General features: G+C 65.5%; 48 protein-coding genes and 1 tRNA gene (1 of these 49 running past the window's edge). 23 read left to right on the top strand and 26 right to left on the bottom strand.

The annotated features are described in order from the left end of the window. The 3 genes from CKW39_RS08060 to CKW39_RS08050 form a co-directional block, all read left to right on the top strand. A protein-coding gene (locus CKW39_RS08060; protein ID WP_202976172.1) for a M24 family metallopeptidase crosses the window boundary here: on the top strand, window positions 1-510 show its 3' portion. It extends 756 nt beyond the left edge of the window; 510 of the gene's 1,266 nt are visible here — the last part of the coding sequence; the start codon falls outside the window, past its left edge; the stop codon is at window positions 508-510. Between the two features lie 4 nt (window positions 511-514). Next, on the top strand, window positions 515-1,801 hold the full coding sequence (locus CKW39_RS08055) for a PLP-dependent aminotransferase family protein (protein ID WP_095797630.1): 1,287 nt from the start codon (window positions 515-517) through the stop codon (window positions 1,799-1,801). A 125-nt stretch (window positions 1,802-1,926) separates the two neighbouring features. After that, entirely contained in the window at window positions 1,927-3,141 is a 1,215-nt protein-coding gene (locus CKW39_RS08050; RefSeq protein WP_095797629.1) for a M20 family metallopeptidase, read from the top strand. A 17-nt stretch (window positions 3,142-3,158) separates the two neighbouring features. Here the strand turns inward: CKW39_RS08050 and CKW39_RS08045 are convergent, their stop codons facing one another. Further along, window positions 3,159-4,550: an MFS transporter gene (locus tag CKW39_RS08045; protein WP_031272991.1), complete on the bottom strand. Its 1,392-nt coding sequence runs from the start codon at window positions 4,548-4,550 to the stop codon at window positions 3,159-3,161. Window positions 4,551-4,721: 171 nt separating this feature from the next. Here CKW39_RS08045 and CKW39_RS08040 point away from each other — a divergent pair, with 171 nt between their 5' ends. Continuing rightward, entirely contained in the window at window positions 4,722-5,384 is a 663-nt protein-coding gene (locus tag CKW39_RS08040) for a GntR family transcriptional regulator (RefSeq protein ID WP_095797628.1), read from the top strand. Between the two features lie 115 nt (window positions 5,385-5,499). Here the strand turns inward: CKW39_RS08040 and CKW39_RS08035 are convergent, their stop codons facing one another. From CKW39_RS08035 to CKW39_RS08025, 3 genes are read right to left on the bottom strand one after another with little or no spacing between them, the layout of a single operon-like run. Beyond that, window positions 5,500-6,990: an NAD-dependent succinate-semialdehyde dehydrogenase gene (locus CKW39_RS08035; RefSeq protein ID WP_095797627.1), complete on the bottom strand. Its 1,491-nt coding sequence runs from the start codon at window positions 6,988-6,990 to the stop codon at window positions 5,500-5,502. A 58-nt stretch (window positions 6,991-7,048) separates the two neighbouring features. Beyond that, window positions 7,049-10,159, bottom strand: a complete 3,111-nt coding sequence (locus CKW39_RS08030) for an FAD-binding and (Fe-S)-binding domain-containing protein (protein ID WP_095797626.1) — start codon at window positions 10,157-10,159, stop codon at window positions 7,049-7,051. Between the two features lie 8 nt (window positions 10,160-10,167). After that, window positions 10,168-11,445: an aspartate aminotransferase family protein gene (locus tag CKW39_RS08025; RefSeq protein ID WP_095797625.1), complete on the bottom strand. Its 1,278-nt coding sequence runs from the start codon at window positions 11,443-11,445 to the stop codon at window positions 10,168-10,170. A gap of 225 nt (window positions 11,446-11,670) precedes the next feature. Between CKW39_RS08025 and CKW39_RS08020 the strand changes: the two genes are divergently transcribed. The 3 genes from CKW39_RS08020 (at window position 11,671) to CKW39_RS08010 (ending at window position 13,804) form a co-directional block, all read left to right on the top strand. Further along, window positions 11,671-12,621, top strand: a complete 951-nt coding sequence (locus CKW39_RS08020; RefSeq protein ID WP_095797843.1) for a D-2-hydroxyacid dehydrogenase — start codon at window positions 11,671-11,673, stop codon at window positions 12,619-12,621. A 489-nt stretch (window positions 12,622-13,110) separates the two neighbouring features. After that, complete coding sequence (locus CKW39_RS08015) at window positions 13,111-13,290, top strand: hypothetical protein (protein ID WP_095797624.1); 180 nt, start codon at window positions 13,111-13,113, stop codon at window positions 13,288-13,290. Window positions 13,291-13,330: 40 nt separating this feature from the next. Next, on the top strand, window positions 13,331-13,804 hold the full coding sequence (locus CKW39_RS08010) for a peroxiredoxin (RefSeq protein ID WP_095797623.1): 474 nt from the start codon (window positions 13,331-13,333) through the stop codon (window positions 13,802-13,804). A 170-nt stretch (window positions 13,805-13,974) separates the two neighbouring features. Here CKW39_RS08010 and CKW39_RS08005 read toward each other — a convergent pair whose 3' ends face one another. From CKW39_RS08005 to CKW39_RS07990, 4 genes are all read right to left on the bottom strand, one after another. Next, entirely contained in the window at window positions 13,975-14,919 is a 945-nt protein-coding gene (locus tag CKW39_RS08005) for a glycine betaine ABC transporter substrate-binding protein (RefSeq protein WP_095797622.1), read from the bottom strand. A gap of 110 nt (window positions 14,920-15,029) precedes the next feature. Then, window positions 15,030-15,758 (bottom strand): ABC transporter permease, encoded by a 729-nt coding sequence (locus tag CKW39_RS08000; RefSeq protein ID WP_371514696.1) that lies wholly within the window; start codon window positions 15,756-15,758, stop codon window positions 15,030-15,032. A 50-nt stretch (window positions 15,759-15,808) separates the two neighbouring features. After that, a complete protein-coding gene (locus tag CKW39_RS07995) occupies window positions 15,809-17,314 on the bottom strand; it encodes an ABC transporter ATP-binding protein (RefSeq protein ID WP_095797621.1) in 1,506 nt (501 codons plus the stop codon). Beyond that, window positions 17,307-17,990 (bottom strand): ABC transporter permease, encoded by a 684-nt coding sequence (locus CKW39_RS07990; RefSeq protein ID WP_371514670.1) that lies wholly within the window; start codon window positions 17,988-17,990, stop codon window positions 17,307-17,309. The genes CKW39_RS07995 and CKW39_RS07990 overlap by 8 nt, the downstream gene beginning before the upstream one ends. Window positions 17,991-18,231: 241 nt before the next feature. Between CKW39_RS07990 and CKW39_RS07985 the strand changes: the two genes are divergently transcribed. Beyond that, a complete protein-coding gene (locus CKW39_RS07985) occupies window positions 18,232-18,786 on the top strand; it encodes a type 1 glutamine amidotransferase domain-containing protein (protein WP_095797620.1) in 555 nt (184 codons plus the stop codon). A 170-nt stretch (window positions 18,787-18,956) separates the two neighbouring features. On the opposite strand, the gene CKW39_RS07980 is transcribed toward CKW39_RS07985, so the two are convergent. Continuing rightward, the gene (locus tag CKW39_RS07980) at window positions 18,957-20,054 is read right to left on the bottom strand and encodes an alanine--glyoxylate aminotransferase family protein (RefSeq protein ID WP_095797619.1); all 1,098 of its coding nucleotides are present in this window, start codon (window positions 20,052-20,054) and stop codon (window positions 18,957-18,959) included. A gap of 48 nt (window positions 20,055-20,102) precedes the next feature. Next, complete coding sequence (locus tag CKW39_RS07975; protein ID WP_095797618.1) at window positions 20,103-21,341, bottom strand: MFS transporter; 1,239 nt, start codon at window positions 21,339-21,341, stop codon at window positions 20,103-20,105. 221 nt (window positions 21,342-21,562) lie between these two features. Between CKW39_RS07975 and CKW39_RS07970 the strand changes: the two genes are divergently transcribed. Both CKW39_RS07970 and CKW39_RS07965 read left to right on the top strand, forming a co-directional pair. Beyond that, window positions 21,563-21,952 (top strand): hypothetical protein, encoded by a 390-nt coding sequence (locus tag CKW39_RS07970; RefSeq protein ID WP_143469957.1) that lies wholly within the window; start codon window positions 21,563-21,565, stop codon window positions 21,950-21,952. Then, window positions 21,949-22,428, top strand: coding sequence for a hypothetical protein (locus tag CKW39_RS07965; protein WP_095797616.1), 480 nt, complete (start codon window positions 21,949-21,951; stop codon window positions 22,426-22,428). Before CKW39_RS07970 ends, CKW39_RS07965 begins: the two co-directional genes overlap by 4 nt. A 171-nt stretch (window positions 22,429-22,599) precedes the next feature. Here CKW39_RS07965 and CKW39_RS07960 read toward each other — a convergent pair whose 3' ends face one another. The 4 genes from CKW39_RS07960 to CKW39_RS07945 form a co-directional block, all read right to left on the bottom strand. Continuing rightward, window positions 22,600-23,064 (bottom strand): SRPBCC family protein, encoded by a 465-nt coding sequence (locus CKW39_RS07960; protein ID WP_095797615.1) that lies wholly within the window; start codon window positions 23,062-23,064, stop codon window positions 22,600-22,602. 81 nt (window positions 23,065-23,145) lie between these two features. Continuing rightward, entirely contained in the window at window positions 23,146-23,910 is a 765-nt protein-coding gene (locus CKW39_RS07955) for a glycosyltransferase family 2 protein (RefSeq protein WP_095797614.1), read from the bottom strand. Further along, window positions 23,907-25,244: a PIG-L family deacetylase gene (locus CKW39_RS07950; protein ID WP_095797613.1), complete on the bottom strand. Its 1,338-nt coding sequence runs from the start codon at window positions 25,242-25,244 to the stop codon at window positions 23,907-23,909. The genes CKW39_RS07955 and CKW39_RS07950 overlap by 4 nt, the downstream gene beginning before the upstream one ends. After that, window positions 25,238-26,296, bottom strand: coding sequence for an acyl-CoA dehydrogenase family protein (locus CKW39_RS07945; protein WP_216823167.1), 1,059 nt, complete (start codon window positions 26,294-26,296; stop codon window positions 25,238-25,240). The genes CKW39_RS07950 and CKW39_RS07945 overlap by 7 nt, the downstream gene beginning before the upstream one ends. Window positions 26,297-26,410: 114 nt before the next feature. Here CKW39_RS07945 and CKW39_RS07940 point away from each other — a divergent pair, with 114 nt between their 5' ends. After that, a complete protein-coding gene (locus CKW39_RS07940; RefSeq protein WP_095797612.1) occupies window positions 26,411-26,797 on the top strand; it encodes a GntR family transcriptional regulator in 387 nt (128 codons plus the stop codon). A gap of 215 nt (window positions 26,798-27,012) precedes the next feature. Here CKW39_RS07940 and CKW39_RS07935 read toward each other — a convergent pair whose 3' ends face one another. Next, window positions 27,013-27,624: a TetR/AcrR family transcriptional regulator gene (locus CKW39_RS07935; RefSeq protein WP_095797611.1), complete on the bottom strand. Its 612-nt coding sequence runs from the start codon at window positions 27,622-27,624 to the stop codon at window positions 27,013-27,015. Between the two features lie 96 nt (window positions 27,625-27,720). Between CKW39_RS07935 and CKW39_RS07930 the strand changes: the two genes are divergently transcribed. After that, window positions 27,721-29,043 carry an NtaA/DmoA family FMN-dependent monooxygenase gene (locus tag CKW39_RS07930; RefSeq protein ID WP_095797610.1) on the top strand — a complete coding sequence of 441 codons (1,323 nt, stop codon included), beginning with the start codon at window positions 27,721-27,723 and terminating at the stop codon, window positions 29,041-29,043. A gap of 333 nt (window positions 29,044-29,376) precedes the next feature. On the opposite strand, the gene CKW39_RS07925 is transcribed toward CKW39_RS07930, so the two are convergent. The 5 genes from CKW39_RS07925 to CKW39_RS07905 all read right to left on the bottom strand — a co-directional run bounded on the left by CKW39_RS07925 (window position 29,377) and on the right by CKW39_RS07905 (window position 37,692). Continuing rightward, a complete protein-coding gene (locus CKW39_RS07925; RefSeq protein WP_095797609.1) occupies window positions 29,377-30,630 on the bottom strand; it encodes a nitrate/nitrite transporter in 1,254 nt (417 codons plus the stop codon). 87 nt (window positions 30,631-30,717) lie between these two features. Next, complete coding sequence (gene narI, locus CKW39_RS07920; RefSeq protein WP_095797608.1) at window positions 30,718-31,524, bottom strand: respiratory nitrate reductase subunit gamma; 807 nt, start codon at window positions 31,522-31,524, stop codon at window positions 30,718-30,720. Then, on the bottom strand, window positions 31,521-32,216 hold the full coding sequence (gene narJ, locus CKW39_RS07915) for a nitrate reductase molybdenum cofactor assembly chaperone (RefSeq protein WP_173674303.1): 696 nt from the start codon (window positions 32,214-32,216) through the stop codon (window positions 31,521-31,523). The genes narI and narJ overlap by 4 nt, the downstream gene beginning before the upstream one ends. After that, window positions 32,216-33,958 (bottom strand): nitrate reductase subunit beta, encoded by a 1,743-nt coding sequence (gene narH / locus CKW39_RS07910; protein ID WP_095797606.1) that lies wholly within the window; start codon window positions 33,956-33,958, stop codon window positions 32,216-32,218. Before narH ends, narJ begins: the two co-directional genes overlap by 1 nt. After that, entirely contained in the window at window positions 33,958-37,692 is a 3,735-nt protein-coding gene (locus CKW39_RS07905) for a nitrate reductase subunit alpha (RefSeq protein ID WP_095797605.1), read from the bottom strand. Before CKW39_RS07905 ends, narH begins: the two co-directional genes overlap by 1 nt. A gap of 282 nt (window positions 37,693-37,974) precedes the next feature. On the opposite strand from CKW39_RS07905, the gene CKW39_RS07900 reads away from it, so the two are divergent. Genes CKW39_RS07900 through CKW39_RS07890 form a run of 3 tightly spaced genes read left to right on the top strand, consistent with a single transcriptional unit; the run spans window position 37,975 to window position 40,348 of the window. Beyond that, on the top strand, window positions 37,975-38,367 hold the full coding sequence (locus CKW39_RS07900; RefSeq protein ID WP_095797604.1) for a hypothetical protein: 393 nt from the start codon (window positions 37,975-37,977) through the stop codon (window positions 38,365-38,367). Continuing rightward, the gene (locus CKW39_RS07895) at window positions 38,368-38,949 is read left to right on the top strand and encodes a molybdenum cofactor guanylyltransferase (protein WP_238663026.1); all 582 of its coding nucleotides are present in this window, start codon (window positions 38,368-38,370) and stop codon (window positions 38,947-38,949) included. It abuts the gene before it with no gap. Window positions 38,950-38,971: 22 nt separating this feature from the next. Then, window positions 38,972-40,348 (top strand): molybdopterin molybdotransferase MoeA, encoded by a 1,377-nt coding sequence (locus CKW39_RS07890; RefSeq protein ID WP_095797603.1) that lies wholly within the window; start codon window positions 38,972-38,974, stop codon window positions 40,346-40,348. Between the two features lie 154 nt (window positions 40,349-40,502). Here CKW39_RS07890 and CKW39_RS07885 read toward each other — a convergent pair whose 3' ends face one another. Beyond that, the gene (locus CKW39_RS07885; protein WP_095797602.1) at window positions 40,503-41,006 is read right to left on the bottom strand and encodes a DUF456 domain-containing protein; all 504 of its coding nucleotides are present in this window, start codon (window positions 41,004-41,006) and stop codon (window positions 40,503-40,505) included. 74 nt (window positions 41,007-41,080) lie between these two features. Between CKW39_RS07885 and CKW39_RS07880 the strand changes: the two genes are divergently transcribed. Next, a complete protein-coding gene (locus CKW39_RS07880; RefSeq protein ID WP_254049334.1) occupies window positions 41,081-43,948 on the top strand; it encodes a multicopper oxidase domain-containing protein in 2,868 nt (955 codons plus the stop codon). Window positions 43,949-44,227: 279 nt separating this feature from the next. On the opposite strand, the gene CKW39_RS07875 is transcribed toward CKW39_RS07880, so the two are convergent. From CKW39_RS07875 to CKW39_RS07860, 4 genes are all read right to left on the bottom strand, one after another. Beyond that, the gene (locus CKW39_RS07875; RefSeq protein ID WP_095797601.1) at window positions 44,228-45,040 is read right to left on the bottom strand and encodes a LysM domain-containing protein; all 813 of its coding nucleotides are present in this window, start codon (window positions 45,038-45,040) and stop codon (window positions 44,228-44,230) included. Between the two features lie 125 nt (window positions 45,041-45,165). Beyond that, a complete protein-coding gene (locus tag CKW39_RS07870) occupies window positions 45,166-50,211 on the bottom strand; it encodes an NAD-glutamate dehydrogenase (protein ID WP_095797600.1) in 5,046 nt (1,681 codons plus the stop codon). A gap of 291 nt (window positions 50,212-50,502) precedes the next feature. After that, the gene (locus tag CKW39_RS07865; RefSeq protein ID WP_095797599.1) at window positions 50,503-51,075 is read right to left on the bottom strand and encodes a histidine phosphatase family protein; all 573 of its coding nucleotides are present in this window, start codon (window positions 51,073-51,075) and stop codon (window positions 50,503-50,505) included. A gap of 147 nt (window positions 51,076-51,222) precedes the next feature. After that, on the bottom strand, window positions 51,223-51,666 hold the full coding sequence (locus CKW39_RS07860; RefSeq protein WP_095797598.1) for a YsnF/AvaK domain-containing protein: 444 nt from the start codon (window positions 51,664-51,666) through the stop codon (window positions 51,223-51,225). Between the two features lie 106 nt (window positions 51,667-51,772). Between CKW39_RS07860 and CKW39_RS07855 the strand changes: the two genes are divergently transcribed. The 3 genes from CKW39_RS07855 (at window position 51,773) to CKW39_RS07845 (ending at window position 54,115) form a co-directional block, all read left to right on the top strand. After that, window positions 51,773-52,429, top strand: a complete 657-nt coding sequence (locus CKW39_RS07855; RefSeq protein WP_095797597.1) for a tetratricopeptide repeat protein — start codon at window positions 51,773-51,775, stop codon at window positions 52,427-52,429. Then, window positions 52,426-53,382 carry an aldo/keto reductase family oxidoreductase gene (locus CKW39_RS07850; RefSeq protein ID WP_095797596.1) on the top strand — a complete coding sequence of 319 codons (957 nt, stop codon included), beginning with the start codon at window positions 52,426-52,428 and terminating at the stop codon, window positions 53,380-53,382. The genes CKW39_RS07855 and CKW39_RS07850 overlap by 4 nt, the downstream gene beginning before the upstream one ends. A gap of 178 nt (window positions 53,383-53,560) precedes the next feature. After that, window positions 53,561-54,115 (top strand): DUF2617 family protein, encoded by a 555-nt coding sequence (locus tag CKW39_RS07845; protein WP_095797595.1) that lies wholly within the window; start codon window positions 53,561-53,563, stop codon window positions 54,113-54,115. A gap of 13 nt (window positions 54,116-54,128) precedes the next feature. Here CKW39_RS07845 and CKW39_RS07840 read toward each other — a convergent pair whose 3' ends face one another. Then, window positions 54,129-54,605, bottom strand: a complete 477-nt coding sequence (locus tag CKW39_RS07840) for a thioesterase family protein (protein WP_095797594.1) — start codon at window positions 54,603-54,605, stop codon at window positions 54,129-54,131. A 106-nt stretch (window positions 54,606-54,711) separates the two neighbouring features. Between CKW39_RS07840 and CKW39_RS07835 the strand changes: the two genes are divergently transcribed. The 4 genes from CKW39_RS07835 (at window position 54,712) to CKW39_RS07820 (ending at window position 56,801) form a co-directional block, all read left to right on the top strand. Further along, on the top strand, window positions 54,712-55,341 hold the full coding sequence (locus CKW39_RS07835) for a YdcF family protein (protein ID WP_254049333.1): 630 nt from the start codon (window positions 54,712-54,714) through the stop codon (window positions 55,339-55,341). Window positions 55,342-55,348: 7 nt separating this feature from the next. After that, complete coding sequence (locus CKW39_RS07830; RefSeq protein ID WP_095797593.1) at window positions 55,349-55,672, top strand: hypothetical protein; 324 nt, start codon at window positions 55,349-55,351, stop codon at window positions 55,670-55,672. A gap of 96 nt (window positions 55,673-55,768) precedes the next feature. Next, entirely contained in the window at window positions 55,769-56,611 is an 843-nt protein-coding gene (locus tag CKW39_RS07825) for a metal-dependent hydrolase (RefSeq protein ID WP_095797592.1), read from the top strand. A gap of 103 nt (window positions 56,612-56,714) precedes the next feature. Continuing rightward, window positions 56,715-56,801: transfer RNA gene (locus CKW39_RS07820), tRNA-Leu, on the top strand. Window positions 56,802-57,671: the final 870 nt, after the last annotated feature.

Below are 57,671 nucleotides of genomic sequence, written 5' to 3'. Positions count from 1 at the left end.
ACCGGCGCCTCCGCAGACACACCTCACTTGACGTGGTCGGACAGGATCTTGAAATCCGGCGACGCCGTGGTGGTCGAGTTGAGCGGCGTCCATCGGCGCTACCACGTACCCCTGGCCCGCACCGTGACCCTGGGCGAACCCAGTGCGGAGATGCTCCGGCTGGAAGAAGCAGTGGCCGCAGGTTTGCAGGCCGTCTTGGACGCGATCGCCCCGGGGGTGCCCGTCCGCGAACTGGCCAGTGCCTGGAACTGGAAACTGGCCGCCTACGGGCTCGAGAAACACAGTCGTCTGGGCTACTCCGTGGGCATCGGTTACCCGCCCGACTGGGGCGAACGGACCATCAGCATTCGCTCCGAGGACGAGACCATCCTCGAAGAAAACATGACCTTCCACCTCATCTGCGGCATGTGGATGACGGGGTACGGCTACGAAGTTTCGGAGACCATCCGAGTGACCAGCACGGGGGTGGAAACGTTCACATCCTTCCCCCGCCAGATCATCAGGAAGTGAGCTCATGACCAACACCACGCCACACGTCACCACCGTCCGTTCCTTGGACCCCAATCCCACCGCGGGCATCTCGGGTCCGGCGTCCGAGGGCCTGTTCCCCCTGTCCTCCCGCGCCGACGGACTCGTGGGGTCGGTCATCGACTCCTCCACCTCCCTGCTGGCGGCCCAGACCCACGACATCGTGCGCTTTGCGATGGGCGCGCCCGCCGCGGAAGTGATTCCCACGGAAGAGTTCCGGCAGATCGCTGGCGAGGTACTCACGGACGCGAGCTTCACCTACGGTGCCACCGAGGGAGAACCGGATCTGATCACCACGGTCACCGAGCAGTTCTCGAGTGGGTCCACCGACCCCGAACGCATTGTGATCACCTCCGGTGGCATGCAGGGACTGGACCTGGCGTTCAAACTGTTCACGGATCCCGGTGACCTGGTGGTCGTGGAGAGCCCCACCTACACCAACGGCTCCGGCACCGCTCTGAGCTACGGCGCGGACGTCCTGGAAGTCCCCGTGGACGACAACGGCATGGACATCGACGCTCTCGAGACTCTGGTCGCGGAGACCGGCCGCACGCCCCGCATGATCTACACGATCCCCAACTTCCAGAACCCGTCCGGCACCACCCTGAGCGAGGATCGCCGACGCCGCTTGCTGAACCTCGCGCACCAATGGGGCGCCATGATCCTCGACGACGATCCGTACGGCGCCCTGCGCTTCTCCGGCGATCCCGTTCCCGGCTTCCGAGAGATCAGCCCGGATGACCCCCTGGTCTTCTCGGTGCGGACCTTCTCCAAGATCCTGGCCCCGGGCCTGCGCGTGGGCTGGATCAACGCGGATCCCCGCCTGCGCAATTTGCTGATCGCCGGCAAGCAGGCCATGGACACGTGCGCCAATGTCCCGGCCCAGCACATCATCAACGCCTATATCGCGCGCGGCGGCTACGGCGAGCACCTGGCCGGGCTGCGCACCGAGTACAAGCGGCGCAAGGAAGCCATGGACGCATCCATCGCCAGGCACCTGGGCGATCGTGTGCGCACCACCGATCCCGACGGCGGCTTCTTCCTGTGGGTCACCCTCCAGGGCGACGACGCTCGGGTGTCTTCCTCGCGCTTGTTCGAGATTGCGCTGGCCGAGGGCGTTGCGTTCATTCCCGGTCCCGCACTGTCGCCTTCGGGTCAGTTCGAGGACGCGTTCCGCTTGTGCTTCGCCTCGAGCACCCCAGAACGCACGGAGGAAGGCTTGCAACGACTCGCTCGAGCCCTCGACATCGCCCGCAAAGAGGTCGACGGGTAAACCTGCCCGAACCGCTCACAGGCAAACCGCCGCCGTGACCGGGGCCGAGCGCGCACGGAACCAAGGATCCACGGGACCGAGAATCAGCGGCCATGAACAGGCACCACATATGAACGGAGATCCTCATGACCAGTGACGATGTTCAGTGCACCCCGGAGGAACGGGCCGTGCTCGATCTCATCGACCCCGATGAACTGGTCGCGCTCACGTGCACCCTGGTGAACACCGCCGGTGAGAATCCCGGGGGCAGCGAGGAACCGACCGCCCAAGCCTTGGAACGCGCAGCCGAGGAGCGAGGGTTACTGGCCAGCAGCGACGTCGTCGCCCCTGGGCGACCCAATGTGGACGTGGACCTGCCCGGGGGCGGACCCGTGGCGAACGGGCCGGGGTTGTTGTTCCTGGGCCACTCCGACGTGGTGCCCGCCGGGCCCGGGTGGACGCGGCAGCCCTACAACGCGGAGGTCGAGGGCGATCGGCTGTACGGCCGCGGCGCCACGGACATGAAGGGCGGGCTGGCTGCAGTACTCGTCGCGATGGACGCGCTGCGCCGTTCGGGTACGGAACTCTCCGGGCCTGTGCGGTTGTCCTCCACCGTGGATGAGGAGGATCTGGGCCTCGGAATTCGCCACCTCACCGCACGCGGGCTGGGCCGTGAATTCCGCGGCTGCATCGTGGCCGAACCGACCGATCTGCAGACCGTGATTGCGTGCCGCGGGGATTCCTACCTCGAGGTCGAGATCACCGGCGTCCCCGCACATTCCGGGCGGCCGGCGGACGGGCGCAACGCGATCGACGCCGCCGCGGCCCTCCTCACGCTCGTCAAACAGGACCACGAAAAGCACACGCGTGAAACTGATCCATTGCTGGGATCACCCACCTGGAATGTGGGCAAGATCGAGGGTGGCCGGGCTACCTCCATGGTGGCGCCGTCGTGCCACGTGTGGCTGGACCGGCGGCTCATGCCGGGTGAGGACCCGGAACAGATCCTCGCTGAGCTCCACAAGGCCGTGGACGAGGCCGGAATTACCGGCGACGGGATTTCAATGGACATCGAGATCACCATGTCCATGCCGGGCTTCCGCACAGACCGCGATCATGGGCTGGTCAGCACCGTGCACGGAGCGGTCGCGGACGTGGGCGGGGCGGCGTCGATCGGCGGCTGGACGGCCGCGTGCGACGGCGGATTCATCGCTCGCGACCACGGGGTACCCACGGTGGTCATGGGCCCGGGCGGACTCAACGATCAGGCCCACCAGGTGGATGAGTCCGTGAGCGTTCGCGAGTTAACGCAAGCGGCCAGGGCATACACCCTGGCCGCGTTGCGATTGCTGTCGCGCTGATGTCTCCGCGAGAGCGCTTACCTGTTGACCACGGGCATCTTGCCCGTCTCCGGGATCTCCGTACCGCGCAGTGACGCGCCCACGGTCTCCTTCATGAACTTGGCGGCGATCAAACCGATGACACACGCACCCATCATGTAGAACGCGGGGATCAGCGGGTTACCGGTGGACTCGATCAGTGCCTCGTTGACCAGCGGTGCGGTGCCGCCGAAGATCGCGGTGGACACGTTGTAGGTGATCGCGAAGCCGGCGTAGCGGACCTGCGTGGGGAACATCGCCGGGAAGGTGGCCGAGATGCAGGCCAGCTGCGGGATGTAAAGCAGACCCAGCACCGCGAAGCCCAGCAGCGCCCACCAGAAGCCATTGGCCATGAGCATGTACATGGGGATCGACATCACGATCAGGCCGATGAGCGAGAAGTACCACATGGGTTTACGGCCGAATTTGTCGGACAGCGTTCCGGCGAACGGAATCACGAGCATCATGGCGAACTGCGCGATGAACATGATGGTCAGCACCGTCTGTGCGGACATCTCCGTCTGGCCCTCCAAGTAGGTGGGCATGTAGCTGAGCAGGGTGTAGTTGACCACGTTCACCGACACGACCAGTCCGGCCATGATCAGCATGGGCTGCCAGTACGTGGTGATGAGTTCCTTGAGGGCCATGCCCGCGGATTCCTCCGAGTGGCCAGCCTCTTCCAGCTCAAGGAACACGGGCGAGTCGGCCAGCTTGGACCGCAGGTACAGACCGATCAGACCCATGGGTCCAGCCAGCAGGAACGGAATGCGCCAGCCCCACTCCATCATGGCCTCGTTGCCGAGGATGACCTCGCCCATCAGCACGATCAGCGAACCAAGGGCGAAGCCACCCAGGGTGCCGAACTCCAGGAAGCTGCCCAGAAAGCCTCGCTTCTTGTCCGGGGCGTACTCGGCCATGAACGTGGCCGCACCGCCGTACTCACCGCCGGTCGAGAAGCCCTGGATCACACGCAGCAGCACCAACAGGATGGGGGCCGCCAGGCCGATGGTCGCGTGAGTGGGCAGGATGCCGATACAGAACGTGGCACCGGCCATCAGGATGATGGTCAGCGCCAGGATCTTCTTGCGGCCCAACCGGTCACCGAGCGGGCCCCAGAACAAACCACCCAGGGGGCGGACCAGGAAGGACAGGGCGAACGTACTCAGCGCCAGCAGGGTGCCGGCTTCACCCGGGAAGAAGTTCTGGGTGATGTAGACGACCGACACTGCATACACGCCGTAGTCGAACCACTCGGTGGCGTTACCGATCGCAGAGGCAGCCACCGCACGGCGAACCGTCTGGGCGTCCGGTTCCGGGTGGTGGGCGGCTCCGTCTGGAGTATTGGCGCCGCGTGGATCGTGCGGCGGATCAGCCTGGTGTTGCGAATTCATGGAACCCTCCATGGTGAATTCAGCGGGCACCTGATGGCGCACCGGCGCTCTACGGCCGTGACGCAAAAGACGCCCAAACCGTTTGATTGTCGACAATCCTACCCCTAGGCTTATCGGTACGTAAGACGTTGACCTGCAAACCCTTGTGTTTGCCCCGGACCGGAGGCCGCCATGCCCGGCAATCTGCTACGACCCGTGGTGCAAGAAACCACACCGTCACTGATCGCCCGGCAACTGCGACGAGCCATCGGTGACGGCGAACTGGCACCCGGCCAGCAGCTCAATGAAATGGAATTGAGCCGCTCCCTGGGCGTGAGCCGCGGCCCACTGCGCGAAGCCATGCAGCGCCTCACACAAGAAGGTCTCCTGCTCAGCGTGCGTAACCGCGGCGTGTTCGTCATCGAGGTCACCGACGACGACGTTCGCGACCTCTATCTCGCTCGGAACGCCGTGGAGCGCGCGGCCGCCGCGCGGGTCATCGCGGGCGACCCCGAGGCCGGTGCGGATCGACTGCTGGAAAAGGTCGACGAGATGTCCGCGGCCATCGAACGCGGAGACACTGCCGCGTTGACCGAGGCGGACGTCGCGTTCCACGAACTGCTCGTGGAGCTGTCCGAAAGCCCCCGTCTGATTCGAATGCACGACACCCTCATGGTGGAAACGCGCATGTGCATGACCGCGCTCGAAACCCGGTACGCGTCCCACAGTTTTCGCCTGGACGAGCACCGGGAGATCACCGAAACCATCCGCGCCGCGGATGAGGCCCGCGTGGATCTGCTGCTCCTCGATCACATGCGTGACGCCGTGATGCGCCTGACCACCGAGGACGCGTAACTCGCAACCCTAGAGGCGCTCACCAGGCACAGGAGCTGCACCGCCAATCCACGCATGGCCCGACGCCGCGCCACGGTTCCGGGGGCCAGTGCCCCGGAACCGCATCGCACCAGCCTCAGGTGCGCGGCACGGCCACGTACTTGTACTCCAGGAACTCCTCGATCCCCACGCGGCCACCTTCGCGACCGAGTCCGGAGGCCTTCACTCCGCCGAACGGCGCGGCGGGGTTGGAGACGATGCCCGTGTTGAGTCCGACCATGCCGACTTCCAGAGCGTCGCTCACCCGGAAGCTGCGGTCCACGTCCTGCGTGAACAGGTAGCCCACGAGTCCCCACGGGGTGTCGTTGGCCATCTCGACCACTTCATCCTCCGAGTCAAAAGGGATCACGGGCGCCACGGGGCCGAAGATCTCCTCGGTCATCAACTGCGATCCCGGATCCACACCGGAGAGCACGGTAGGGCTATAGAAGAACCCGGGGCGATCAGGGCGGGAACCGCCACATTCCACGGTGGCACCCTTGGCCACGGCGTCGTCCACGAGCTCCTGGACCTTGTCGAGTGCCTTGGCTTCGACCAGGGGCCCGACGTCGGTCCCGTCCTGGGCGCCGTCGCCCACCGATAGCCCGCCCAGCCGCTCGGCGAGCTTGCGGGAGAACTCGTCCATGACCGAGCGGTGGACGAACAATCGGTTGGCCGCGGTGCAGGCCTCGCCCATGTTGCGCATTTTGGCGGCCACAGCGCCGTCGACCGCGCGGTCCAGGTCCGCGTCCTCGAAGACGATGAACGGCGCGTTGCCGCCCAGTTCCATGGAGGAACGCATGACGTGCTGCGCGGCCTGTTCCAAGAGGCGGACGCCCACATCCGTGGATCCGGTGAAGCTGACCTTGCGAGCGATCCCGCTGGCCATCCACGGGCCGACCACCGAGGACGCCTTCTTGGTGCACACCACGTTGAGCACCCCGGCGGGCAACCCGGCCTCGATCAGGATGTCGACCAGGGCCAGGGAGGACAGTGGCGTGAGGTTCGCGGGTTTGAACACCATGGTGCAGCCGGCGGCGATGGCCGGTCCGATCTTGCGGGTGCCCATGGCCAGGGGGAAGTTCCACGGCGTGACCAGCACGCACGGGCCCACGGGTTGTTTGGAGACCATGATGCGGTTCTTGCCGTCACCGGTTATGGTCTGGTCGCCGCCGATCCGCACGGCTTCTTCGGAGAACCAGCGGAAGAACTCGGCCGCGTAGGCCACCTCGCCCTTGGCTTCTGCCAGCGGCTTGCCCATTTCAGTGGTCATGATGAGGGCCAGCTCGTCCTGGCGTTCCATGATCAGGTCGTACGCGCGGCGCAAGATTTCGCTGCGTTCGCGCGGTGGCGTGGCGGCCCATTCCTTCTGAACCCGCCCGGCGGTCTCGATGGCGCGCTGGGCGTCTTCGGGTCCGCCGTCGGCCACGGTCGCGATGACCTCTTCGGTCGCGGGGTTGAGCACGTCGAAGCGGGCTCCGGAGGCGGCTTCGCCCCACTGCCCGTCAATGAACGTGCCCGTGTTGACCGTGGCCACCGCATCCAGCGCGGCCTGCGAGGTGCGGAGTTCGGTGGTGTGTGTGCTCATCAGAGTTCCTTCGTTCGACGTTGGCGAGCCCGATGGCCTAGAGCCCGATGCCTGAGATTCATGTGGTTGGTGTTCCGGTGGTCCGGGTTCCAGCGGTCGGGGTTTCAGTAGTCGGAGGTCCGGGGTCCAAGATTTCGGCGATGTGAGTCCCGCGCGCACTGGGATCCAGCTGGTTCACCTGCATCGCGCACGAAAACCCGTCCGTCAGTACCGCGGTGTCCGGCGCGGCCTCACGCAGGGCCGGAGCCAGAGAGGTCTCCGCGACCTTCATGCTGACCTCGTAGTGTTCGGCTTCGAAGCCGAAGTTGCCGGCCACTCCGCAGCACCCGTTCGCCTCGCTGACCTCGGCCACACCCGCGGCGGCGAGCGCCTTGCGTTGGGTCGCGGGGCCGAACACCGAGTACTCGTGGCAGTGGGTCTGAACGACGGCGCGCTGCGGCACCGGCCGCGCGGGTTCCGCCAGCCGATCCTCGCCGGCCAGCGATGTCACGTACGCCGCGAAACTCGTGACCCTCCGCGATACCCGCCGAGCTTGCTCGGTGTGCACGAGTTCCGGTAGGTCCTTCCGAAGAGCCGCGGCACAGCTGGGTTCGATCACCACGATGGGGCGATCGGTGCCGTCATCCAATTCCGACGCCGCCCTGGTCAGCATTTTCTTGGCGGTCCCCAACTGTCCCGTGGAGATCCAGGTGAGGCCACAGCACACGTCCGCCGAGCACTCGACGTTTTCGCCCGCGCCGGCCAGAACTCGGGCGGCCGCTCCGGCGACCTCGGGTCGGAAACCGCGAGTGAAGGTGTCCACGAACAACACAGCGCCGTCGGAAGCGGCGGCGACAGACAAGGAACTACTCGACGTGGCGCGACTGGCACGGGTGAGGCCGGACGTCGCACCGTCGGACATGGAAGCCGACAGGCCTCCGGAACCGTCGCGTGGAAGGGTGCGAGCGGCATCGTTGGTCTCGCGGCGCGACCGCCCGGTGCGAGCGGCGTCGTCGACCTCGGTGCGCCACTGCCCCGCGCGAGCGAATTGTGGCAGCGCGCGGCGCGTGGTGAGGCCGCCGAGCCACGGGGCGACCTTGCCCAGGGGCGTGGCCAGTACCGCGTTCACGAGCGGCGCGATTCTGCCCGCGATCACGAGCCAGCGCGGCAGCCAGCCCAGCGAGTAGTGGGAGCGCGGGCGGATCCGACGCGCGTAGTAGTGGTCGAAGAATTCGGACTTGTAGGTGGCCATGTCCACGCCGGTGGGGCAGTCCGTGGCGCACGCCTTGCAGGAGAGGCACAGATCGAGGGCCTCGCGCACGTCGTTGGATTTCCACCCTTCGGACACGGTCTCGGCACCGCGCACCATGTCCTGGAGCACCCGAGCGCGGCCGCGTGTGGAGTCCTTCTCGTCGTGGGTCGCCCGAAAGCTGGGGCACATCACGCCGCCGCTGTCCGCGCGGCACCGCCCCACGCCAATGCAACCCTGAACGGCGTGCACCCAGGGATCAGGCTGCGCGGCCTGCCCGGACTCGCGGGCAGTTTCCGCCGCCCCCACGGGTTGCAGGTCGAAGCTCGTGCGCCATTCCCGATCGGGGACGCCCTCCAGCGCGAGGTGCGCGTCAATGGATTCAGGTTCCACGATCGACCCCGGGTTCAGCAGCCCCGTGGGATCCCACGCGCGCCGGAACGCGGCGAAGGCGTCGAGCACTTCGGGCGAGTACATGATGGGCAGCAGCGCGGAACGGGCGCGACCGTCGCCGTGTTCGCCGGACAGCGAGCCGCCGTGCCGGACCACCAGATGGGCGGCGTCGCGGGTGAAGTTCCGGTACACCTCCCGCCCGGCTTCGGTGCGCAGGTCGAAGGTGATGCGAATGTGCATGCACCCAGCCCCGAAGTGCCCGTACATCACGCCGTCCAGGTCGTAGTCGCTCAGCAGCTCGCGCAGATCGGCCAGGTAATCGGCGAGCTTTTCCGGGGCCACCGCTGAGTCTTCCCAGCCCGGCCAGGATTCCCCGCCCGTGGCCAGCCGGGATGAGAGCCCTGCGCCGTCCTCGCGGACCCGCCACAGGTTCGCGCGTTCCTCGGGATCGGGAACCGCGATGCCCTCCACGAGCCGGCGGTTCTTGGCAAGCCGCTCCAGTAGTTCATCCGCCTGTGCGCTCACGGCCTCTTTCGTGTCGCCGTCCAGATCCACGAACAGCCAGGCTTTGCCCTCCGGCAGACCGGTCACGGAATCAGGCCCGCGCCGCCAGCGCATGGTCTCCACGATGGCCTTGTCGGTCCCCTCGACCGCAGCGGGCGAGAACTCGAGGATCGTGGTCACGTCGCGAGCGGCGTCGACGACCGTGTCGTAGCCCAGGCAGATCAACAGGGCGCTGGCGGGTTTGGCCACCAATCGCATGCGAGCGCCCACGACCAGCGCGCACGTCCCTTCCGAGCCCACGAGCGCGCGGGCCACATTGAAACCCTTCTCGGGGAGCAGATTCTGCAGGTGGTATCCCGAGACCTGGCGCGGAATCTGGCCGAGCTCCAGCCGGAAGGCGGCCAAGTGCTTGTGGGCCAGCGCGCGCAGTTCGCGGCTCAGTTCCTCGGCTCGCCGCACCGACGCCCGGTCGGACGGATCCGTGGCACGCAGTTCGCTCGCGGTGGCGGTCAGCCGTGCCCCGTCCGATGTGACGACGTCGATCTCGACCGTGTGATCGCTCGTCCGCCCGTACCGCACGGAGTGATTGCCGCACGCGTCGTTGCCGGTAGCCCCGCCCACCGTGGCTCGGTTCTTCGAGGACGGATCGGGCGCGAACGTGAGCTTGCCGTCCGTCGCGGCCTCGACCTCGCGGGTCAGGGTCGCCAGCACCACGCCGGGTTCCACGTTGACGGTGCCGGCCTCCCGGTCCACCTCCAGGGTCCGGTCCATGTGGCGCGAAAAATCGACGACGACGCCGCGCCCCACCGCATTGCCCGCCATGGACGTTCCGCCGCCCCGGCTGACAACGGGGGTGCGAGTTGCCGCGCAGGCGCGCACGGTAGCGACCACGTCATCCACGGCGCGCGGAAAGACGACGGCGAGGGGTCGCACACGGTAGTTGGAGGCATCGTAGGCGTACTCGGAGGTGCGGCGCTCGGAGGGGTCGACCTCAATTCCCACTTCGCGAAGTCGGGTGACCACCGGAATTGCTGCGGGCGTCATGGGCGCCCTCAGTTCCCGGCAGCCGAGCCGGCCGACGCCGTGACGGCGGCCAGAGCGGCGTCGAACCGTTCGAGGCCCTGCTCGATCTCGCGTTCGGTGACCACGAGCGCGGGGATCAACCGAACCACGTTGCCCGCGGGACCGCACGTGAGCGTCAGGAGGTCCTGGTCGATTGTGGCCTGCTGCACGGCAGAGGCGGTGGCGGCGTCCGGTGAGCCGTCCGGGGCGGTGAACTCGATGCCCTGCATCAGGCCCAGCCCGCGCACGTTGCCGATCACCGGATAGCGGGACTGGATGTCCAGGAGTCCGGTTTGGAGCTGATCACCGCGGACCCGGGAGTTCTCGACCAGACCTTCGTCCTCAACGACCTGAAGGGTCGCCACGCCGGCCGCCGCGGAGACCGCGTTGCCGCCGTAGGTGCCGCCCTGCGAACCGGGCCAGCCCTTGGACATGAGCTCGTTCGACGCGGCGATGGCCGAGATCGGGAAGCCAGAGGCAATGCCCTTGGCCATGATCTGGATATCCGGCAGCGCGGTGGAGTGCTGGTGTCCCCAGTACTTGCCGGTGCGCCCCACGCCAGCCTGAACCTCGTCGAAAATCAGGAGGATGCCGTGGCGGTCGGCTCGTTCGCGCAGTCCCTCGAGGAATCGCGGGGGCGTGGGGATGTAGCCACCGTCCCCCAGTGCCGGTTCGATCAGGAACGCCGCGGTGTCATTGGGGGCCGTGCGCGTGGTCAGCAGGTAGTCGAGCTCCTGCAACGCAAAGTCCACGGCCGTGTCCTCGTCCCAGCCGTAGCGATAGGCGTACGGGAACGCGGACATGTGCACCCCGGACATCAACGGTGAGAATCCGGCCGAGAACTTGGTTCCGGCGGTCGTCAGGGACGCCGCCGCCACCGTGCGACCGTGGAACCCACCCTGGAACACCACGATGTTGGGGCGGCCCGTGGCCATACGAGCCAACCGGACCGCGGCTTCCACCGCCTCCGAGCCGGAGTTGGCGAAGAACAGAGAGTCCAATCCCGCGGGCAGCACCTCACCCAGTTTCTCCGTGAACGCCAACAGCGGCTTGTGCAGCACGGTGGTGTATTGCGCGTGGATCACCTTGCCGACCTGCTCCCGGGCCGCTTCCACCACCTTGGGGTGGCAGTGACCGGTGCTCGTCACCCCGATGCCCGTGGTGAAGTCCAGGTGCTCCCGGCCGTCCGTGCCGTAGATCCAACTGCCCAGGGCGTGATCGACCACAACCGGAGTTGCCTGCTTCAGGAGGGGACTCAGAGATGTCATGGGTCATATTGTCCCGGCGTAATCGAATGATTGTCAACAATCAGAGGATTGCCCTAGTGTGCAAGTGTGGAGCCGAAACAGAACCCCGAAAACCGCCCGGACAACACATCAAGCAGGGCCGGAGCGACAGATCTCGCGACCCAGGGCGCCGGCGATACGAGCCGGGCACCCCAGGCAAGCAACGACGCCGCCGGGACCGAGCGACGTCGTCGCCCCAAACTCGTGGTGCTCACCTCGCCCGGCGCACCCGACCTGCCCAATGCGCTGGAGATCGAGTCACTCACCGAGGTCATCTACGCGGACGCGGAGCAGCTCCCGGAAGCCCTGCCCGGCGCACAGGTATTACTGGTCTGGGATTTCTTCTCCACAGCCTTGCGGGACGCATGGCAGTCGGCAACGGACCTCGAATGGATCCATGTGGCGGCGGCGGGCGTGGATTCGCTGCTCTTCGACGAACTCCGCGACTCGGACATCACGGTGACCAACGCCCACGGCGCCTTTGACGTACCCATTGCGGAATTCGTGCTCGCCTCGATCCTGGCCCATGACAAGCAACTGCACCGAAGCAAGGAGCTGCAACGAAACACCGAGTGGCAGCATCGCGAACTCCAGCAGACAGCAGGGCAGCGCGCACTGGTGGTCGGCACCGGAGGTATTGGCCGCGCCACCGCCAGACTGTTGCGCGCGGCAGGACTGAAGGTCACAGGCGCGGGACGCACGGCCCGCGAGCGCGACGAGGATTTCGGAACGGTGATCGCCAGTTCGGAGCTCACGGAGCACGTGGGCGACGTCGATCATCTGGTGCTGATCGCGCCCCTGACCAACGCCACGCGTGGACTGTTGAACCAGGAAGTCCTCCAGCCCATGAAGCCGTCAGTGCACGTGATCAACGTGGGCCGCGGGGCGCTCGTGGATGAACCCGCGCTACTGGACGCACTCCGCGAAGGGCGCGTCGCGGCGGCGTCGTTGGATGTGTTCGAACACGAGCCGCTCCCCCGGGACCACCCGTTCTGGGCGATGCCCAACGTTCATATCTCCGCGCACATGAGCGGCGACGTGATCGGCTGGCGCACCACCCTGGCGGAGCAGTTCCAGGACAATCTGGGCCGCTGGTTACGCGGTGAGACCTTGGCGAACCAGGTCGACAAGCAACTGGGCTACGTGCGCGGCCACTAGTCAGAGCAATGCATCATCAGATCGGCGCGTCATCAGGTCTGTTCATAGTCACGGCAATGCAGATGTGGGCCCCGATCGCACCACCATGCGCCCTCCCGGCGGTCTGATGGGAGGGAGCTGCAGCCCCGCAGTCTCATGTGATGAACATGCAGAAAAGGTGCGCGCTATGTGCGTTTTCCTCCCCTAACACTTCGCGGCTGCTTTTCCCTCACATGAGGCTCCGCTCGTGCAGAAACCTCACACCGCCTGCACCCTCACGCATTGACCCCTCAGACACCGCTGCCGAATGCGGTCATCTCGCCGCCCGACCCGTACATAGCCACTAGTCACAGAGGCAATGCCGTCCTACGGGCAGCCAGCCCGCGGGGTAGTTTTCGCGTGCCCGCGCAATAGCACGAAATTTTTCGGCAAACCTCTTGACCTGTGACCCAGCTTACAGTATATTTCATATTACGGAAAACAGCTTCCGGATGATGAAAGGAATGAGAAATGTCGAACGCACCTGCCACTGCAGCCCACGTGTCCTACTTCAAGTACACCGGCGACACCCTGGACCCGGATTTCTCCGCCGGTAGCAGCAAGATCGAGAACCGTTCCGCTGAAATGTGGACTCTGGCCGTCTCAGCTGCTTGCATCGGAGCAGCACTGTCCCGGATCCTGACCCGCTGATCGCGGATCCCACCGGAACCACCAAACACTAGGAGCAGCCATGTCCCGCGAACTCGCTACGGGCGATACCGCCCCCGCACTCAACCTCACCGCCCATGACGGCAACACCGTGAACCTCGGTGATCAGAACGAGCGCAGCGCAGTGGTGTACTTCTACCCCAAGGCGTTCACGCCGGGGTGCACCACCGAGGCATGCGACTTCCGCGACAACCTGGCCGCCATCAAGGGCCTGGGTTATGACGTGTACGGAGTCTCCGGGGACCCCCCGGAAGAACTCAACCGTTTCGTGGAGGAATACCACCTCCCCTACACACTTCTTTCCGACCCCGATCACGCAGCCGCCAAGGAATGGGGCGCGTGGGGTGAACGCACCATCAACGGTGAAACCTCCGAGGGCCCTCTGCGTTCCACCTTCGTCGTGAACGCGGACGGCACCCTGGCCAACGCCGAATACCGCGTCGACGCGAAGGGCCACGTGGGTCGCCTCGTGTCCGAACTCTCCAACGGTTCCTGAGAACCGTCACTAGACTCCGTCCGAACAGTGGCCTCCTGGACGGACGGAAATAGCGGCAGCCGCCCTCGGGCGGCTGCCGCCCTTTAACCCCTTTTCACGCCACGGACGACGCCGCGCGCTCGGCTTCGCGACCGACCCCGTCACCGGCCTCATCCCCGGAGCAGCAGCGATCAGCCCTCGCCCGTGATGAGCCCCTCGGACACCATCCAGTCGTAGGCCACATCCACGGGTTCCTGACCTTCCACGTCCACCTTGAGGTTCAGCTGGCGCATGGTCTCATCGGTCAACAGCGGCGAGACCTGGTCGAAGACCTCCTGCAGCTGCGGGTATTCCGCCAACGTCTCCGAGTTGAACACCGGTGCCGCGTTGTAGGCGGGGAAGAACTTTCGATCGTCCTCGAGCACGGTCAGATCCAAGGCATCGATGCGACCGTCAGTGGTGAAGACTTCACCAAAGTTGCAGTCGCCGTCATCGGTTGCCGTATACACCGCGCCCGTGTCGTACACGCCGATATTGCCGTCCGGAATGCCGTTGGCCGAGCCCCGCGGGATGTCGTAGGTCTCCAGCATGGGATCCAGGCCGTCCTGACGGGAGTTGAACTCCGCCTCGACGCACAGCGTCCGCTCGGCCACGGGTAGGTTCCCGATCTGCGACAGCTTGGAAATATTGCCCAGTTCCGGCACGGCCTCGCTGCGCACCGCGAACGCGTACGTGTTGTTCAGCGGCGCGGGCCTACCCCAGGTCAGTCCGTTCTCCAGATCCGCGTCGTGCACGGCCTGCCACTGTTCATCCTTGTCCGGGATGCCCGTGGGGTTACCCATGTAGGTGATCCACGCGGTGCCCGTGTACTCGTACGTGAAGTCACCCTCGCCGGACACCATCAGTTCGCGCACCGGCTGGCTTCCGGGCACGTTGGTGAAGTCCTCCACCTCGAACCCTGCGGCCTCCGCGGTCATCACCGCGATCTTGCCCAGGATGAGCTGCTCGGTGAAGTTCTTGCTCACCACCGTGATCTGTGCGTCCTCGGGCAGTCCCTCCACAGGCTGGATCGCGCCCGGCTGCACCTCCGGCACGAACGACGTGGCCGGTTGCAGACCGCAGCCGGCCAACAGCATCACGGCGAGTCCCGCACCTAGTCCTGCGACGGCGCGCGTGCGCTTTCGGTTCGACGACGCCGCCCCGGCCACCGGCCGTTGCCTTCGTCCCGTTCGATTAGACGTTGCCATCACAGTCCCTTCGGGCGCGCGACGTATTCCACGAAGCGCCCCAACCAATCCACGAGCAGAGCCAACAGCGCGACCAGCAGGGAACCCGCGATCAGCACCTTGATCAGGTTCAGGTTCACGCCGGTGGTGATCAGAATGCCCAGGCCACCGCCGTTGATGAACGTGGCCAGTGTCGCGGTTCCCACCAGCAACACCAGGGCCGTGCGGATACCGGACAGCATCACCGGCACCGCGAGTGGGAGTTCCACCCTGAAGAGCACCGCCGCCGCGCTCATGCCCATGCCGCGGCCGGCTTCGACAAGTCGCTGATCAACCTGCTGCAAACCCACCATGGTGTTCCGCAGTACCGGCAGAATCGCGTAGGCCACCAGGGCAACGACAGCCGCCTTGAACCCGAAACCCAGCCAGAAGGACAACAACACCACCAGGCCGATGGCCGGTGCCGCCTGTCCGATATTGGCCACGACCAGGACCGGTCCGGTGAACTTGCGCAGCGGCCCGCGGGTCAGCAGGATCCCCAGCGGGATCGCGATGAGCAGCACCAACAAGGCCGCCACGGCGGTCAGTTTCAAGTGCTCCCACGTGTAGCCCCACAGCGCGTCAGGTGCCAGGGTCGCCCGTTCCGTGTCGGTCAGGTCGCCGAAAGCCAACCATGCGAACAGCGCCGCGATGGCCACGAGGATGACGGCCAGCTGAATCCACAGTCCCTTGGACGACCCGCCCGCGATCGCCGCGGTGGTCGAGACGGCGTCCGGGTTCTGCACTCCGGTCGTCGCGCTCACGGCCGATCCCTCGTTTCCGTCAAGTTCTCTTCGCCGACGTCGCCCCGGTCCGTTGCGCTCGAGTCCCGCCTGGTCTCGTCCCACGGGGCACGGTGGCCGTTCGTGGTGGTGTGCCCATTCACCGTGTCGTGATTTTCGGCATGGGGCTCGCGAGCATCATCGCGCGGTCGCGAAGCATTCTCGGAGGTGGCCGCGACTGTGGACCCAGCCGCGGCGGCGTCGCCCTCGGTGTTCGTTGCAGCGTGGCGGTCGGTGGCGGCGGCGTTGACCGGGGCGTCGTCGTCGGAAATCTGCGGGATGGAGCCGGTATTCAGGCCGACCGGTGCGTCGCCGTCGCCCTGGGCGGCAGCCTGACCGGCCGAGATCGCGTCCATGACCGTGTTCACGGTGATCAGGCCGGTGAACGCGTCTCGTCGTCCGGCGACCAGCGCCGCGCTGGTGCTCGCAACCAGCATGGCGTCCAGGGCCTCGTTGAGGGTGGACTGTTCGTTGACGAGCGGCAGGTTGGGATCCGCGGCATCCGAGATGACCTGCATGCGGGAGAGCTGGCGCTGCGACAACCACTGGATCGCGCGGCCGCGGGAATCCAAGATCACCACGTTCTGCTGACCAGCTTCTTGCAAGCGGGCGATGACTGCTTCCGGTGACTCACCGGGCGCCGCGGTCACGGCTTTCTGCTGCTCGACCTCGTGCACGCGGTTGAGCGTGAGCTGCTTGAGACCTGCACCTGAACCAATGAAGTTCTCGACGAACTCGTTGCTCGGGTTGGCCAGGATGCGCTCTGGGGAGTCGTACTGCTCGATCTGGGCACCCTCGTTGAAGATGGCGATCCAGTCGCCGAGCTTCACGGCCTCGTCGAAGTCGTGGGTGACGCAGACGATCGTTTTCTGCAGCTCAGCCTGGATATTGAGCAACTCGTTCTGCAGGCGTTGGCGGGTGATGGGGTCAACCGCCCCGAACGGTTCATCCATGAGCAGGATGGGCGGGTCCGCGGCGAGCGCACGGGCCACGCCGATGCGCTGCTGCTGACCACCCGAAAGTTCCTTGGGGTACCGATTCCGATAGACCGTGGGGTCCAGGGACACCAGTTCGAGGAGCTCGTCCACGCGAGCTGCGATCCGGTCCTTGTCCCAGCCGAGCATCTTGGGCACCAAACCGATGTTGGCCGCAACGCTCATGTGGGGGAACAGACCTCCGGCCTGGATCACGTAGCCGATCTGACGGCGCAGCTTGTCGCCGTTCATGTCCGCCACGTTGTCCCCGTTGATCACGATGGCCCCGTCCGTGGGCTCGATCAGGCGGTTGATCATCTTGAGCGTGGTGGTCTTACCGCAACCGGAGGGTCCCACGAACATCACGATGCTGCCCGCGGGGATCTCCATGGTGAGCCCACCCACCGCGGGCTTGGTCTGGCCGGGGTACTGCTTGGTCACCTGATCGAGCAGGATGGATGCGCCGCTGACGTTCTCGGCAGAGTTCTGGATGGTTTGTGTTTCAGACACGGATACCTCGCGAGGTTGTCAGACGGCTCAGGACCACCAACAGGAGGTCCAAGATGATGGCCAGCAGGATGACACCGACGACTCCCACGACCACGGATTCAAAGGCGTTGGCCCCACCCAGGCGGGAGAGACCGGAAAAGATGAAGCCACCCAGGCCGGGGCCCAGGGTGTAGGCGGCCACGGCAGCAATGCCTATGACCATTTGCGCGGAAACGCGGATGCCCGCCAGGATGATGGGCCACGCCATGGGCAGTTCCACGGTGGCCAGGGTGCGGAATCGGCTCATGCCGATACCGCGTGCGGATTCGACCACGGATGCCGGGATGCTGTTCAGCCCCACCACCGCGTTGCGCAGGATGGGCAGGGTCGCGAAAAACGTGACCACGATGACCGCCGGGAGCACGCCGAAACCGAACGGTGCGATCAGCAGACCGATCAGCGCGAAGGACGGGATGGTGAGTCCCATGGCCGAGACGCCGTTGGCGAGCGCGCTGGCCGTCTTGCTCCGGTAGACCAGAGCCGACAGCACGACGGCCAGGACTGTGGCGAGCACGAGGCACTGCACCACCAGGCTGAAGTGCTGCCACGAGGCGAACAAAATCTGTTGATAACTATCTCTGACAAAGTCCCACACGCGCGTACCGTCTCCACCCTCACCGTAGGCAGAGGGCTGCATCGTCCATAGTGGTCAGATTGCTGTTGATTCCTGTTCAGGTTAGGACCGAACTGCTGCATTCGTGTGCATTGAGCCACACAATCTTCGCATCGTGACCCGTTCGTGACATTCGTGAGCACACCCTCTGACGCCTCCTGGCTGGGGCGGTGTCGCTCATAGCGGACAGCCCCAGGGTTTTCTTGCCAACACCGGCGGACGGTGGAATCGTAGAACCACAAGCGAATCGAAAGGAGCCTTACCAATGGCTGATTTGACCGGTAAGAAGATTCTCTCGCTGCAGACCAACCGCGGCGTGGAGCAGGACGAGCTGAAGGTCCCCCTGGAGAAGCTGCGTGAAGCGGGCGCCACCGTGACCGTCGCGTCTCAGGAGAACGGCGAGATCCAGAGCCTCGTGGGCGACTGGGATTTGGGTGAGACGTTCCCCGTGGATCAGAAGATCTCAGACGTGAACGAGTCCGAGTACGACCTGCTGCTGCTCCCCGGTGGCACCCTCAACGCTGACACCCTCCGTCTCGACGAGGATGCCCAGAAGATCGCCCAGGCCTTCGCGTCCTCCGGCCGTCCCATCGCATCCATCTGCCACGGCCCGTGGTTGCTGGTGGAGACCGGACTGGTGAATGGCAAGACCCTGACCTCGTACGACTCCGTCAAGGTCGACATCACCAACGCCGGTGGCACCTGGGTGGATGAGCCCATGAAGCGCTGCCCCGCCAAGGACTGGGTGCTCATCACCTCGCGTAACCCCGGTGACCTGGAGCCGTTCGTCCAGGCCATCGAGGATGAACTGACCGCCTGAAATTACTGGGCGAGATCCGTGCTCAAGGGGATCTCAACGAAAGCCAGAACTGCCCCGGCCGCATGATGCGGCCGGGGCAGTCCTGTTGCCGAACTTGGTGCCGGTATCGGTTCTATGCCGTTCTGGCGCCGAACTCGATCCGGTCTCGGCCCAGCGTCTATTCGTCAGTGCTACTTACCCAACACGTCCTTCAACGCGCCGAGCACGAGCGCCACGGAATCCGGGGCGGCGTTGGGGCCCATCAGGCCGATGCGCCACACGGTGCTGGCGAACTCCTTGACGCCCGCGCCGATCTCCAGGTTGTACTTCTCGAGCAGTTCCTTGCGCACGGCGGCGGAGTCCACGCCCTCCGGAACCTTGACGGTGGTCAGCTCGGGCAGGCGGTGGCCCTCGGCAGCGAACAGTTCGAGGCCCATGGCCTCCAGGCCGTCCTGCAGCGCTTGGCCGGCTGCGTAATGACGGTTGCGAACGGCGTCGAGCCCTTCGTCCAGGATGCGCTGCAGACCGGCGTCGAGGGACGCGATCATGGCGACCGGTGCCGTGTGGTGGTAGGTGCGTGAGGCGCTACCGGAGGTCTCCCCCACGTAGCCGCCCAGCATGCCCAGGTCCAGGTACCACGAGCGCGGGTTCTCCACGCGGCGCTCCCAGGCACGGTCCGAGACGGTGAAGGGTGCCAGGCCGGGGGCCACGCCCAGGCACTTCTGGGTACCGGCGTAGCCGATGTCGATGCCCCATTCGTCGGCCTTGAGTTCTATACCGCCGATGGAGGTCACGGCGTCCACGAGCAGCAGAGCGTCACCCTTGATGGCACCGAGGGCGGCGATATCCGAGCGCACACCCGTGGAGGTTTCCGCGTGAACCGCGGCGATGATCGTGGGGTTGGGGTGAGCGTCGGCCACTTTCTGTGCGTCCACCGGCTGACCGAACGGGAAGTCCACGCGGACCACCTCGGCACCGCAGCGCGCGGCGACATCGCACATGCGCTCACCGAACAGGCCGTTGACGGCAATGACCACCACGTCACCGGGGTTCACGAAGTTCACGAACGCCGCTTCCATACCCGCCGAGCCCGTGGCCGAGATCGGCAGGGTGCGGCGGTTGGAGGTGCCCCACACCTGACGCAGACCATCACACGCGCGGTCCATGATCTCGAGGAACTGCGGGTCCAGGTGGCCCAGGAGCGGCCGGGCGAGTGCCTCCGTGGCCTCCGGGTACGGATTGGACGGGCCGGGGCCGAACAGGTGGCGGGCGGTCAACGTGTTGGTCATGCGGGGCCTCCTCAGGCTGTCCACGTGTGGGGTGCGTCTCGTTCAACCCTAGTCGCCGCTGGGCTGCACGGCCTCCGGTGTGACGGGCCGGCGCAGGAACACCACGGTCAGGGCGATCGCCACCGCGATCAGCGCACCGATGAACGCCACCGCGCCGTTCCAGCCGAAGCGCGTGAGGAACAGGCCGGCCACGTAGCCGAACACGGACGAGCCCCCGTAGTAGAACAGCGTGTACAACGACGACGCCTGGGCACGTCCCACGGTCGCTCGCGCCGGCACCCAGCCGTTGGCGATGGAGTGCGCCCCGAAGAATCCGGCGGTGAAGATCAGCAATCCCACGACCACGGCGGGCAGCCACGGGATGAGCATCATGAGGAGCCCGCCCAGCATGATCAGCGAGGACGTGATCAGTACCTTTCGACGGCCGAACCGCGCGGCGATCCGCCCCGCCTGGGCCGAGGACCACGTGCCGGTCAGGTAGGACAGGAACAGCACGGACACGATCGACGGCGGCACGTTGAACGGCTCGTCACCCAGGTGGAAGCCGATGAAGTTGTAAACGGCCACGAACCCGCCCATCAGCAGGAATCCCTGCATGTACAGGGACCCCAGTCCGGGATCCTTGAGGTTGACCAGGAGCCGCTCGTGCACACCACCCGGACCGGTCAGCCGGACTGCTTGCGGCCTGAAGCCCTTTTGTTTCGGAGCCAACAGGATGAACGCGACGGCCGCCATGGCCGCGTAAATCGCCACGACGAGGGTTCCCGCGCGCCACCCGAAGAAGTCCGCCACCGGGGCCGCCACGATGCGACCCGAGAGTCCTCCCAACGTGGTTCCGGAGATGTAGCTGCCCGCGGCGATCGCGGCGTGCACCGGGTTCACCTCTTCAGCGAGATACGCCATGGCCACGGACGGGATACCGCCCAGCGCCATGCCTTCCAGGAAGCGCATTCCCACGAGCAACTCGAAGGACGGCATGAGGCTCATGGCCACGCCCAGGATGGTGGCCGCAATGACCGCGGTGACCATGGTCCTGCGGCGACCGAATCTGTCCGACATCAAGGACCATGGGATCACCGCAACCGCCAAACCGAGGGTCGCGGCGGACACGGCCAAGGAGGCTTGGGCGGCGTCGATCTCCAGGTCCCGCGCCATGATCGGAAGGACGCCCTGCACGGAATAGAGCTGGGCGAAGGTCGCGATGCCCGCGCACAACAGCGCGATCAAAATCCTTTTGTACCCGGAGCTGCCCCGCTCGTAGCCTTCCCATGTCCCCGCGGACTGCATGCCGAGGCGCTCCCTCTCCCGTGGTTGGTGTCGCTGACGTCCTGGACCAGGGTACGCCGCACGCCGCGCAGTCCCACGCCGGTTGGGAGGAACACATGTGTTTCCCTCGGCTAGTCACACCCCCTACAGTATGAACACATCATCCAGTTCAACTTGGGGGAGTCGAACTCATGAGATTTTCACGGGGACCATTCTGGGCTGTGACAGTCATTCCGTTAGTCATGGGGACCTTGCTGTTCACCGCGGCGGGGGCTGCGGTAGCCGCGCCCACCACCTCACCGGATGCACCAGACGCGGAGGCCGATCTGGCTTCACCGGCCGCACCGGGCAAGGACCCGTTGCGCGAGAGGACAGGGATCTCCGCCGGCATCCCGATCTGGGGCGCGTGGTGCGGACCCGGTCACGGCGGTGGGGAGCCGGAGGACACGTTCGACACGTTGTGCATGCGCCACGACCGCTGCTACATCGAACGCGGTTATTTCGACTGCTGGTGCGATGCGCGGTTCCGCGATGAGATCCGTCGGTTCGGTCCCCGGATGGAAACCGACGAACGAGTGGTGGCAGCCGCCACCACCGTGTGGTTCACCGTGACCCCGTGTGTGCCGCGATGAGCCACTTCGCCGCGCAGGCTTCCGCCGAATCCCGGTCACATCGGTCCCGGCCGGGCGAGTCCCGATCGGATCAGCCCCGGCCCGTCGACTCCCGTCGCGCCGCGCGCCTGGCATCCCAAGCGGGCGAATCCCGACGAGGATCCCACCGGGCGGCACGCCGCGAATCCCAGCCGGGGCCACGCCACTCCGCTCGCAATCACCGCCCCGCCCACGGTGAACGCGGCCACTACACGTCACTGCTCACGGTCGTCATGTTCTTCGTGGCCGTGGGAATCACCCTGATCCTGCCGTTCGGTCAGTACATGGGCCCGTGGCTGCCGTTGCTCCTGCTGGGGATCCCGTTCCTGGCCGGCGGGTGCGGCACGGGGTGCGCGGTCCATTGCAACCGGCCTGGGTGGGGCATCGCCAATTTGGCCATAGCGATTCTGTACCTGCCGGCTCTATTCGTGTTGATCACCCTGGTCAGCGGGCCATAGCTGCCCTCTCATCACCACGGGGACGCGGCGGTAGCCCGCGCCGCTCAGTGCGTCGCGACACCAAGGCATCGCCCGCAACGTACCGAAACGCAACGACGACGCCGCCGGGGCCCGCGCTGTGCGGGCGACCGAGCGGAGTCGTCGTCGTAAAAATGCTGCGGGAGTAGCAACTTACTTGTCGCTCACCGCGGCGGCGAGGTTCTCCAGCGACTCCTCGAGCACGGACTCCGGGAACGCCGGGAAGCTCACCTTCTTGAGGAGCTTGGGGTGCACGTCCGACCACGCGTAGGTCAGCGTGACCTGGGTGGAATCGGGACCCTGGGGCTGGAGTTCGTACATCCACTCCCAGCCGTTGTGCTCGATGGGGGTGCCCTCCTGGCACGGCTTCCACGCGATCAGCTTGTTGGGATCGAAACCGGTGACGTGGTTCTCCATCTTGTAGTCACCGCCCATGGCCTCCGCGTGCATGTTCATCACGAACACGTCGCCGGTCTGCTGAATGCGCTGGTCGGTGCCGGACACCACGGTGCCCGAACCATCTACCTGCGGGTGCTTGGCGGGCAGGGAAAGCACCTCGAAGATGTCCTCGGCCGGGGCGTCAATGACTCGGGTGGCGCTGACGCTGGTCTCGCTCACGAGAAACCTCTTTCTGTCGATCGACAATGGGACGTTCTGCTACTCACTCTAGGCAGTGCCGGGCCCGCCGAGGCAAGACCTTCAGCGATCGGCGAAGCCCTCGACCGGTCCGTGCTGCACTCCGTGGTGGGCGCCGTGCTGGGCCGCCAGGTTGCGCAGGTGGTACGCGAAACCGAGGGCGGCTCGGCCGCGCAACCGCCCGGAGGTGATGGCTCGGATCCGGTCCGTGGCCTCCACGCGCGCGCCGTGGGCTCGCAAGACTTCAACCACGGCCTCGTCCTCGCTGCATTCCACGTTCGGAAAACCGCCGGCGGCCTGGAACGCACCGGCCCGCACGCCCATGTTGGCCGCGTGGATATAGGGGTGACCTTCGGACAGGTCGTGCTCCAGATGCCACAGCCTGAACACGTGCTCGGGGCATTCGGTCGGGTCCGGTTCCACGGTGCCGAGCACGGCATCGACCCCGGTCCGCGCGCGTTCCACCTGGTAGCTGAGCCAGTTCTGCGGGACGGCGGTGTCCGCGTCGGTGGAGGCGATCCAGTCCGCCCCGAGACGCAGCGCATGGTTCGCTGCGGCCTGCCGAGCCCCACCCGCACTTGCCCAGGTGCCCTCCAGGACCTCCAGTTCCGCATGCCCGTTCAAGACCGCCGACGACGCAGCCCACGCCTCTCGCGCGGCCCCCACCGTGCGGTCGGTGCAGCTGTCCGCGGCGAGAATCACGGACACTCGCGCATCTGATTCGGCACGCAGCAGGGCGTGAACGGCCCCCGCCACCGACTCGACGCACCGGACCACGCGCTCCTCCTCGTTGCACGCGGGTATCACCACCGCCACCCGCTGACTCATGCGCGGCCGCGCTTGGTACGCGCGTAGATGTCGATCTCGAAGTCAGCTTCGCGGTGCTCCACCAACCGCGTGAGGTTACGGCGCCGCCGGGCCTCACGATGCACGTCATCCCCGTCCAGCGGCCAATCCTTGATGGGGTGGCGCCAATGGCACAACACCAAATGCCCGTCGGACGAGAGCGCCTTGGTGCACAGGGACAACAGCTTTTTCCATTGTTCGGGTGAGCAGAAGTACCCCACCTCGCTCACCACGATCAGGTCCAGGTCGGTCCAGTCGGGGTCCCATTGTTCTGGCAGCACGGCGTTACGCAATTGCACGTTCTTGAGGCCCCGCTCGGTGAGGCGCGTTCGGGCCTTGCCCAGGGCGACGTCACTCGCGTCCACCGCGGTCATCACGCCCACGTGCGCGGCCAACTGCGCCGTGAGGGCACCTGTGGAGCAGCCGATGTCCAGGGCGCGAGGGTACAGCTCGCGCGGCAGGCTGGCCGTGAGCACATCCCGCTTGCGGTGTTCATAGCGGGAACTGTCCACGCTCCACGGGTCCTCGGATTCGGTGTGAACGCGGTTGAAGACCGGGGTCTGATGGGGAGCGGCCAGGATGAAGTATTCGCGTTCCCGCTCGAAATGTTCCAGGATATGCGGACCGAGCAGCACCTCGTCCCCGGGTTGGTCCGAAAGTGGACGCACCTGGGAGACGTGGTGTTCCAGAGCCTGCTGTTTGGCGTCCCGGTCCTCGTCCGAGAGTGGCACGTACACCAGGCCGCGTGGAAGCTTGCCGGGTGTCCCCCAGTGCCACCACCAAATGGGGTACTGGACGCAGCGCACGGCCGCCGCACCCGCGGCCTCCTGCACCTGAGCGGCGAGGATCTCGTGATCCGGGTGGCCGTCCTTGACCCACGTCACCACGGCCAGGGGGTGCCGGCCCTGAGCCAACCACGTCATGGCTTCGCTGACGGGGTCTGCGAGCGCCTCGGCCGTGAGTCCACCGTCGGGCAGGGCGAGGTACTCGGGAGTGACACAGCCCGCGGTGATCGCACCGACTGCTTCCGACATTTCCAGATGGCGCACGCGTGACAGCGTTTGCTGAGTGTGCGTCGGCGAATCGGGGTGGGACTTCTCCCCCAGCGTGGCCACGATGACCCGCACCGAGGAGCCCGCCTGATTCAACCGATGAACGGTGCCACCGGCGCCCAAGGTCTCATCGTCCGGGTGCGCAGCGAAGACGACCGCGCGGTCCACGCCCTCCAGGTCCAGCTCGGGCGCGGTGCGCAGGGCCTTGCTGTCCGCCCATTTCTGTTCGGGAGTTCCGGGCTCCCGGTGGTCGAAGGTCACCATGGTGTCCCCTCCTCGCCCGCGGGAGCCGCGGCCAGCAACAGCTCCCCGAGCGCCTTGTTGTCCCGCTCCGCATGATCCTGACGGATGTACACCTGCAACGACATCACACGCCTAATGTGGGCGGCGTCCCCGGTGAGGGGCCCCGGCCCGGTCGCCCGGGAGACCTCGCGCAGCACTGTTTCCGCCGCGTCCGCCACGGTGCGGCGAACTCGCAGCGCCCACAGTGCGCCCTTTTCGCCCGTGGCATCACCATTGTCGACGGCGCACGCCGCTCGATCCAGCACTGCCGACGCCGCGGTCAGGGCCAGGTCCACGCGACCGAGGTGGGCGAGAGCGACGTCGTCGAGCGGTTTGCGTGGTTGTCTGGAGCGTTGCCAGAGGAGGTCCGCAACGGACTGCGCGCCGCCCAGCCAGATCGCGGCCACTCCCATGCCGCCCCATGCGAATCCGGGGCGGGTCAGGTACCACTCGTCCTCACCGAGTGGCTCGGCGGGCACCTCACGGAAGTCCACGGCGGTGGTGGGGACGTCCGCGAGGCCCTGGGCAACCCACGTGTCGTTGTGCTCGGGCAGGAACCCAGCATGGTCCGTCGAGATCACGAACGCGCGGCGGTGGCCGGTGAGCTCCCCGCTCTCGTCCGCGACGTGTGCGGTGACCACGGCGCGGCTCACGAAGTCCGCGAGCGAGCACCACGGCTTGGTACCGGAGAGCGTCCACCCGTCTCTCGACGGCGTTGCGGTCAGTGGGGTGCCGGGGCCCTCCGCAGCCCACACGGCCCAGGTGTCCGAGTCGGTGAGGAGGTCACGGCGGCCGGCCTGATCGATGATGGCAGTGGCATCCAGGTGGGGTTCGACGATGCGCGCCAGGGCAAGGTCTTGTCTGGCCAGATCGCTCATTCGTGCCCAGAGCTCACGCGTGCTGCCCTGACCGGGCAGGGGCAATTCGCGGGTCAGAGTGGTGGCCTCGGCCAGACCGTGGCGGACGAACTCCTGGACCTCCCGCTGATCGGGTCGAGGAGTCTGAGGGATCGGCAACGTCGACTGGTCAAACACAGTAATAAGCCTACGTGCTTTGGGCCCGCGGCCGCGTACGGTGTTCCGCGTGGAACCGGGTTTGTATCATTGCTAGTAACACTGACCGTGGTACACCGTCCGAAGGGGCCCCTCATGTCCACCACCGCAGGAATCTTCACCGTTGACACCACGTCTACGGTGCCGGTGTACGAACAGCTCGTTCAGTGCGTCACGGACGGCATCGCTTCCGGATCTCTGGAAGACGGTGACAGGATTCCCCCGGTGCGCGCACTGGCCACCGAACTGGGCTTAGCGGCCGGAACCGTGGCCAAGTCCTACCGCGCCATGGAGGCCAGCGGCGTGATCGAAACCCGCGGCCGCAAGGGCACCTTCATCGCCCAGTCCTCCGACGACCGTCACGCAGCAGCCTGCCGTGCGGCCGCCGAGTATTTGGACCGCGCAGCGGGAGACCTGCACTATTCCCCCGAGGAATGCCTGCGGATCGTGCAGCGGATGCTGGACCAGCGCGCCGCTGGCTGAGGCCCGCGGTCCCGACGATCACCCAGCACACGGCGAGGCCGCACCAATCGGGCCGGTGCCAGCTACCTAACACCGTTTTGGCCACCCCCAAGTGCCCCGCCCGACCATGCAAAGGCCGCGCACCATTTGATGCCGTCTTACTGCACGGTAGGGCGGGTTACTTTGCAGTAAGGCCGGATGAAATGGCGTCCGTCGGCCGCTGGACGGCGCGCAGCCTACGAATCGACCCGCCAACCGGACCGGAGTAGGTCATCCAATTCGTGACCGGTCGAACCGTCCGCGGACGGAGTGCCCAGGGCCCACGCGGCAGCCAGCGTCGCGAGGTACAGGTTCCGACCGGTGAGTCCTTCACGCGCATGCCCATCCTTCTGGGCTGCCTGCAAGAACTCACCTGTTGTGTCGATGACCTCTTGGCACGTGAGCCGCAATGGAGAGTCCTGCTCGCCCAGCGCGGTTCGTAGGGGTTCGGGCAGGCCCTCGTAGGCTCGCATCCAGCGACTCACGGCGTCGAGCCAGCGCTCCAGTGCGGCACCGGAGTCGACGGAGTTATTCTGGATGACTTCGGCCTCGGCGCTCAGGTCCGGCTGGTGGTTCTCCAAGACAGCAGCAACCAGTGCGTCCCTGGTGGGGAAGTGACGGTAAAGGGTCCCCGCACCCACCCCCGCCCATTTCGCGATGGCATCCATGGAGACATCCAAACCCCCGTCGGTAAACGCCAATTCGGCAATCTCCACTATGCGCGCTCGGTTTCGACGGGCATCAGCACGAATGGGTCGCGTGACTGAGGAGCTTGGGTGCGACGGGCTTCCGCCTGCGGCTGAAGTCATGACGGGAACCGCCTTACTGATTGATTAACGGAGAGCCTCTCCGTATTTTGGATCACGAACCGGAGAATGTCTCCTAATATCTCGCAAAGGACTGCCATGAGCAAACGACAAATGATCCTCGGCATGCAACTGGGTAACGGCTACGGATCTCAGCCCATGGCCTGGAAAGCACCGGGTGTCGATCCCGCCAACTACACCAACTTTGACGCCCAGGTGCGGTACGCCCAGGCCGCCGAGCGGGGCAAGTTCGCGTTCCTCTTCCTCCCCGATTTCGCCGGAATGAGTAAGGGTCCGGAACAGGAAGCTCCCATGCTCACCCTGGACCCCATGATGACGCTGGCCGCGATTGCCCGCGGCACCGAGCGCATCGGGCTGGTCGCCACCGGATCCACCACGTTCAACGAGCCGTACAACACCGCACGCCAGTTCAAGACGCTGGACGTGATGAGCCACGGCCGCGCGGGATGGAACGCGGTGACCACGAGTGATCCCCTGGTGGCCGCGAACTACGGTCAAGAAATCGCTCCTCGACCCGAACGGTACGAACGCGCCCACGAAACCATCCAGATCGCCCAGGCCTTGTGGGGCAGCTGGGAGAAGGACGCGTGGATCAAGGACCCGGCCACGTCTCAATTCGCTGACGCGGGCAAGATCCAACCGATCAACCTGCAGGGAAAGCACGTGGCCTCCCGCGGACCGCTGCCGATTCCGCCCTCCGAGCAGGGCCAGCCGGTGGTCTTCCAGGCCGGTGGTGGTGACTACGGATTGGGGCTCGCGGGTCGGTACGCGAACGCCGTCATCGGTGCCACGTTCACCATTGAGGATTCCAAGGCTCAGCGGGATGCTGTGCGGAAGGCCGCCGTAGATGCCGGCCGCGACCCCGATGAGATCAAGTACTTTGCAGGGGTCATGCCCGCCATTGCGGGCAGCAAGAAGGAGGCCCTGGACCGCCGCGTGGCCCTGGGCCGCGAGGTCTTCCCCGCCCGCGTCCCCTACCTGGGAGCGATGCTCGGCTTGCCGTTAGACGTGTCCCAGATAGATCAGCCGCTGACTCGGGAGCAGCTGGAAGCTGCTCGCCCCAGCCCCTTTGACCCCCGGTCGCAGCGGGCCTACGAGGTCGCTCAGGAAGGCTGGAGCATTCGGGACATCCTGGCCCACGGCGTGATCGACTATCACCCCACCCCCGTGGGCACGGCAGAGGAAACCGCGGACCACCTTCAGGAATGGTTCGAGGCCGAAGCCGTGGACGGGTTCTGGGTCTCCATCGACGTCTACGAGGACGGCATCGACACGTTTGTGGATCAGGTGGTGCCCATCCTGCAGGAGGGCGGGCTTTACCCCACCGACTATCAGGGAACCACGCTCCGCGATCACCTGGGCGTTCCCGAGCAGTACGGCCAGGATCCGCGCCTGAGCTGACAGGGCCCGCCATTCCATGACGCCTTACTGCAGGGTAAGGGCCCCTACCCCGCAGTAAGGCCTCATCAGATGGTTCCCGCTCAGTGGGCCTCACGGGTTGGGGCATCGCGGGCTCGGCGGACCAGGCTGCACAGAGGACGACGACGCGAGCGGGCTGGGAGCTCGCAAGATCGGCGCGGCCAGGTGGTACAGACGACGACGCGAGCGGGCTGGGAGCCCACTCGCGCCGTGTGGTGTGGAGCGTCGTCGTCGTTCGCGCCCGCGTTGGTGTAAAACTGCCGTGGTCCCGCGCGCGGTTTCGGGAGTTCGACGCCGCGGGACGTCGCGCGTCGGTTACTTGACCGGCGTCTGTTCGACCGGCCTGTCGTTCTCGTTGGTCTTGCCGCCGTTACGCACCACGAGCGACAGCAGGAACGCCAGGGCCGCGAACACGGCCAGCAGCGTGAGCCCCACGAAGTACGAGCGGTTGTCCGGGTTGTAGGTCGCGCCCATGACGAGCGGCGGGAAATAACCACCCAGGCCGCCAGCGGCGGCGATGATGCCGCCAATGGTGCCCACGTCCTTGGCGGGAGCGGCACGTCCGACCCAACCGAAGACACCGCCGGTGCCCAGACCCAGGAACACGGCCATGGCCAGGAACAGTGGACCGTAGACGTGCTCGGCGTCGGGCTGGAAGGCCACGAGCATGGCCAGCACGATGGTGCCGCCGAACGAGGTCAGGGTGACGATCTTGGGGCCGAACTTGTCCGCGAGCGTGCCACCGATGGGACGGGCAACCACGGCCGCGAGCGCGAAGCCGGCGGTGCGGGTGCCGGCGGCGGTGGGGTCGTACTCGTACACGTTGGCCAGGTAGGTCGGGAGGTAATTGGAGAAGGCGACAAATGCGCCGAAAACCACGGCGTAGAGGAAGCACAGCTGCCAGGTGACCTTGAGGCTGAAGGCCTGTTTGAGCTTGGGCATCATCGGTTCGACCTTGCGACCGGCACGCGCAGGAAAATCACGCAGCATCAGCCAGCACAGCAGCGCGCTGACCGCCACGATCGCGGCAATGATGATGTGGGTGGTCATGTACCCGGTAGCCGCCACGAGCCGCGGGGTGAAGAACGCGGAGACCGCGGTACCCACCATGCCGGCGCCGAACACACCGGTCGCGAAGCCCTTGCGATTGGACTCGTACCAGGCGGAACAGAACGGGATACCGATTGCGAACACGGTGCCCGCAATGCCCAGGAAGAACGCGACCGCGACCAGCAGCGGGAAGTTGTTGAGCTGACCCACCAGGCCCGTGAGCAACACCAGCGGTGCGGTGATACCCAGGATCACGGTGAACATGACGCGCCCGCCGTACTTGTCGGTGAGTGCACCCACCGGAACGCGGGCGATCGAACCCACGAAAATCGGCATGGCCACCAGGATGGCGGTCTGCCCCGGGGTCAGCGACATCTCACCGGCGTAGCGCTTGGACAGCGGTCCCACGATGGTCCACGCCCAGAAGCCCACGGTGGACGCCAAGGTCGCGAGGACCAGGTTCTTGAGTTGACCCTGCTTCAAGTTCGGTGCCGCTGAGGCGGCTTCAACGGAGGACATGACGCTCCTTCTGCGAAAACTGCGAGTGCTGAGACGTAGTGGGCAGGGAGGCGCTCCGACAAGGGCGCCTCCTACACCGGAAGTGACTTACTTGACGCGCGTGGAACCGGAATGTTCGCGCGGAGGCCGAGTGCGGCGTCGTCCGCTGTCGCGATCCTGGGTACCGATCGGCTCCCAACCGCGGCGCACCGGGGCGGAACCGGTGCGGGGGCTGGAACCGCGCGTGCGGTAGACGATGTACGGACGGAACAAGTAGTGCAGCGGCGCGGTGAACGCGTGCACCAGGCGCGTGAACGGCCAGATCGCGAACAGTGCCATGCCCCACAGCACGTGAATGTGGAACGAGGTGGACGCCGCCGCCATGGCACCGACATCCGGCTGCAGGATCCACAGCGAACGGAACCACGGGGACACCGTGACTCGGTAGTCCACGGTGTTCGGGTCGAACACGGCCAGCACGGTGGTGGCCAGGCCGGCCAGGATGGCACCCAGCAGCATCACGTACATGAACTTGTCGTTACCGGTCGTGGCCATGAACACCGGTCCGGTGCGGCGCCGGCGAACGATCAGCATCACGATGCCCACGAGCGTGCCCACGCCGGCAACCGTGCCGATGGACAACGCCAGGAAGTGGTAGGCGTGCTCGGACATGCCCACGGCTTCGGTCCAAGATTTAGGAATCACCAGGCCCACGATGTGCCCTACAAGCACCGCCAGGATGCCGAAGTGGAACAACGGGGAGGCGATCCGCAGCATGCGGGATTCGTAGAGCTGGGACGAACGGGTGGTCCACCCGAACTGGTCGTACTTGTAGCGCCAGATCAGCCCGCCGATCAGCACCGCCATCACCACGTACGGCAGCACGCCCCACAGCAGAGTGTCGAGAATGTTCACTGGTTTCCTCCGGTCATGGGCAGGAGTCGGGGGTCGTAGGCATCCAAGCCCACGGATTCGGTGGGCGGACCGTAACCCGCCATGCGCGCCACCGCGGATTCGTCCTCCGGGGACGGTCCGGGCAGCGTTGAGCAGACCAGTTCCACCACGCACGCGTGGGGCAGGTTGTCGCGCAGCAGTGCGAGCCGCAGCAGTTCCAGAGACGGTCGGTAGCGCTGCAGCAGCTCGAAACCGTCCTCGGGTGAGACCCGCGCAGCGAATTCCAGCACCACGGGCAGGTGGTCGGGCAGTTCCTCGTCCCCGAACACGCACCCGTGGGCGCGGTAGACCTGCTTGAACGCGGACAGCGCCTCGCCGCGACGGCGCGTGTCACCGTCCGTCCAGTAGGTCAGGTGCAAGCTGTGGCGGCGCGAGAGATCGTACTCCTGGACGTAGTCACCCTGAATCTCGCTCAGGTCACTCTCGCGCAGCCAACGGGTCAAGGGTTCGACGGCGCTCGGGGCCACCCCGACCTCAACCAGGGCGTCCTCGAGCACGGGCAGTTGGTCGATCAGTTCTCGATCCGGGTAGCCCAGCAACACCGCAGCGGCCTGGCGGATGACCGCCGAGCGCTGCGGATGACGGTCCCGGTACTCGGGAACGTTCACCGTGCCCTTGGTGGCCTTACCCAGCAGGGTGGAGAGCAACCCCATCATCGGCCCCCGTCGGAACCGGCGGTGTCGTGATCGGGACGGGTCCACGGATCACGCGACGTGGTCGAGAGACTGTCGGCGTCCTCGCGATTCCGGGCCGGGAACAGCCCGTCCGGGCTGCCGTTGCCGTCCCAATTGAGCAGGTTCACGCGACCGGCCAGTTGCTCGTTGCCCGTGGGGTCCTCCCCCATCTGGCGGGAGCGCAGCGCCTGGAAGTTCTCCACGGCCACCGGCATCGGGCGACCCGACGCCTCACCGAACACTCCGGTCTGACCCATACCGGGTCCACCGTCCACGTCCAGCGAGCAGCCGATCTCCTCCAGATTGTGGGCGTCCTCAACGTGGGCTGTGGGAATAACGTAGCGCTCGTCATACTTGGCGATCGCCATGAGCCGGTACATCTGCTTGATCTCGGCACCGGTCATGCCCACTGCCTCCGCAATGGACTCGTCCGGGGCGTCACCAAGGGTGATGTTGCGCATGTAGGCGCGCATTGCGGCGAGCTTGCGCAACACGTCGGTCACGAGTTCGGTGTCACCCGCGGTGAACAACTCCGCCAGATACTCCACCGGGATGCGCAGGCTCTCGATCGCGCCGAACAGGTTCTCCGGATCCTCGCCATCGTGACCCTGTTCCTTGAGCAGGTCCACGATGGGCGACAGCGGGGGCACATACCAAACCATGGGCATCGTGCGGTACTCGGGGTGCAGCGGCAGGGCCACGCGCAACGTCTTGGCCAGCGCGTACACCGGCGACTTGCGAGCGGCGTCGAGCCAGTCCTCCGGGATGCCCTCCTGACGAGCGGCGGCAACGACCTCTGGGTCGTTGGGATCGAGCATGAGGTCCAGCTGGGCCTCGTACAGATCCTGCTCGTTGGGTGTCGCGGCGGCCTGGGTGACCTTGTCTGCGTCGTACAGGAAGATGCCGATGTAGCGCATGCGGCCCACACACGTCTCCGCGCACACGGTGGGGATACCCACCTCGATGCGGGGGTAGCAGAACGTGCATTTCTCGGCCTTGCCGGACTTGTGGTTGTAATAGATCTTCTTGTACGGGCAACCGGTCACGCACTGGCGCCAACCGCGGCACTGGTCCTGGTCCACCAGCACGATGCCGTCCTCGGCGCGCTTGTAAATGGCGCCGGAGGGGCACGATGCCATGCAGGACGGGTTCAGGCAGTGCTCGCACAAACGCGGCAGGTAGAACATGAAGGTCTGTTCGAACTCGAACTTGATCCGGTCGTTGGCTTCCTTGTGGAGCTTCTGGATGATCGGGTCCAAGTGGCCCATCTCCGTGGCGCCGCCCAGGTCGTCGTCCCAGTTGGCCGACCACTCGACCTTGGTGTCCTCACCCGTGATCAGGGACTTGGGCCGTGCCACCGGGAAATCATCACCCGCGGGAGCGTTGACCAGGTTCTCGTAGTCGTAGGTCCAGGGCTCGTAGTAGTCCTTCAACTCCGGCTGCACCGGGGAGGCGAACAACTGGGCGAGCTTCTTGAGCTTGCCGCCGGACTTCAACTTGAGGTTGCCCCGCTTGTTGAGTTCCCAGCCGCCCCTCCAGGTTTCCTGGTCCTCGTAACGGCGCGGGTACCCCTGACCGGGGCGGGTCTCCACGTTGTTGAACCATACGTACTCGGTACCGGCACGGTTGGTCCATGCTTGTTTACACGTCACCGAACAGGTGTGACACCCGATGCACTTGTCGAGAGTCATCACCATGGCGACTTGAGCCATGACACGCATCAGTACTGAACCTCCTGCGAGCGCTTGCGGACAATGGAGACGATGTCTCGCTGATTTCCGGTGGGGCCCATGTAGTTGAAGGCCCAGGACAGATGGGCGTAGCCGCCGATCATGTGGGTGGGTTTGACCAGGATGCGCGTGACGGAGTTGTGGATACCGCCGCGCTTACCCGTGGTCTCGGACTTGGGAACGTCAATGGTTCGCTCCTGGGCGTGGTGCACGTAGACCACACCCTCGGGCATGCGGTGGGAGACCACCGCGCGTCCGACGAACACGCCGTTGGTGTTCACGCACTCGACCCAGTCGTTATCGGAGACCTCGATGGCCGTGGCGTCCTGCGGGGACATCCACACCGAGGTGCCGCCGCGCGAGAGCGACAGCATGAACAGGTTGTCCTGGTACTCCGAGTGGATCGACCACTTGTTGTGCGGGGTCAGGTAGCGCACCGCAATAGACAGCTCACCCTTCTCCCCGAGCTTGGGCTCACCGAACAGCCGGTGCATGTCCAGCGGCGGTCGGTAGGTGGGCAACATTTCACCCATGTCCTTGAGCCAGTCGTGATCCAGGAAGAAGTGCATGCGGCCACTCAGGGTGTGGAACGGCTTGAGCCGCTCGATGTTCACCGTGAACGGTGCGTAGCGCCGGCCTCCGGTTTCCGAACCGGACCACTCCGGTGAGGTGATCACCGGAACGGGTGCCTGCTGAGTGTCCTTGAACGTGATGCGCTTTTCCTCCGAACCGCGCGCCAGATCGGACAGTTCCTTGCCCACGCGCTTCTCGAGCGTCTCGAAGCCCTGCGTGGCCAGCTCACCGTTGGTCGTACCCGAGAGCATCAGGATGGCCTCGGCCATGCGCTGATCGGTGTCCAGCGCGGGGCGGCCCTCCGCAGCACCGGAATCGAACACACCGTGCAGGCGACCCAGCTGGTCGACCTGGTGCTTGACGTCGAACGTGACGTTCTTGGTGGTCAGACCCAGCTTGTCCGCCAGCGGTCCGAGCGCCACGAACTTGTCGCCGATCGCGGTGTAGTCGCGCTCCACGATCTTCAGGTTGGGCATGTTCTTGCCCGGGATCGCGGGGAGGTCCGTGCCCTTCCACTCCGGCGCGTGACCGCCCGGTTGGGCAATCTCCCCCGGGGTGTCGTGGGTGAGCGCGGTGGCCACCACGTCCTTGCGCACGCCCAGGTGATCGCGGGACTGCCGCGCGACCTCGTCGGCCAGCAACTGGAACATCTTCCAGTCCGTCTTGGCCTCCCAGGGCGGGGAGATCGCCGGGGTGAAGGCGTGCACGAACGGGTGCATGTCGGTCGAGGAGAGGTCGTACTTCTCGTACCACGTGGCCGCCGGGAACACGATGTCCGACAGCAGCGTGGACGAGGTCATGCGGAAGTCCGCCGAGATCAGCAGGTCCAGCTTTCCTTCCGGGGCGTCCTCGTGCCAGCGCACGTCACGCGGCTTGGAGGCCACGTGGTCCTCGCCCTGCACACTGTTGTGGGTTCCCAGCAGGTGCTTGAGGAAGTACTCCTCACCCTTGGCCGACGAGCCGAACAGGTTGGAGCGCCACAACACCAGCGTGCGCGGCCAGTTCTCCGGGGCGTCCGGGTCCTCCACGGCAAAGTTCAGCTCGCCGTTCTTGAGCTTGCTCGCGATCCACTCGGGTTCGCTGCCCGCCTCACCGCGTTCGACGGCGCTCGTGGCGGCTTCTGCCACATCGAGCGAATTCTCGTGGAACTGCGGGTAGAACGGCATCCAGCCCAGCCGCGTGGACTGCGCGATCACGTCCGCGGTGTGCATGCCCTTGAGGTGGCCTTCTGCGAGAGGTGACTGCAGCGAATCCGATGAGTAGCCGTCGGAACGGAACTGATCGGTGTGCATGTACCAGAACGCGGTGCCGATCATGAAGCGCGGCGGGCGCACCCAGTCGCTGCCGGAGGCCATGGTGGCCCAGCCCGTAATCGGACGAGCCTTCTCCTGACCCACGTAGTGCGCCCAGCCTCCGCCGTTGCGCCCCTGGCAACCGCACAGCATGAGCATGGCCAGGATCGCTCGGTAGGTCGCATCACCGTGGTACCACTGGCAGATACCGGCGCCCAGGATGATCATGGACCGGCCCTCGGACTTCTCCGCGTTGGCGGAGAACTCGCGGGCGGTACGGATCACGGCCTCGGCGGGAACCGAGGTGACCTCTTCCTGCCACGCGGGGGTGTAGGCGGTGTCCACGTCGTCGTAGCCCTTGGACCATTCGCCCGGCAGGCCCTCGCGACCCACACCGTACTGCGCGAGCATGATGTCGAAAACGGTGGTGACGGTGCGGCCGGCCACCTCGGTCACGGGCACTCCGCGGTGGATGACCGATCCTTCACCGGTCGGATCCGTGAACGCCGGCAGCGCCAGGTCGCTCACCTCACCCCGGTAGCCGGAGGCGTCCGCGATCGACAACGACGGCGTGACTCCCTCCAGATCGAGGTTCCACTTGCCCTCGTCGTGCTCGTTGTAGCGGAAGCCCATGGAGCCGTTGGGAACCACCGGCTGATGGGTGTCGCGATCCAGCAGCACGGTCTTGAACGCGGGATCAGCCTGCGAAGCGGCGTCGTCGTCCCCCGCGTTCGCCAAGTCCTGGGCGGTGAGGAACTTGTCCGCAACCACCGTGCCGTCCTCGCGGCGGGACAGTGAGACCAGGAACGGAAGGTCCGTGTACTGGGCGACGTAGTTCTCGAAGAACGGGACGCGGCGGTCCACGAAGTTCTCCTTGAGGATCACGTGCCCCATGGCCATGGCCAGGGCGGAGTCGGTGCCGGCCTGGGCGGGCAGCCATTCGTCCGCGAACTTGGTGTTGTCCGCGTAGTCCGGGCTGACGGAGACGACCTTGGTGCCTCGGTAGCGCACCTCGGCCAGCCAGTGGGCATCCGGGGTGCGGGTCACGGGAATGTTGGAACCCCACATCATCAGGTAGGTGGCATCCCACCAGTCACCCGATTCGGGAACGTCCGTCTGGTCGCCGAACACCTGCGGCGAGGCCACCGGGAGGTCCGCATACCAGTCGTAGAAGCTGTTCATCACACCACCGATGAGGTTGATGAACCGGGCACCTGCGGCGTGCGAGACCATGGACATCGCGGGGATCGGCGAGAAGCCGATGCAGCGGTCCGGGCCGTAGGCCTTGATGGTGTGCACGTGGGCGGCGGCGGCCATCTCCACGGCTTCCTGCCAGCTGGAGCGCACCAGTCCGCCCTTGCCGCGGGCCTTCTGGAACGTCTCACGCTTGACGGGGTCGTTGACGATGGACTCCCATGCGAGCACCGGATCCGAGTGGATCTGCTTGGCCTCGCGGTACATCTCCAACAGCACGCCGCGCACGTACGGGTAGCGCACACGCGTGGGTGAATAGGTGTACCAGGAGAACGCGGCGCCGCGGGGGCAACCGCGTGGTTCGTATTCGGGGCGATCCGGGCCGACCGACGGATAATCCGTTTCCTGGGCCTCCCACGTGATGATGCCGTCCTTGACGTACACCTTCCACGAGCAGGATCCGGTGCAGTTCACGCCGTGGGTGGAGCGGACAACTTTGTCGTGACTCCAGCGGTTGCGGTAGAAGGCGTCGCCCGCGCGACCACCCTCCCGGAACACGGCGCGACCGTCCTCCGTCTCGTCCCAGCGGGAGAAGAATTTCCCGAGTTTCAATAACGCGTTCGACGCCGGGCCATCGACCCCGGCGGGGGTTTCGGTGGTAGCCATGGAGCCACCGTACCCCTAATCAACATTCAAAATGCCTATTTAACGCGCCGGTAACCCGAAATCCTTCTTTTCGGGGCTGACTTGGGAATATGGTCATAAGTTCGTGCGCTAATCGACCGTTTGGTTGGGCCTGCCGGGGTGACTTGGGGCAGCGCACCATTTGGTCAGGCCATACTGCACAGTAGGGGTCCGTACCGCGCAGTAAGCCCTCACGAAATGGTTCGACGGCGAACCAGACCCCGGTTCGTACGACACGCCGCACCCCACCTAGACTGGTGCCCCATGAAGTCCATGATTGCGCCGATCCTGCTTGTCGCCACCGCCCTGATTCAGTCCATGGGGTTGTTCCCCTATCACGGTGACGGCATCACGCTCGCGGGACAGCTGTTGTTCCCCATCCTGTTCGCCCTCATGGCCATGTACCTGTCCACCAAGGGCCTGCCCGGCGCGTTCGCCACGGTGCACCTGGTGATCCTGATCGGGTCCGTACTTCTGCTGATTCTCTCTTTGGTCGGCATGAACCTGACCCTCCCGCAGCTCTACCCGACCATGATCCTGTACTACATCGCGTTCGTCCTGGTGGCCGTGGAGTGCGGTTTGCGGATCGCGGGAATGCCCAAGAAGCGCCGCCCCAAGGACCGCGCCGAACTCAATGATTCGGAGACCACGGTCTAGGTGCTGCGCTTCGACAGCGTGATCGTTGCCGGGGGTCGCTCGTCTCGCTTGGGCGGCACCCCCAAGGCCGGACTTCGCAGGGGCGACGAAAGCCTGGTCGAGATCACGGTGCGTGCTGTGGCCGAGGCCGGGAGCGCCGTCGTCGTGGGGCCGGAAAACCTGGACGTACCGCACGGCACGCTGCGAACCCGCGAAAATCCGCCCTTTTCGGGGCCGGCCGCAGCTATCGCCGCCGGGCTGGATCTGCTCGCGCACCAGCCCGACCGTGCGGCCTGGACCGCCGTGCTTGCGTGCGACATGCCGGCCATTGCCGGAGCCGTCCACACGCTTGCCGACGCCGCTCGCGACCTTCCGGACGAAGCCGACGGGTTGATCGCCACGGCCACCGACGGCCACCGCGAGAACCTGGCCGTCATGATCCGCACCGCACCGCTCACCTCGGTGTTCTCCGAGCACCACGCGCGGGACCGCTCCGTACGGTCCTTTTGGAAACACCTGCGCTTGATCGAGGTGCGTGCCCCGGCGGGCTCTACGCAGGACGTGGATACATGGGAAGATGTGACCAGGTTCGATCTGCACTGAATCCACACGTTGAGGAGATGGCATGCCCGGACTTCCCACCCCGCACGAACACTTCAATCAGGACGCCGACCAGACTCCCCCGGAGACCGAGGGTCAGGAGCCCACGCGCCAGTGGGTCGATTGGGACGAAGCACGCCAGATCGCCCATCGCATCCCCGAGCCGCTCCCCAGCCGGTTGCTGCCGCTGACCGATGCGCTGGGCGAGACCCTGGCGGAGACCATCACGGCGATCATGCCGGTCCCCCATTACGCATCCGCCGCGATCGACGGCTGGGCCGTGGCCGGTGAGGGTCCGTGGCGGATCCGCACTCCACAGCCCGCAGAGACCGATGAGCGTCTCCTGCTGACCCTGCCGCCGGACGAGCGCATCCTGCCCGTGGTCGAGCTGCGCCCCGGTGAGGCCACCCAGGTCAACGTCGGTTCGGCCGTGCCGGTGTACACCAAGGCGGTGTTGTCCGGTCACCGCGGTCACGTGGTTCCTGCACAGGCACCCGTGGACCACATGGAGGAGTACCACCCGCAGGAGGGCGACACCCTGGAGGACGCCACCCCGGCGGCCTCGCTGATCCAGAACCAGGACGTGCGCGCGCTCGGCCAGGAAATTTCCGAGGGTGACGAGCTGCTGCGCATCGGCTGCCACCTCAACCCCGCGCACATCGGGTTGGCCGCGAGCGCCGGTCACGACATGCTCCCGGTGTTGCGCCGCCCGCGCGTGACGGTTTTACTGGGCTTCGCGCACGTCGTGGAGGACGGCATTCCCGGCCCGGGCGAGGTCCGTGACGTCCTGGGGCCGCAGATTCCGGCCATCATTCGGGACCTGGGCGCCAACGTGGATCAGGTGCGGCGCGTGCCCGACGGCGCACAGGGCGTGCTCACCGCACTCACCGAGTCGCCTTCCGGCGCAGGCTCGCTGTTGGATGCCCGCGCGGAAATCGTGGTCACCACCGGCGGCACCGGCCACGGCGAGGACGATCACGTGCGCGAGGCCCTCACCGAGCTCGACGCCCACCTGATCATCGACGGCCTGGCCCAGGAGCCCGCGCACGGCGTGATCCTGGCGCAGCTGCCGGACGGCGGACCTGTGGTGCTGGCGCTGCCCGGCAGCCCGTTGTCCGCGGTCACAGGATTGCTGAGTGTGGGCCACGCGTTGATCGCCGGTGCCACCGGTCAGCCGCTGCCCGAGGTTCGCACGGCCACCTCCGGCGCCGAGATCGAGCAGACCGGGCGCGTGCGCGTGATTCCCGCGTACTTCCAGGAGGGCCGCGTGCTGCCCGAGCCCGCCGTGGGCCCGGCCATGCTGTCCGGCATGGCGCACGCTGATGTGCTCATGGTGGTTCCGGCCGAGGGCGTGCGCCCCGGTCAGGACGTCAAGGTGCTGGGGCTTCCCTGGCGCCGGTGACCAGGCTTTAACCGCCGACGACGCCGCTCCGGCTGGAGCGGCGTCGTCGCGGTTTAAGGGTGGCCGGGCCAGTCGTCGTGGCCGGATCGGAACGACGACCGGACCGCTGGACCGCTGGTCCTGGCCGGGCCGTGTGTCAGAACGAGGCGCGCGGTCAGGCCGCCGTGACGAAGAAGACGATGGCCCCGATGATGAACACGCTCGAGGCCAGCAGCGCGCAGCTCAGCTCCAGGATGATGCCGATACCCGCGGCCTTCAGCGCAACCCACGAGGTGTCCAGGGCGGTCCGGAAGTTGCGATTGCGCACCGTCTCGGATGCCAGAAGTCCCACGATGAAACCGATCACCAGACCCACCACCGGGATCACGAACATGCCGATCACGGCACCTATGACACCGAACAGCAAGGTGCGGTTTGGGATGGCGCGGCGTTTCAGGCGGGTGCCCGTCAGCACCAGGCTCGCGGACATGCCCGCCAGCAGCAGCGTGCCGCCGAGCGCGAGGACCACCCAGCCCTCCACGGATTGCACGACCACCGCCCAGATGATCAGACCGATCAGCGCGGTGATGGACCCCGGCAACACGGGGATGATGATGCCCAGGCACCCAATGATGATGAGTACCGAGGTCACAATGGTGGCAATTATTTCTGGGGTCACCGTCACATCGTACGGCCACGGCGAGCGAACTATACTTGCATTTAAATCGCCAATATTTGTGGATCGGATGGACGGTGCCCACTCTCGCCAAGCCCCAGGACCCCGCGCTCACTCAGAAGAAGCACGGAAGATCCTGGCACCGCACCGCCGGTAAGCCCGTGCGCTGGTGGATGATCGCCCTGATCCTGGTGATCGGTTTCCACCGGTGGATCCCCGAGACCCGGTGGCTCATGGTCCACATGGTCACGCTGGGACTGATCACGACGTCCATCATGGTGTGGTCGCAGCACTTCACCGAGGCGCTACTGCACAACCGGCTCCCCGACCGCCAACGGCCTCGCCAGATCCTGCGCATTTACGGGGTCACCGCGGGCACGGTTCTGCTGATGGTGGGCATGCTCGCGGACTGGTGGTGGCTCACGTTGGTGTCCGCCACGGTCATCGGCGGGCTGCTCACGTGGCACGGACTCTCCCTGCTCTCGCAGTTGCGTTCAGCCTTGCCCGCGCGGTTCGGGATGACCGTGCGGTGGTACGCGGTGGCCGCGTTCTTCCTGCCCGTGGGGGCAATCTTTGGCGCAATCCTGGCTCTTGACCTGGCCGATCCCTGGCACTCTCGACTGCTCCTGGCCCACCAGGCCGTGAACATCTTGGGTTTCGTGGGCCTCACGGTGTCCGCGACTCTGCTGACCCTGTGGCCGACCATGGTGCGCACGCGCATGGAGGAAGCGGCCACGAGCCTGTCCCGCATCGCGCTGCCGACCATGGCTGCGGGCAGTCTGGTTGCCGCTGCCGGTGCCCTGGGTGGCTGGGTCCCCGTGGCGCTCCTGGGGCTATTCGCCTATCTAGTGGGTGTGGGACTGGTCGGTCGGATCTTGATCCGCACCGGCATGCGCAAACTGCCCGAGGGCTACATGGGATGGTCCGTGGCCTCCGGCATCGCGTGGCTGTTCATCACGGTGGTGATCGCACTGATTCTGGTGGCGGCCCAGGGCATTCAAACCAGCGTGATGGGCGCACTGACCATCCCGTTCGTGGCCGGCTTCCTGCTGCAGACGCTGCTCGGTGCCATGAGTTACATCCTGCCGTCCACGATGGGCGGCGGCCCCGCCACGGTGCGCGCTTCCTTGGCGGCCATTAACCGCGGTGGCATCTACCGGGTCACGGTTTTGAACCTGTGCATCGCGTTGTTCGCCCTGCCCGCCGGGATGTTGCCCTCGTGGGTTCGGGCCATGGTCTCGATCGTGGGCGCGGTGGCCTTCGCCGCGTTCATCCCCCTGATGATTTCCTCCGCCAAGGTCTCGATCGCCGGACGACGCCGCCTGATCCCCCAGCGCGCGGCCAGCCAGTCCCCCGCGTCGGGCACCGCCGACGCCGCCGCGGGTTCCGTGACGCTGGGCATGCCCAGCACTGTGGGGCGGCCGTCCTCCGCTGACGCTGGCGCATCGCAGGTGGATGCGGCCACGAGGGCCGGCGGATCTACTCGTGTGGCGGCCGGCACTGACACTCCTGAGCGCAAGCCCAACCCCCTGCGGCAGATCGTGGCAGGTGTGCTCACGGTCTTGCTCGCAGCGGGCGCGGGTATTGCCGTGGCGCCGCAGTCAGCGGGGATCGGATTGAGCGATGGCGCGCAGAATGCCGTGCAGGCCACGGGCAACACCACCGAGGTGACGATGCATGCCAATCAGGACATGCGCTTCGACCCAGGCGAAATCGAAGTCCCGGTGGGCGACCGCCTGGTGGTCACACTGATCAACGACGACCCGACCAACGTGCACGACCTGGTCTTTACCAATGGCGCGACATCCGGCCGCGTGGGTCCCGGGGAAACGGCCGAGGTTGACGCCGGAATCATCACGGACCACGTGGAGGGTTGGTGCTCCGTGATCGGCCACCGTTCCATGGGCATGACCGTGAACGTGATTCCGGTGGACGAGCAAGGCAACCCCGTGGGTGCGGCGGATCACAAAAATCATGGTGCGGGAGCGGCGTCGGCGGCGGATGACGCGCAAGACCCGGCCGCGGGAGTGGACTTCAATGCGGCACCCGGCGAGGCCTTCGAGGTGCGCGATCCGGCGCTGGATCCGGCACCCAACGAGACCGTGCACGAGTTGACCTTGGATGTGCAGGAAGTCGCCCGCGAGGTGGCACCCGGCGTGACCATGGATGCGTGGACCTTCAACGGCGACTACATGGGACCCACGCTGCGCGGCAAGGTGGGCGACGTGTTCGAAGTAACGCTGACCAACAGCGGGAGCATGGGTCACTCGGTCGATTTCCACGCCGGAGATGTCTCACCGGATGACACCATGCGCACCATCGCGCCGGGTGAGTCGCTCATGTATCGCTTCGAGGCGGTGCGATCCGGGATCTGGTTGTACCACTGCTCCACCGCTCCGATGAGTACACATGTCGCTGCGGGCATGTTCGGGGCGGTCATCATCGACCCGCCCGACCTGCCGAAGGTGGATCGTGAGTACCTGCTCGTGCAGAACGAGACCTATCTGACGGTGCCGCCCGCGGATCAGCCTGATCTGCCCGAGGGCGCGAACGCAGTGGTGGATCCCGCGGGGATCGCGGCGGGAACGCCGTCACTGACCATGTTCAACGGTCACGCAACGCAGTACATGCATGAGAAGTTGTCAGCTCACACGGATGAGCGCGTGCGGATCTGGGTGCTGGCGGCCGGACCGTCCAAGGGCTCGAGTTTCCACGTGGTGGGCGGCCAGTTCGACACCGTCTACAAGGAGGGTGCGTACCTCTTGTCGCCCACGAGTCCCGGCATTCCGAGTGGCACCGGTGGCGCGCAGGCGCTGGATCTCGCACCGGCGCAGGGCGGATTTGTTGAGATGTCGTTCCCCGAGGCCGGCACCTACACGTTCGTGAACCACTCCTTCGCGGAGGCCGAACGCGGCGCACGGGGCCAGATCGAGGTGACGGAGTAGCACTAGGGGCCGAGAAGCCGGACTCCCCCGTGCCCAGTGCACTCTGATCGACGCTACGACCGATTCCACCAAGCGGCGCGCACTCTGATCGACGCTTACGCCCCCGCATGGAGGGCCGCCGCAAATCAGTCGACTTTACAACCCGCAAAGTGCGATTTTCGGGCCGTAACGTCCACTGATTTACAGAGCTGGCATGGCCCGGGCCGTAACGTCGGCTGGTTTACAGAGCTGGCATGGCCCGGGTCATAGCGTCGATGAGACTGCGACCCGGGCCGGGCATCAGCGCTGGGGGATCGTGATGCTCTGACCCGCGCGGATCAGGTGGAGCTGGACCTTGTCGCGATTGGCGGCGTAGAGCTCATCCACCGTCACGCCGGAACGCTGGGCGATGGAGCCAAGGTTGTCACCGGCCTGAACCGTGTATTCACCGGCGGGAATGGTGCCCGTGCCGTTGTCGATCGGCTCGTAGCCCGCGCCGCCCGAACCTGCACCGCCGCCAGCTTCGGCAGCTCCGGAATCCGCACCCGCGCCCGCCTCAGCAGATCCCGAACCGTCGCCGCCTGATCCCGAACCGCCGCCGGCACCAGCTCCGGCACCCGCACCCGAACCGTCAGCACCTGCACCAGAGCCACCGGCGCCGGCCTCAGCTGAACCGCCGCCTGCGCCCGCCTCACCCGAACCGGAACCGCCCGGACCGTCCGCGCCACCACCGGCACCGCCAGAGCCCTCGGTTCCGGCGCCGCCGGAACCATCACCACCGACACCGTCGCCAGAGCCGGATCCGCCCTCCGAGCCTGCCTCTCCCGCGGCAGCGCCGCCGGCGCCACCCGCCGCGCCACCCTCAGCGCCAGCAGTGGCATCATCGCCCGCACCTTCACCGGACCCTTCGCCCGAACCACCGGTCGCACCACCTGATGCTCCGTTACCGGCACCTTCGGATGCGCCACTTGTGGCGCCACCCGTGGCCCCGGCGGTCGCGGCGGCGTCGGTGTTCGAATTCTCCGCATTCTCGCCGCCGCCGCCGCACGCCGTCAGCGCCAATGCTGCGGCGAGCGCGAGAGGGGCCAAGCCCTTGTAAGCCTTTTTCTGCATGATGTCTCCTATCCCTCGAACGAGGGGTCATCAGTGTCAGTTGTGATGCAGCTCACGCTACCGGACGGGCAACGAAAAACCCGGGCCGACGCACACGCGCCAACCCGGGTTTCCCTAGCTGTGAGTTACTCCGTCAGGGCGCTGCGCATGGTGCGCAGGGCCACGGAGAGCGCGGCAAGTTCCGCACCGGCGTCACCGCCGGACGACATGCCCTCGATCTCGCCGAGCACATCGCGCAACCGCGCCAGACGGTCCTGGTTGTCCTGCTCCCAGGACGCCACCTTCTCCTGCGCATTGCTGCCCGGGGATTCCAGTGCCTGGGCCGCCAGCGCCACGAGTGTGGAGTAGAGGTCCTCGCGCATGGAGATCCGTGCCATGTTCTCCCACCGAGTGGTCTGCGGGAGCGCGGTGATGCGATCCAGCAGATTCTCCAAGCCGTAACGGTCGAACAGGGCGAAGTAGACCTTGGCAATGGTCTCCACGGTCACGTGCTCATCGCCCTCGGACGACGACGCCGCGTGCTCACCGGCCCGCTCGCCCGCCACCTGAACGCCGCCGGCCTGAGCCAGGCGTGCGACATCCAGCAGTGCGAACGCGTCGAGGAGCTCGGCCCATTCGACCGCCAGGTCCTTGGGCACACCCTGACGCTCGGCCAGTTCGGTATCCGCGCTAACGCGCTCCTGGGACTGCGAGCTCATGAGCTGCTGTTCGCCGAAGCGCAACTGCACGGTGGGCTTGTAGGCATCCACGAGTTCCTGGATGGTCGCCTCGGAGTCGCTGCGGTTGAGGAACCAACGCACCACGCGGTCCAGCAGACGCCGCATGCGCAGGGTCAACTTGTTCCACATCTCCAGCGGAACGTCCGTACCCAGCTCGGCGTGACGGGCCACGTAGGGCTCCAGCTCGAAAATCTCCACGGCGGCGGTGAACACCCGTGCCAGATCGGCCAGGTTGGCGCCCGAGTCATCCACCACGCGGTAGGCGAAGGCGATGCCGCCATAGTTGATGATCTTGTTGGCCACCATGGTCGCGATGATCTGCTTGCGCAACGGGTGGGTCTGGATGTCCTCGCCGAACTTCTCCCGGATCTGCGTGGGGAAGTAGTTCTCGAGTGTCGCGTCGAACCAAGGATCGTCCGCCAGGTCGCTGTGGGTGAGCGCTCCCGTCAGCTGAATCTTGGTGTACGCGGTGAGCACGGACAGCTCCGGACCGGTCAGGGACTCACCGTTTTCCGCTCGCTCGCGCAGCTGCTCGTCCGTCGGCAGGAACTCGAGTTCCCGGTCCAGGTCGGCTTCGTCCTCGAGCCAGTGCATCAACCGGATGAACGTTTCCGCGAACTCCGGTCCGCGAGCGCGTTCGGTGGTCAGGAGCACGTTCTGCGCCACGTTGGTGCGCAGCACCAGGTCCGCAACCTCATCGGTCATGGACTCAATGAAGTCCGCGCGCTCGTCCTGACTCAACTTTCCGGCTTCGACCATACGGTCCACCAGGATCTTGATGTTGACCTCACGGTCGGAGGATTCCACACCGCCGGAGTTGTCGATGGCGTCCGTGTTGACGAGAATTCCGTTGCGAGCAGCCTCGATGCGACCCAGTTGAGTGGCGCCCAGATTGCCGCCCTCGCCGATCACCCTGACGCGCAGGTCTTCACCATTGACGCGGATGGGGTCATTGGCCTTGTCCCCCACGTCCTGGTTGGTCTCAAGGGATGACTTCACGTACGTGCCGATTCCGCCGTTGTAGAGCAGATCCGCCGGAGCCAGCAGGATGGCTCGCACCAGTTCCTGCGGAGCCATGGCTTCCACGCCTTCCTCCAGGCCGAGCGCATTGCGGACCTGCGGACTGATCGGAATGGACTTCTCCTGGCGCGAGTACACGCCGCCGCCCTCGGAGATCACGGACTTGTCGAAGTCCTGCCAGGACGTACGGCCCGCGTTGAACAACCGCTCGCGTTCCTTGTACGACGCCGCGGTGTCCGGATTCGGGTCCAGGAACACGTCGCGGTGGTCGAAAGCTGCGATCAGCTTGATGTGCTCGGAGAGCAGCATGCCGTTGCCGAACACATCGCCTGACATGTCGCCGATGCCCACCACGGTGAACGCCTCGGACTGGGTGTCGACACCGAGTTCGAAGAAGTGCCGTTTGACCGACTCCCACGCGCCACGAGCGGTGATGCCCATCGCCTTGTGGTCGTAACCGACCGAGCCGCCGGAAGCGAACGCATCACCCAACCAGAAGTTCCGGTCCAGTGAGATGGCGTTGGCGGTATCGGAGAACGCTGCGGTTCCCTTGTCCGCCGCGACCACCAGGTAGGAGTCGTCCTCGTCCCTGCGGATCACGCGATCCGGGTGCAGGACGGTGTCCCCCTGGGGCGTCTCCGGAGCCTCGGCGGCGTCCTTGGAGTCATCGTCGGAGACCTCCGCATTGGGCTCGGCGTTGGAGTCATGGGTGATGTTGTCAGTGACGTCCAGCAGCGAGGCGATGAACAGCTTGTAGGCCTCGCGGCCTTCCTCGAGCCACCCTTCGCGGTCCTGCTGCGGGTCCGGGAGCTGCTTGGGGAAGAACCCGCCCTTAGCGCCGTCCGGCACGATCACCGCGTTCTTGACCATCTGCGCCTTGACCAGGCCGAGCACCTCGGTGCGGAAGTCTTCACGACGGTCGGACCAGCGCAGACCACCGCGGGCCACGTGTCCGAAACGCAGGTGCGTGCCCTCGACGCGCGGGGACCACACCCAGATCTCGAATTTCGGGCGGGGATGCGGGGCCGCGTTGATCGCCTGCGGGTCCAGCTTGAACGCCATGGTGGGGCGCTCCTGGTACACGTTGGTGCGCAGCGTTGCACCGACCACATTGGCCAGGGCACGGAAGAGCCGGTCCGCATCCAGCGAGGGAACGTCGTCCAAGACCTTGTCGAGGCGTTCCCGGGCGGATTCGCGTGCCTGCGAGCGTTCCTCACGCCCCTGTTCGGTGTCCTCGAAACGCTCCGGATCGAAGCTCGAGCGGAAGTACTCGGACAGTTCGCGAGTGGCTTCCGGGTAGTCCAGCAGGGTGTCCGCAATGAACTCGAACGAGTTCGCGTAGCCCAACTGCAGGAGGTAGCGCACGTAGGACCGCAGTACGGCCACGGCGCGCCAGCTCATGCGCTCGGTCAGCACCAGGCGGTCCAACGAATCCGACTCGGAACGGCCGGAGAGGATCGCGCACAGGGTGTCCTCGATGAGGTCCTCGGTCTTGGCGTCCTCCGGGCCGTGGGTGTCCACGCCCGCGGGCAATTCCACACCGAAGTCGTACAACTGGAATTCGCGCCCGTCGGACGGGGTCACAGTGTACGGGCGCTGATCCAGCACCTTCAGCCCCATGTTGTGCAGCAACGGCAGCAGCTCGGTCAGCGACAGCGCCTGGGTCAGGTAGATGTTCAGACGCACTTGACCGTCGTGTTCGGCTACGCGCACCTCCGCGGGGAAGTCCGGGTCCCGGCCCCACAGCTCTTCGCAGCGCTGCAAGTCTTCGACGGCCTCGTCGATCTCGTAGTCCTCGCGGTACGCACCCGGGAAGGCGTGGGTCCACAGGGGAGTCAGCCGAGCGGCGTCGTCGGAATCGAAACCGAGGCGGATGGCGCGGGTGAGCGTATCGGGCCACGAACGAACGGCCGCGCGCAGGCGGTGCTCGAGGTTCTCCTGATCGAATTCACGCACCTCGCCGGTGTACGGCAAACGGATGCGGAAGAAGAGACGCGCCAACGAGGACGAGGTCAGCCGCACCTCGAAGTCAATGGCCTCCGCCTGGAACACATCCTGCAACTGCTCCTCGATGCGTTCGCGCACGGAGGTGTTGTAGCGGTCGCGCGGCAGGAAGACCACCGCGGACATGAAGCGGCCGAACGTGTCCTGACGCAGGAACACCCGTGTCTGGCGGCGTTCGTTGAGCCCCAGCACACCCTTGGCCGTCTCGTAGAGCTTGTCGCTGGTCATGTGGAAGAGCTCGTCGCGCGGGTAGTCCTCGATGATGCCCATGAGGTCTCGCGCGGAGTGGCTGTCCGGGAGGAATCCGAAGCGCTCGATCACGGTTTCCACCTTGTCCCGTACCACGGGCGTCTGGTGGGCCGGGACCGAATAGGCGCGGCGGGAGAAGAGGCCCAGGATCAGGTACTCGCCGGTGACCGTGCCGTCCTTGGCGAACGTGCGCACCCCGATGTAATCCAAGTATTCACGGCGGTGGATGGACGAGCGACGGTTGGCCTTGGTGACGAACACGACCTGGTGGTCTTCAGCGTGGATGCGCCCCAGACCCGTGAGCTTCTGCGCGTGGCCCTCCGCGCCCGCTTCACGGAGCAGGCCGAGCCCGGTCTGCGGGCGCGAGTGCAGGGCAGCGTCGTCGCCGTTCGTCTCAAGGTCGTAGCGCTTGATGCCCATGAAGACGAAGTTGCCGGCCCTCAACCAGTCGAGGAACTCCTTGGCGGAATCGACGTCCGGTAATTGGGAACCATCCTCGAACTGGATGTCACGCAGGCCGTCCAGGGTCTGTGCAAGCTCCGCGACCGTGGCGTGCATCTGGTCTTGGTCCTCGTCCACCCGGCGAACGTCCGAGACGAGTTTGCCCAAATACTGCTTGAGGTCCTCGCGCTCCGACTCGTTCAGATCGCTTTGCAGTTCCATGCGGATCCAGGACTCGATGACCGTGGTGGTGGACCCACCCTCGCTCGAACGCGGCGTGGCATTGGGAGTCAGAGGGACCAGCGGAATGGCGGTCGTATCCCCGGAAGAGGCCGTTGAGATGTTGGGGACCTGGTCCAAGGACTCCAGCTCGTGCTCGGAACCCATTCGGGTGGCGAGCAGCAGGGGGTGAAGTACCAACCGGGCACCGCCCCACTTGGCGGCAATCTCGGTGGTCAATGTGGAGACCAGGAACGGCATGTCGTCCGTGACCATGTAGAGCTCCGTGCCGTTGGAGCCCTGTCGAACATCCACGCAGAGTTCACCCTTGTTTCGGTACTTACCGACTTCGCGGTGGTGCTCCGCGAGCTTGCTCAAGGTGTCCTGACTGTGGGTGGCCACATCAGCATCCGGAACCGTCCGGTAGTACTCGGTGATCCACTGCTGGTCTCCGCTCCACTGCGGGCGTTGCCACACCGCCGGGATCACTTGGGTGTCGGTCGCTTCGGGAGAGGTCACGTCTGCATCACGCCTTTGCTCGCAGTCGATTCGAGGTGGGTACGCACGGCCGCTGGAAATCCAAACGCGCGGCCACGCCCTCTTGGGCAGCAGCACGCGCGGTCGGCCGCATTGCCGAGTCTCATCCCAGCCTATGACTCCCCGAGACCAAGGGCCACCATTGGAGTTGAGCGGGGAGTGAACGCGCGGGAGTGCGACGACCGCCGGTCGATTCTCGAGGGTTCACTCATTAACCACAGATCCATGGTTGGCTATCCCCCTTTTTCGGCTCGTTTCGCGGGATAGCGAACCTTAATTCACAGCGCCGCCCTGGACTGACGACGCCGCTGCGGTCACCTCATCCGCCGTCACGGTCACCACTTCCCCGTTTTCCAGGCTGCGCAGTTTCCGGTTCAGGATGTGCCCGGCCGTGAGGCGAATGAACGATCCGTGGCTGACGATCATCACGTTCTGCCCTGGGTAGTCGTCGATGATCTGCTGGAGCACCGCCACCCCTCGGTCCACCAGGTCCGCAGTGTGTTCACCATGCTGTTCCATGAACGCGTGGCGCTCTTCCTCGGTCATGTGGCTGCAGTCGTAGCCCTCAATGTCGCCAAAGCTGCGCTCGATCAGATCGTCATACACTCGCGAGACTTCAAGACCGACCGCTTCGCCGATGATTTCCGCAGTCTCCCGAGCACGGGACAGCGGCGAGGAAACCAGTACGTCCCAGTGCTCTTCCGACGCCGCCAGCTCGCGGCCCACTTCACGGGCCTGTTCTCGGCCGGTCTCGTTGAGGGGGATATCGGTGCGACCCTGCAGCCGGCGAGCGAAGTTCCAGTCGGTCTGACCGTGGCGGATGAGGGAAAGAGAGGAATCAGTCACGCCTCAACGCTACCCGCAGTCACGAACTTGTCCTTTTTTGCACCCGCCACCCACGAAAATGCACATGCGGAAAAGAACACACATAAATGAGTGTGGCCCGGAGCCTCCGTCGATCGGAGATTCCGGGCCACATAAGAAAACAAAAGACTAGGCGCGGCGATCATCCGTCTCGATGTCGATGCGCTCCTTGCGGAGGGTGTCCTCAATGACTTCGGTGCGCTCGGTGCGTTGGGCCACCAGGCGGACACGCTGGTAGGGAACGCGCACGGTCTGGACCACGGCCTCGGTGCGGTACAGGATGAGTTCGTCCTCGCCCAGGGGCAACTCGCGACCGTCCAGGAATGACTGGCGTTCCTCTTCGGTAATGGGGGTGCGAACCACATCGGGCTCGTCGTGTCCGACGGTCACTTCCTGACGGACAGGCTCTTCAATCACGTACTTGCGGAGACGGAGCTTGCCGGTCTCCTCCTGCTGACGGTTGATCACCAGGCGCTCTTCATGACGAACCACGGATGCGGCCTGGTCATCGAGCATTTCTTCACGATGCGAATCCCGCGGGTCCTGCCCGGGAACGCTGTTCTGTACTGCCATCCTGACCTCCTGAAAGAGTGTGTTCTAGAGATTATCAGCCGGGTTATGTTGCGACCTACCGTGTAGCATTTGGAGCTACCCCGGTGGGTCCCGAAAGGATGAGCTGATGAGCTATTCGGATGATGGCAACGGTTATTTCACACGTGCCCTGGACGCCGAGGACCGGGGCGAACTCTCGCAGGCCGAAACCGCATACCGGCAGGCGATCGAGTTGTTCAAGGAGACCCAACAGACCCAGCGTGAGCTCGCAGCGTGCCACTACAATTTGGGCCACTTGTACGTGGTCATGAACGTGCGGGACAAGGCGATCACCGAGTACCAGCGCTGCTTGGAGTACTTCGGACAGATTACGGACAGCAGCAAACCCAAGGGTCGCGCGCATTTGATCCTGGGGTCGTTGTTCGTGGAGGACCGAGACTACCCCCGCGCTGAGTCCCACTTACTGGACGCCCTGGGGCAGTACTTGGACGCGCCGCACGAGCCCAAGGATCAAGCGGAGTGCTACGTCAACCTGGCGCGCGTCTACAACGCCACCAAGCGCCGGGCCCAGTCCGTCACCGCGTACAACCGCGCGTTGGATTTCTATCAGGCAACCCCTGATTCCCAGCGTGACCAGTCCGATTGCTACACCGAGTTAGGCATCGTCTACCAGTACCTGGGCAAGATGGAGGAGTCCGCTGCCGCCTATGGTGAGGCCGCACGTTTGCGCCAGCAGGCCTCCCACCACCATCGCCACCACAAACACAAGGGTTCCGATTCATGAGCTTTCCGCTGATTTACGGTTGCATGGCCCTGGGCGGGCCGTGGGATCGTTCCGAGATCACCAGCACCCAGTTCGACGCCGCTCACACCGCCGTGCGCGCCGCTCACCAGACCGGGTTCGACCTTTTCGACCACGCTGACATCTACGCCGCAGGAAAGTCCGAGACGATCTTCGGCCGCATCCTCGCGGAGGATCCGGAGCTCCGCCAAGGGATCAAGCTGCAGACCAAGTGCGGCATTCGCATCCCGGGCAATACCGGCCCCGAAGATTCCCCGGTGCACTACCGCCTGGATCGGGACACCATTCGCGCGAGCCTTGAGGGCTCGTTGGAGCGGTTGGGCGTGGACAGCGTGGAACGGCTGATTCTGCACCGGCCGGACCCGTTGACCACTCTGGGTGAAACAGGCCAGGCCCTGGATGATCTGCGCTCAGAAGGCTTGATCAACTCCGTGGGGTTGTCCAACATGACCTTGCGCCACGTCGCGGCGTTCCAGCAGGTCCTGTGCACTCCGCTCACCGCCGTTCAAATTCAGATGAGCCTGGCCCACCGTGACTTCGTCGAAACCCAGATCCTGGGCAATCAGACCGAGGGCACCGAGTACAACTTTCCCGAGGGTCTACTGACTCATTGCGCGGCGGACGAGATCGAAGTCCAAGCATGGGGCGCCATGGCGGACGGCATCTACTCCGGCCGCCAGGCACCCCAAGGTGACCGGACCGCGGAGGCCACGAGCGGCGTCGTCGAACGCCTGGCTGAACGCATGAATGTCTCCCGCGAGGCCGTGGTCGTGGGCTGGTTGCTGCGCCACCCGTACGCGATCCGCCCGGTGGTGGGGACCATGAACCCGGAGCGGATCCGCGCGTGTGCCCAGGCACCGCAAGCCGCCGAGGACATGACTCACACGGACTGGTATGAGCTCTGGACGGCCGCGCGCGGTCATTCATTGCCGTAAGTGTCGTGTCCTGGGGTTCCGAGCGAAAAGAGTATTGTCCGAAGTGAGGCCTGACTAGGGCACGAAGTGATCGTCACCAAACGGTGACCTTCATAAGCTTGATCCTGGCAGCCCACATGGCTATTTTCTTTTGTAAAGGAGCCGTCGCGGGCTGCGACGGTTGACAGGGAGAGTATCCATGAACCGACCTTGGCTTACCCGCACGCCTGGGCACGTGGTGTGTGAACCGGATGAGTTCAGTTATCGCACCGACCTTCCCGTGGTGGAGGCGACCGCGACTCGGTCCTACGCGATCGATGAACTCACCACCGTGGAATTACGGGTCGCCCCCGGCCAGCACCAACTGGTCATCACCCACGGCGACGATCATTGGGTGGAGACGATCGGCCTTTTCGACGACGCCGCCCCGGACCTGCCCATTCTCCGGCGCCTTCCCAACCCCACAGGTTTCGCGACCGATTTCGAAGTGGGATGCACGGTGACCTCGCACTCGCAGCGCGGACTGGTCAAAACGTTGAAGCAGCTACGTGATCGGCTCGACAACGCGCCTCTCGCGCTGTGCGTCCAGGATCCCGAGGAGCCCACCGCGATTACCGCGGCGTGCTGTCACATGGATCCGGTGGAAAACACCCTCATGTGGTGGACGTGGCGAACCCTGCCGGAATCCGGCTGTATGGTTCGCACCCGCGCGCAGTTGCACCTCACGGCGGTGCCGCAGGGAGTGGCTGCGTAGCCACTCTCCGCGCTCAGAACGGTGACGGCGCCGTGTACGGCTCCAACAGTTCCCGCTGTTCCTTGGTGATGCGCAGAACTGTTTGTGTTTCCGGGACGAACAGCGCGAGTTGGGTCAGCGCGCGAACGCAGGGCGCGCCGTCGGCGGCGTCGACGATTTCAAAGCCGAGTTCCAACGTGGCTGCCTTGGCCGAGACGACCCACACGCGAACCTCCGTGGGGACGTTGCGGTAGGCCAGCGGGCGCAGGTACTTGACGCGGTGTTCGGCAATGAGCGCCTGGGTGCCGTTCGGGAGAACCGAGAACAGCGGGATCTTGGCCGGGGCAATTTGCTCGCCCGTGCCCACGGGCACACCGAAGGTCGCGATTCGAGCCTCTTCAAGAACGCGGATGACCTCCACGTTGTTCACGTGCCCGTAAGGGTCCATGTCGCCCCAACGCAACGGGACCTGACAGGTGACGGAGCGTTCCAGGTACTCGTTCGATCGCATATCGGCGCTCCTCACGTGCAGATTTGTCATGGTCGCCGGCAGCTCACGGGATTGCCGGGGATGAATGAGATGATATCCGCGTCCATGTTCTGATGGGGGTATTTGGGTGACGGTTCAGGAGCCTGCCGAGACCAAGCGGCATCGTTGGCTCACCCTGCTGGTTGCGGCGTTAGCAGTGGCCGTGGCCGGATGGCTAGCCGTCTGCTGGGCCGTGCTGGAGCACCCCCGCACGGAGGAACCCGCGATGTCCGATGCGCTGCTGGTGCTCGGCCCTCCGGATACCCAACGCATGGCCACAGCGCAGGGATTGATGGAGCGTGGCATCGCGCCCGTGCTGGTCATTGCGACCCCCGACGCTCAGCCCGATGATCCGCCCGCCATGGTGCAGTACTACGAGGATAAGGATTTCTGCACCCCGCGCACCGATTACGAGGTCATCTGCTTCCAGCCCAATCCCTCCACCACCCAGGGCGAGGCCATGCAGTTGCGCGACCTGGCCGCTGAGCGCGGTTGGGACACCGTGACTGCCGTGACGTTCAAACAGCACGTGCCGCGGGCGCGCATGATCCTGGAGCGCTGCTATCACGGTGAGTTATGGATGGCCGCGACCGACTACGAGTTCACACCACTGCGAACACTGCGGCAGTACGTGTACCAGAGCGGCGGGTACGTGAAGGCCTGGCTCACACCCGGGTGCGAACAGCAGTTTCCAGGCAACCCGAAAGAGTTGGATTGAGGTTCTCGTGAGTGATCTCCAATGTCCCGCCACGGTGGTTTTCGTCGCCGACGCCGCCGCGGCCGACAACCTGCCCACCTCGCGTTTTCGTGTGGCCCAGGTGGTGTCGCCGTATGTCCGCACACCTATGGATTTGGTAGGCGCCGTCGAGAACGCAGCCGATGAGTACCGCGGGGAATGCGTGGCGGTAGTGGCCCCGCGACCACTGGTGATCGAGGCCTTGGATGAGGTCTCCGCTGGTGGGTCTTCAGCAACTCCGTCCCCGGATGACCCGTGGGTTGCGGTGGACGTGGATTCCGCCGGCTGGACGCTGTTGCACACCGAGTCCTGAGGGTCCTTATGCGTGTCTGACCACGTTCCTAACGTGGGGCTTCATGACCGACGAGCCCGCGATCGGAGAGTGCGTGTTGACCGTGATGTCCCAGTGATGGGGCCGAGCCATGCTGCGTGTGGTGCCGCTGCATGGGTGGCGCTGACCGCCGACTACACCCTGCAATTTTCCGACTTTTCTGTGCCGATCGGATTCGGTGTACTCCCCGTGGGTGACGCGGGGGTGGTGACAGGCGCCCTGATCTGCGCGGGCGCCGCGCTGTTGCCGGATATCGATCACCCCAGCGGAACTGTGGCGCGCTCTCTGCCGCCGTTCTCGGGATGGTTAGCGCGGATCGTCTCTCGGTTGTCGGGCGGCCATCGACGAGGAACTCACTCTCTGATCGGGCTGCTCGTGTTTACCCTGCTGGCGTGGTTGTCGCAGAACGCCGCCCTCCCCGTGGGCGACGGACTGCGATGGTTGGCGGAGTCGAGTGGCGATGATTCTGCCCCCGCCGTTGTTGCGGCGCTACCCGGGCAGGTGTGGCCACTGGCCGCCGTACTGTCGGTGTTGATGATCGCGTTCGCGGTGAAGGTCCTGGCGTTTCTTCCGGGCCGGGTTTCGCATGCCAACTGGCTAGTGGCCATCGGCCTGGGAATCGTGGTGGCCACCAATCCCCCGGACCATCCGTCGTGGTTCGTGATTGCCGTGGCTTTGGGGTGTGCGGTGCACATGATCGGCGACATGGTGACCACGCAGGGGATTCACTTGCTGTGGCCGTTGCGCCCTCGTTTGCCGGTGCCGTCCACGTTTTACCGGGGCAGATCCTTTGTGCGTTTTCCCATTCTGGGAAAGGCCGGATCCGGCATGGAACTGGCTGTGCTGACGCCCATCAGCGTGTACGCGGTGGTCGGTCTGGCGTGCGCCTTGGCTGCATGGGGTGGCGTGACTCTGGGGTGATGCAGTTGCGACGGGAGGCCATGCACGGCGATTCGCCAAACGCATCAGGCATCGGGTAGGCTACTCAACGTTGTTCACCGGCGGAAGCCGAGTGAATAAACAAGCGCGAGTGGCGGAATAGGCAGACGCGCACGGTTCAGGTCCGTGTGCCCGAGAGGGCGTGGGGGTTCAACTCCCCCCTCGCGCACCACAGTGAAACCGGCTGTTGACAAGGTAAAACACCTTATCGACAGCCGGTTTTTCGTTGTCCGCAACGTGCATGCTTGCGGGGTTGGCAGTCCGTGACATCTGAGGTCGAGGTACGTTGCGTTAACGCGGCCTAGTGTGGGTTCTCGCGCCACAGATCTCAGACTCTTCGGAACCCGCATTGGAGCACCTACCTCAAGAGCCTCGTGAACGATGGTGCGCTCGACGGAAGTGCCTGACTGCGCATTCCTCGACGTTCCGACCCAGATTCGCCGCCCCTGCATTCTGGTCGACAGCAGAACCCAAAACCAGCTGATTTCTGGCCTTAACGTCGATCACCCGGCATGTTGATCTCGCATGAGGGCGTTATCGTCGACGAGCCTGCAACCGGCTAACCCGCGATGGCGTAACCTTCTACCAGACTGCGCCTGAGCCCGCCGGATGATCTTATCGTCGACCATTTTGTGTCCGGTTCCAGGGCCACGGCGTTACCGTTGAACTGAATACACTCCCCGCACCGATGGGTCCAAGCATCGCCCCAAATGCAGGTGGGAGAATCCTGCCATGAGCACACTCGCTGACGCCTTGGGCCTGGCCGCGTCCCATGGACTCCACCTTTCCCCAGAGGGCGCCACCGTTGCGGAGACTGGCTTAGCCTTGATCCACCGATGAGCATGCTGGGCTTAGGCCGCAATTAAAGACGGGATGCCCGTCTGACCGGGAAGAATGGGACTTGTTCAGGGTTCTGTTCCACCGCGATGAGAGGGCATCTCGCAGATGCAAGTTTCCCACACGCCTGCTGCCGTGTCAGTTTCCTTCGACGAGCCGAACCTCATCGGGTCCGCCGGGCTGGTGCCGGTGATGGAACTGGCCG

Origin of the sequence: Kocuria sp. WRN011, from assembly GCF_002295155.1 — a bacterium.
GTDB classification, from domain to species: Bacteria; Actinomycetota; Actinomycetes; order Actinomycetales; family Micrococcaceae; genus Kocuria; species Kocuria carniphila.
This window is presented reverse-complemented; position numbering and strand designations above follow the sequence as displayed.

Bases quoted from the DNA above. Each gene is read 5' to 3' on its own strand.
- CKW39_RS08055 (WP_095797630.1), top strand. From the start codon at position 515: ATGACCAACACCACGCCACACGTCACCACCGTCCGTTCCTTGGACCCC.
- CKW39_RS08050 (WP_095797629.1), top strand. From the start codon at position 1,927: ATGACCAGTGACGATGTTCAGTGCACCCCGGAGGAACGGGCCGTGCTC.
- CKW39_RS08045 (WP_031272991.1), bottom strand. From the start codon at position 4,550: ATGAATTCGCAACACCAGGCTGATCCGCCGCACGATCCACGCGGCGCC.
- CKW39_RS08040 (WP_095797628.1), top strand. From the start codon at position 4,722: ATGCCCGGCAATCTGCTACGACCCGTGGTGCAAGAAACCACACCGTCA.
- CKW39_RS08035 (WP_095797627.1), bottom strand. From the start codon at position 6,990: ATGAGCACACACACCACCGAACTCCGCACCTCGCAGGCCGCGCTGGAT.
- CKW39_RS08030 (WP_095797626.1), bottom strand. From the start codon at position 10,159: ATGACGCCCGCAGCAATTCCGGTGGTCACCCGACTTCGCGAAGTGGGA.
- CKW39_RS08025 (WP_095797625.1), bottom strand. From the start codon at position 11,445: ATGACATCTCTGAGTCCCCTCCTGAAGCAGGCAACTCCGGTTGTGGTC.
- CKW39_RS08015 (WP_095797624.1), top strand. From the start codon at position 13,111: ATGTCGAACGCACCTGCCACTGCAGCCCACGTGTCCTACTTCAAGTAC.
- CKW39_RS08010 (WP_095797623.1), top strand. From the start codon at position 13,331: ATGTCCCGCGAACTCGCTACGGGCGATACCGCCCCCGCACTCAACCTC.
- CKW39_RS08005 (WP_095797622.1), bottom strand. From the start codon at position 14,919: ATGCTGTTGGCCGGCTGCGGTCTGCAACCGGCCACGTCGTTCGTGCCG.
- CKW39_RS07990 (WP_371514670.1), bottom strand. From the start codon at position 17,990: ATGCAGCCCTCTGCCTACGGTGAGGGTGGAGACGGTACGCGCGTGTGG.
- CKW39_RS07985 (WP_095797620.1), top strand. From the start codon at position 18,232: ATGGCTGATTTGACCGGTAAGAAGATTCTCTCGCTGCAGACCAACCGC.
- CKW39_RS07980 (WP_095797619.1), bottom strand. From the start codon at position 20,054: ATGACCAACACGTTGACCGCCCGCCACCTGTTCGGCCCCGGCCCGTCC.
- CKW39_RS07975 (WP_095797618.1), bottom strand. From the start codon at position 21,341: ATGCAGTCCGCGGGGACATGGGAAGGCTACGAGCGGGGCAGCTCCGGG.
- CKW39_RS07970 (WP_143469957.1), top strand. From the start codon at position 21,563: ATGGGGACCTTGCTGTTCACCGCGGCGGGGGCTGCGGTAGCCGCGCCC.
- CKW39_RS07965 (WP_095797616.1), top strand. From the start codon at position 21,949: ATGAGCCACTTCGCCGCGCAGGCTTCCGCCGAATCCCGGTCACATCGG.
- CKW39_RS07955 (WP_095797614.1), bottom strand. From the start codon at position 23,910: ATGAGTCAGCGGGTGGCGGTGGTGATACCCGCGTGCAACGAGGAGGAG.
- CKW39_RS07950 (WP_095797613.1), bottom strand. From the start codon at position 25,244: ATGGTGACCTTCGACCACCGGGAGCCCGGAACTCCCGAACAGAAATGG.
- CKW39_RS07940 (WP_095797612.1), top strand. From the start codon at position 26,411: ATGTCCACCACCGCAGGAATCTTCACCGTTGACACCACGTCTACGGTG.
- CKW39_RS07935 (WP_095797611.1), bottom strand. From the start codon at position 27,624: ATGACTTCAGCCGCAGGCGGAAGCCCGTCGCACCCAAGCTCCTCAGTC.
- CKW39_RS07930 (WP_095797610.1), top strand. From the start codon at position 27,721: ATGAGCAAACGACAAATGATCCTCGGCATGCAACTGGGTAACGGCTAC.
- CKW39_RS07925 (WP_095797609.1), bottom strand. From the start codon at position 30,630: ATGTCCTCCGTTGAAGCCGCCTCAGCGGCACCGAACTTGAAGCAGGGT.
- narJ (WP_173674303.1), bottom strand. From the start codon at position 32,216: ATGGGGTTGCTCTCCACCCTGCTGGGTAAGGCCACCAAGGGCACGGTG.
- narH (WP_095797606.1), bottom strand. From the start codon at position 33,958: ATGCGTGTCATGGCTCAAGTCGCCATGGTGATGACTCTCGACAAGTGC.
- CKW39_RS07905 (WP_095797605.1), bottom strand. From the start codon at position 37,692: ATGGCTACCACCGAAACCCCCGCCGGGGTCGATGGCCCGGCGTCGAAC.
- CKW39_RS07900 (WP_095797604.1), top strand. From the start codon at position 37,975: ATGAAGTCCATGATTGCGCCGATCCTGCTTGTCGCCACCGCCCTGATT.
- CKW39_RS07890 (WP_095797603.1), top strand. From the start codon at position 38,972: ATGCCCGGACTTCCCACCCCGCACGAACACTTCAATCAGGACGCCGAC.
- CKW39_RS07875 (WP_095797601.1), bottom strand. From the start codon at position 45,040: ATGCAGAAAAAGGCTTACAAGGGCTTGGCCCCTCTCGCGCTCGCCGCA.
- CKW39_RS07860 (WP_095797598.1), bottom strand. From the start codon at position 51,666: ATGGCAGTACAGAACAGCGTTCCCGGGCAGGACCCGCGGGATTCGCAT.
- CKW39_RS07855 (WP_095797597.1), top strand. From the start codon at position 51,773: ATGAGCTATTCGGATGATGGCAACGGTTATTTCACACGTGCCCTGGAC.
- CKW39_RS07850 (WP_095797596.1), top strand. From the start codon at position 52,426: ATGAGCTTTCCGCTGATTTACGGTTGCATGGCCCTGGGCGGGCCGTGG.
- CKW39_RS07845 (WP_095797595.1), top strand. From the start codon at position 53,561: ATGAACCGACCTTGGCTTACCCGCACGCCTGGGCACGTGGTGTGTGAA.
- CKW39_RS07840 (WP_095797594.1), bottom strand. From the start codon at position 54,605: ATGCGATCGAACGAGTACCTGGAACGCTCCGTCACCTGTCAGGTCCCG.
- CKW39_RS07825 (WP_095797592.1), top strand. From the start codon at position 55,769: ATGGGGCCGAGCCATGCTGCGTGTGGTGCCGCTGCATGGGTGGCGCTG.